The 44370-nt window shown below is 65.2% G+C and carries 44 protein-coding genes (1 of these 44 running past the window's edge); 27 read left to right on the top strand and 17 right to left on the bottom strand.

Annotated features, from left to right (window positions below; genetic code table 11):
- From J8I82_RS05185 to J8I82_RS05170, 4 genes are all read left to right on the top strand, one after another.
- Complete coding sequence (locus J8I82_RS05185) at nt 1-1467, top strand: efflux transporter outer membrane subunit (protein ID WP_209754986.1); 1467 nt, start codon at nt 1-3, stop codon at nt 1465-1467.
- A gap of 209 nt (nt 1468-1676) precedes the next feature.
- Nucleotides 1677-2234 (top strand): RrF2 family transcriptional regulator, encoded by a 558-nt coding sequence (locus J8I82_RS05180; protein ID WP_209754984.1) that lies wholly within the window; start codon nt 1677-1679, stop codon nt 2232-2234.
- Between the two features lie 295 nt (nt 2235-2529).
- Complete coding sequence (locus J8I82_RS05175) at nt 2530-4002, top strand: benzaldehyde dehydrogenase (RefSeq protein ID WP_209754982.1); 1473 nt, start codon at nt 2530-2532, stop codon at nt 4000-4002.
- A 23-nt stretch (nt 4003-4025) separates the two neighbouring features.
- Entirely contained in the window at nt 4026-4247 is a 222-nt protein-coding gene (locus J8I82_RS05170) for a DUF2798 domain-containing protein (RefSeq protein ID WP_209754980.1), read from the top strand.
- 39 nt (nt 4248-4286) lie between these two features.
- On the opposite strand, the gene J8I82_RS05165 is transcribed toward J8I82_RS05170, so the two are convergent.
- Both J8I82_RS05165 and J8I82_RS05160 read right to left on the bottom strand, forming a co-directional pair.
- Nucleotides 4287-4748, bottom strand: a complete 462-nt coding sequence (locus J8I82_RS05165) for a DUF6130 family protein (protein ID WP_209754978.1) — start codon at nt 4746-4748, stop codon at nt 4287-4289.
- A 140-nt stretch (nt 4749-4888) separates the two neighbouring features.
- A complete protein-coding gene (locus J8I82_RS05160) occupies nt 4889-5818 on the bottom strand; it encodes a helix-turn-helix domain-containing protein (protein WP_284182896.1) in 930 nt (309 codons plus the stop codon).
- Between the two features lie 59 nt (nt 5819-5877).
- On the opposite strand from J8I82_RS05160, the gene J8I82_RS05155 reads away from it, so the two are divergent.
- Nucleotides 5878-6240, top strand: a complete 363-nt coding sequence (locus J8I82_RS05155; protein WP_284182895.1) for a carboxymuconolactone decarboxylase family protein — start codon at nt 5878-5880, stop codon at nt 6238-6240.
- A gap of 241 nt (nt 6241-6481) precedes the next feature.
- Entirely contained in the window at nt 6482-6985 is a 504-nt protein-coding gene (locus tag J8I82_RS05150) for a YkgB family protein (protein WP_209754974.1), read from the top strand.
- Nucleotides 6986-7078: 93 nt separating this feature from the next.
- Here the strand turns inward: J8I82_RS05150 and J8I82_RS05145 are convergent, their stop codons facing one another.
- Entirely contained in the window at nt 7079-8011 is a 933-nt protein-coding gene (locus J8I82_RS05145; RefSeq protein ID WP_245179419.1) for a LysR family transcriptional regulator, read from the bottom strand.
- 139 nt (nt 8012-8150) lie between these two features.
- Between J8I82_RS05145 and J8I82_RS05140 the strand changes: the two genes are divergently transcribed.
- From J8I82_RS05140 to J8I82_RS05105, 8 genes are all read left to right on the top strand, one after another.
- Entirely contained in the window at nt 8151-9533 is a 1383-nt protein-coding gene (locus J8I82_RS05140) for an MFS transporter (RefSeq protein WP_209754972.1), read from the top strand.
- Nucleotides 9534-9618: 85 nt separating this feature from the next.
- Nucleotides 9619-10818 (top strand): 3-hydroxybenzoate 6-monooxygenase, encoded by a 1200-nt coding sequence (locus J8I82_RS05135; RefSeq protein ID WP_209754969.1) that lies wholly within the window; start codon nt 9619-9621, stop codon nt 10816-10818.
- Between the two features lie 67 nt (nt 10819-10885).
- Nucleotides 10886-11584, top strand: a complete 699-nt coding sequence (locus J8I82_RS05130; protein WP_209754968.1) for a fumarylacetoacetate hydrolase family protein — start codon at nt 10886-10888, stop codon at nt 11582-11584.
- 13 nt (nt 11585-11597) lie between these two features.
- Nucleotides 11598-12236, top strand: coding sequence for a maleylacetoacetate isomerase (gene maiA, locus J8I82_RS05125; RefSeq protein ID WP_209754966.1), 639 nt, complete (start codon nt 11598-11600; stop codon nt 12234-12236).
- 24 nt (nt 12237-12260) lie between these two features.
- Nucleotides 12261-13307, top strand: coding sequence for a gentisate 1,2-dioxygenase (gene gtdA, locus J8I82_RS05120; RefSeq protein ID WP_209754964.1), 1047 nt, complete (start codon nt 12261-12263; stop codon nt 13305-13307).
- On the top strand, nt 13304-14806 hold the full coding sequence (locus J8I82_RS05115) for a fumarate hydratase (RefSeq protein ID WP_209754962.1): 1503 nt from the start codon (nt 13304-13306) through the stop codon (nt 14804-14806). The genes gtdA and J8I82_RS05115 overlap by 4 nt, the downstream gene beginning before the upstream one ends.
- Nucleotides 14807-15003: 197 nt before the next feature.
- Nucleotides 15004-15423 carry an organic hydroperoxide resistance protein gene (locus J8I82_RS05110; RefSeq protein ID WP_209755047.1) on the top strand — a complete coding sequence of 140 codons (420 nt, stop codon included), beginning with the start codon at nt 15004-15006 and terminating at the stop codon, nt 15421-15423.
- Nucleotides 15424-15801: 378 nt separating this feature from the next.
- Entirely contained in the window at nt 15802-16203 is a 402-nt protein-coding gene (locus tag J8I82_RS05105) for a cupin domain-containing protein (protein WP_209754960.1), read from the top strand.
- 105 nt (nt 16204-16308) lie between these two features.
- Here the strand turns inward: J8I82_RS05105 and J8I82_RS05100 are convergent, their stop codons facing one another.
- Nucleotides 16309-16767, bottom strand: coding sequence for a MarR family winged helix-turn-helix transcriptional regulator (locus J8I82_RS05100; RefSeq protein WP_209754958.1), 459 nt, complete (start codon nt 16765-16767; stop codon nt 16309-16311).
- 68 nt (nt 16768-16835) lie between these two features.
- Here J8I82_RS05100 and J8I82_RS05095 point away from each other — a divergent pair, with 68 nt between their 5' ends.
- A complete protein-coding gene (locus J8I82_RS05095) occupies nt 16836-17312 on the top strand; it encodes a PaaI family thioesterase (protein WP_209754957.1) in 477 nt (158 codons plus the stop codon).
- Nucleotides 17313-17396: 84 nt separating this feature from the next.
- On the opposite strand, the gene J8I82_RS05090 is transcribed toward J8I82_RS05095, so the two are convergent.
- The 3 genes from J8I82_RS05090 to J8I82_RS05080 all read right to left on the bottom strand — a co-directional run bounded on the left by J8I82_RS05090 (nt 17397) and on the right by J8I82_RS05080 (nt 19679).
- Nucleotides 17397-18560 (bottom strand): porin, encoded by a 1164-nt coding sequence (locus J8I82_RS05090; protein ID WP_209754955.1) that lies wholly within the window; start codon nt 18558-18560, stop codon nt 17397-17399.
- A 498-nt stretch (nt 18561-19058) separates the two neighbouring features.
- Nucleotides 19059-19289, bottom strand: a complete 231-nt coding sequence (locus J8I82_RS05085; RefSeq protein ID WP_209754953.1) for a YMGG-like glycine zipper-containing protein — start codon at nt 19287-19289, stop codon at nt 19059-19061.
- 9 nt (nt 19290-19298) lie between these two features.
- Entirely contained in the window at nt 19299-19679 is a 381-nt protein-coding gene (locus J8I82_RS05080; RefSeq protein WP_209754950.1) for a hypothetical protein, read from the bottom strand.
- A gap of 574 nt (nt 19680-20253) precedes the next feature.
- On the opposite strand from J8I82_RS05080, the gene J8I82_RS05075 reads away from it, so the two are divergent.
- On the top strand, nt 20254-21633 hold the full coding sequence (locus J8I82_RS05075) for a patatin-like phospholipase family protein (RefSeq protein ID WP_245179417.1): 1380 nt from the start codon (nt 20254-20256) through the stop codon (nt 21631-21633).
- Nucleotides 21634-21853: 220 nt separating this feature from the next.
- Here J8I82_RS05075 and J8I82_RS05065 read toward each other — a convergent pair whose 3' ends face one another.
- Nucleotides 21854-22867: a 1-aminocyclopropane-1-carboxylate deaminase gene (locus tag J8I82_RS05065; protein ID WP_209754949.1), complete on the bottom strand. Its 1014-nt coding sequence runs from the start codon at nt 22865-22867 to the stop codon at nt 21854-21856.
- Between the two features lie 708 nt (nt 22868-23575).
- Nucleotides 23576-24487 (bottom strand): LysR substrate-binding domain-containing protein, encoded by a 912-nt coding sequence (locus J8I82_RS05060; RefSeq protein WP_209754947.1) that lies wholly within the window; start codon nt 24485-24487, stop codon nt 23576-23578.
- A 269-nt stretch (nt 24488-24756) separates the two neighbouring features.
- Here J8I82_RS05060 and J8I82_RS05055 point away from each other — a divergent pair, with 269 nt between their 5' ends.
- Complete coding sequence (locus J8I82_RS05055) at nt 24757-25707, top strand: ring-cleaving dioxygenase (protein ID WP_209754945.1); 951 nt, start codon at nt 24757-24759, stop codon at nt 25705-25707.
- Between the two features lie 17 nt (nt 25708-25724).
- On the top strand, nt 25725-26351 hold the full coding sequence (wrbA, locus tag J8I82_RS05050) for an NAD(P)H:quinone oxidoreductase (protein ID WP_209754944.1): 627 nt from the start codon (nt 25725-25727) through the stop codon (nt 26349-26351).
- Between the two features lie 92 nt (nt 26352-26443).
- Here the strand turns inward: wrbA and J8I82_RS05045 are convergent, their stop codons facing one another.
- Genes J8I82_RS05045 through J8I82_RS05030 form a run of 4 tightly spaced genes read right to left on the bottom strand, consistent with a single transcriptional unit; the run spans nt 26444 to nt 30982 of the window.
- Nucleotides 26444-27490, bottom strand: a complete 1047-nt coding sequence (locus J8I82_RS05045; RefSeq protein ID WP_209754942.1) for a glutathione S-transferase family protein — start codon at nt 27488-27490, stop codon at nt 26444-26446.
- A 28-nt stretch (nt 27491-27518) separates the two neighbouring features.
- Nucleotides 27519-28436, bottom strand: coding sequence for a tryptophan 2,3-dioxygenase (locus J8I82_RS05040; RefSeq protein WP_209754940.1), 918 nt, complete (start codon nt 28434-28436; stop codon nt 27519-27521).
- A gap of 33 nt (nt 28437-28469) precedes the next feature.
- Nucleotides 28470-29870: an amidase gene (locus J8I82_RS05035; RefSeq protein ID WP_209754938.1), complete on the bottom strand. Its 1401-nt coding sequence runs from the start codon at nt 29868-29870 to the stop codon at nt 28470-28472.
- Nucleotides 29864-30982, bottom strand: a complete 1119-nt coding sequence (locus J8I82_RS05030) for an iron-containing alcohol dehydrogenase (protein WP_209754937.1) — start codon at nt 30980-30982, stop codon at nt 29864-29866. The genes J8I82_RS05035 and J8I82_RS05030 overlap by 7 nt, the downstream gene beginning before the upstream one ends.
- Nucleotides 30983-31241: 259 nt before the next feature.
- Between J8I82_RS05030 and J8I82_RS05025 the strand changes: the two genes are divergently transcribed.
- Complete coding sequence (locus J8I82_RS05025; RefSeq protein ID WP_209755043.1) at nt 31242-31925, top strand: nitroreductase; 684 nt, start codon at nt 31242-31244, stop codon at nt 31923-31925.
- Between the two features lie 103 nt (nt 31926-32028).
- On the opposite strand, the gene J8I82_RS05020 is transcribed toward J8I82_RS05025, so the two are convergent.
- Nucleotides 32029-32550: a hypothetical protein gene (locus J8I82_RS05020; RefSeq protein WP_209754935.1), complete on the bottom strand. Its 522-nt coding sequence runs from the start codon at nt 32548-32550 to the stop codon at nt 32029-32031.
- A 542-nt stretch (nt 32551-33092) separates the two neighbouring features.
- Here J8I82_RS05020 and J8I82_RS05015 point away from each other — a divergent pair.
- The 6 genes from J8I82_RS05015 (at nt 33093) to J8I82_RS04990 (ending at nt 39612) form a co-directional block, all read left to right on the top strand.
- Nucleotides 33093-33680 carry a hypothetical protein gene (locus J8I82_RS05015; RefSeq protein WP_209754934.1) on the top strand — a complete coding sequence of 196 codons (588 nt, stop codon included), beginning with the start codon at nt 33093-33095 and terminating at the stop codon, nt 33678-33680.
- Nucleotides 33681-33845: 165 nt separating this feature from the next.
- A complete protein-coding gene (locus J8I82_RS05010; RefSeq protein ID WP_209754933.1) occupies nt 33846-36167 on the top strand; it encodes a DUF3141 domain-containing protein in 2322 nt (773 codons plus the stop codon).
- A gap of 66 nt (nt 36168-36233) precedes the next feature.
- Entirely contained in the window at nt 36234-37172 is a 939-nt protein-coding gene (locus tag J8I82_RS05005) for a phosphate acetyltransferase (RefSeq protein ID WP_209754932.1), read from the top strand.
- 4 nt (nt 37173-37176) lie between these two features.
- Nucleotides 37177-38367, top strand: coding sequence for an acetate/propionate family kinase (locus J8I82_RS05000; protein WP_209754931.1), 1191 nt, complete (start codon nt 37177-37179; stop codon nt 38365-38367).
- 260 nt (nt 38368-38627) lie between these two features.
- The gene (locus J8I82_RS04995) at nt 38628-38861 is read left to right on the top strand and encodes a hypothetical protein (RefSeq protein ID WP_336620889.1); all 234 of its coding nucleotides are present in this window, start codon (nt 38628-38630) and stop codon (nt 38859-38861) included.
- A gap of 202 nt (nt 38862-39063) precedes the next feature.
- The gene (locus J8I82_RS04990) at nt 39064-39612 is read left to right on the top strand and encodes a GNAT family N-acetyltransferase (RefSeq protein WP_209754929.1); all 549 of its coding nucleotides are present in this window, start codon (nt 39064-39066) and stop codon (nt 39610-39612) included.
- Between the two features lie 67 nt (nt 39613-39679).
- Here the strand turns inward: J8I82_RS04990 and J8I82_RS04985 are convergent, their stop codons facing one another.
- Together J8I82_RS04985 and J8I82_RS04980 are read right to left on the bottom strand one after the other, a co-directional pair.
- Entirely contained in the window at nt 39680-40333 is a 654-nt protein-coding gene (locus tag J8I82_RS04985; RefSeq protein WP_245179413.1) for a hypothetical protein, read from the bottom strand.
- A gap of 17 nt (nt 40334-40350) precedes the next feature.
- Entirely contained in the window at nt 40351-41028 is a 678-nt protein-coding gene (locus J8I82_RS04980; protein ID WP_209754928.1) for a hypothetical protein, read from the bottom strand.
- Between the two features lie 487 nt (nt 41029-41515).
- On the opposite strand from J8I82_RS04980, the gene J8I82_RS04975 reads away from it, so the two are divergent.
- A complete protein-coding gene (locus J8I82_RS04975) occupies nt 41516-42544 on the top strand; it encodes a YeiH family protein (RefSeq protein ID WP_245179410.1) in 1029 nt (342 codons plus the stop codon).
- Between the two features lie 60 nt (nt 42545-42604).
- On the opposite strand, the gene J8I82_RS04970 is transcribed toward J8I82_RS04975, so the two are convergent.
- The gene (locus J8I82_RS04970; protein WP_209754925.1) at nt 42605-43522 is read right to left on the bottom strand and encodes a sterol desaturase family protein; all 918 of its coding nucleotides are present in this window, start codon (nt 43520-43522) and stop codon (nt 42605-42607) included.
- A 353-nt stretch (nt 43523-43875) separates the two neighbouring features.
- On the opposite strand from J8I82_RS04970, the gene J8I82_RS04965 reads away from it, so the two are divergent.
- Nucleotides 43876-44370 carry the 5' portion of a DUF4410 domain-containing protein gene (locus J8I82_RS04965; protein WP_209754923.1) on the top strand. The gene runs 270 nt beyond the window's last position, so the window shows 495 of its 765 coding nt (coding positions 1-495); its start codon is at nt 43876-43878; the stop codon falls past the right edge of the window.

Below are 44370 nucleotides of genomic sequence, written 5' to 3'. Positions count from 1 at the left end.
ATTGCCCACATCACAAGGCAGTTGCCCCGAATCGCCACGCTGGCCGCCGCGCTGATCCTGGCCGGCTGCTCGCTGGCACCGACCTACAAGGTGCCGGAGACCGCCACGGTGGCGGCGTACAAGGAAGCCGAGGCCGCGCAGGCGGAGGGCGCGCAATGGAAGACCGCCACGCCGGCCGAAGGCCAGCAGCGCGGCGAGTGGTGGAAGCTGTTTGGCGATGCCGATCTGGACCGGCTGATCGACGCGGCCAACACGCACAACCAGGAGCTGGCCGCCGCGGCGGCGCGCCTGAAGCAGGCGCGTGCGTTCACCGGCGCCACCGAGGCGGACCGGTACCCGCAACTGAACGTGGGCCTGGATCCGACGCGCTCGCAGCCGTCGGCCGCCTCGCAGGGGCTGCCCGACGGCGCGCGGATATCACCGCAGACCGTGCTCAAGGCCCGCGCGTTCGCCAGCTACGAGCTCGACCTGTTTGGCCGCGTGGCCAGCAGTGTGAACGCCGCGCGCGCCGAAGAGCGGGGTGCCGAGGACCTGTACCGGTCCGTGCAGCTGGCGCTGCAGGCCGACGTGGCGCAGGCCTACTTCGCGCTGCGCACGCTGGACAGTGAACGCGAGCTGCTCGACGCAACGATCAGGCTGCGTGAGGATGCGCTGTCGCTGCTGCGCAAGCGGTACGAAGCAGGGGAGACCACCGACCTCGATCCGGCCCGTGCCGAAAGCGAACTGGGCACCGCGCGCTCCGACCTCGCCGGCATCGAACGCCGCCGTGCCAGCCAGGAACACGCGCTGGCCGTGCTGACCGGCGTGGCGCCAGCGCAGTTCGGACTTGCCGCCCGGCCGTTCGATACCGCTCCGGTGGCCGTGCCGGCGGGGCTGCCGTCGGAGCTGCTCGAGCGCCGGCCCGATATCGCGGCGGCGGAGCGCCAGATGGCGGCGGCCAATGCGCGCATCGGCATCGCCCGCGCGGCGTTCTTCCCGCGCATCTCGCTCACGGCGCTGTTCGGCTTCGAATCGTCGGACCTGTCAAACCTGTTCAAGTGGTCGTCGCGCACATGGATGCTGGGTCCGCTGGTCGGTTCGACGGTGGCGCAGACGGTATTCGACGGTGGCCGCAACAGCGCAAACCTGGCTGGCGCCCGCGCCGCGCACGAGGAGAGTGTGGCCCGCTACCGGCAGACCGTGCTGTCGGCGTTCCGTGAGGTAGAGGACAGCCTGGCCGATGTGCGCTGGCTCAGCCAGCAGGCCACGGCGCTCGACAGTGCCCTGTCCGGTGCCAAACGGGCCCAGCGCATCTCGCGCAGCCGCTACGATGCCGGTGCCGTCGACTACCTGGCCGTGATCGACGCCGATCGCACCGTGCTGCAGTCTCAGCGCGATGCCAATGCGGTGGCAGGCTTGCGCGCCGCGGCGACCGTTTCGCTGGTGCGCAGCCTCGGGGGTGGATGGAGTGAGCGGCAACAATCCTGACAGTGTGCCTGCTGCTCCGTGGGCTGGGCTGCGTATCAGGTGGCCTGGGGCTCACAGCAGGCAGGCACCCCGGCGCCGGGCGACCGTAAGCCGGTTACCGGCCCCGGTTGGCGTGACCGCCCGTCAGCACAAGCGGTGTGTCCTTGTCTTGCGATTCCAGCGGAAGTTGTATAGCATTTCAACTACGATATATCAAGTCCTAGTATGCCATGGCCCAAATCAGTACCGGCGTTGAATACAGCCTCCACTGCCTGCTGTACCTGACACATTCGCAGGCGGCCGTGGAAGAAGCGAGTGTCCGTGATCTGGCCGAGCTTCAGGGCGTGCCACACGACTTCCTGGCCAAGCTGTTCACCAAGCTGGCCAAGGCCAAGCTGGTGGTCGCCACGGAAGGCATCAAGGGCGGATTCCGGCTCGCGCGGCCCGCCAGCCAGATTTCCGTTCACGATGTCGTGGTCGCAATCGATGGCGAGAAGCCGCTCTTCGACTGCCTCGAGATCCGCGGGCGCTGTGCCGTCTTCAATGACGACGCGCCGGGCTGGGCGACGCGTGGCGTTTGCTCGGTTCACGCTGTCATGCAGGCCGCGGAGAAGGCCATGCGAGCGGAACTCAAACGGCATACCCTGGCCGACCTCTCTCAGCGCGTCAATGACAAGACGCCGGCCAGCTACGGTGTGCAGGTCGTCAGTTGGCTGTCGGATCGTGCGGCCAATCGCCGGGGCGACAGACCTGCGCCCAAGCGCCCTGGTTCACGCAAGAGCGCCTGAGGTCCGCGCGCTCGATTCTCCCGCGCACATTTCATGGAGTTCGAAAGGTAGGGGCGATCTTCTGGATCGCCGGCTTCCGTGCGCACTGGTGGTGCCGGCATTGCTCGCGGCCTTTCGCGCGACGCTCGACGCTCGACGCAGGCGATGGCCTCAGCATTGCGTTGCATCCGCACAGTTTTGTCCTGGTGCTGCGGGCGTTTTGCCTGCTAACGATGTGTGACTATAACAGGGACTGTATTAGTCGTAGTTTACGTCTATACTGGCACACCGCACCACCAGACAAACTGGAGCCTTCATGAACCTCACGCATTCCCCCGGCTTGCTCGACAAGAACATCTGGACTGACCAACTCTTCACCGGGCGCTGGCGGGCCGGCAGCGTCGCGGCCGGCGTGATTGAGCCCGCTACCGGCCGGGAGCTGGGGCGTATCGGCATGGCCGATGTCTCGATGATTGCCAGTTCGGCCGAGGCCGCGGCGAAGACACAGTCAGCCTGGGTCAGCCTGCACTATGAAGAACGCGCAAGTGTGCTGCGCAGGGCTGTGCGACTTGCCGAGACGCATTTCGACGAAATTGTCGGCTGGATTGTGCGCGAAGGCGGCTCCACGCGAGCGAAGGCCGCGTTCGAGACCACGATCACCATCAAGGTTCTGCAGGAAGCCGCCGGGCTGCCATCGCGCTCCGCCGGGGAGCTATTGCCTTCCGTGCCCGGGCGGCTGTCGCTGGCACGCCGACGGCCGCTTGGCGTAGTCGGCGTGATCTCGCCGTTCAATTTCCCGCTCTACCTGGCGATGCGGGCCGTTGCGCCGGCGCTGGCGCTGGGCAACGCGGTGGTGCTCAAGCCCGATCCCCGCACGGCGGTATGCGGTGGCTTCGTGGTCGCGCGGCTGTTTGAACTCGCTGGCCTGCCGGCTGGCGCGCTGCACGTGCTGCCGGGAGACGGTGCCGCCGGCGCGGCGCTGACGGCCGATCCCAATGTGGCGATGATCCAGTTCACTGGCTCCACGGCCGCGGGCCGCAAGGTCGGGGAGGCCGCGGGCCGGCACCTCAAGAAAGTTTCGCTGGAACTGGGAGGCAAGAATTCGCTGATCATCCTCGATGATGCCGATCTCGATCTCGCGGTTGCAAACACCGCATGGGGCACCTTCCTGCACCAGGGCCAGGTCTGCATGGCCACCGGCCGCGTGCTGGTACAGCGTGGCATCCACGACCGGTTCGTCGAGAAGCTGGCCGCCAAGGCCGCGAGCCTGACGGTGGGGGATCCCGCTGAGGGTGACGTGGCGCTAGGGCCGTTGATCAATGAAGGCCAGCGCGATCATGTCGCCCGGATCGTCAGCGAAGCGCAGCGTCGTGGTGCCCGCATCGCAACGGGCGGCGGGTATCGCGACCTGTTCTTCGAGCCGACGGTGCTCAGCGGCGTCACGCCGGATAGTCCTGCCTTCAGCGAAGAGATATTCGGGCCGGTGGCCGTGGTGGTGCCGTTCGATACGGATGAAGAAGCGATTGCACTGGCCAACCGTACCGAGTACGGGCTGTCGATGGGCATCGTCACCGGCAATGTCGGTCGGGCACTGCGTATCGGGGAGCGCCTGCGCACCGGCATGCTGCATATCAACGACCAGACAGTCAACGACGAGGTCATCAATCCGGTCGGCGGCGTCGGCGCCTCTGGCAATGGCACCAGCATCGGCGGTGCGGCTAACTGGGAAGAATTTACCCAGTGGCAATGGATGACCGTCCAGGGCGAAGCGCCACCGTACCCGATTTAACGCGATCCCCGAAAGATGTGGCCATGAATTTGCATCTGAAGCGGAAAGTCGCCTTCGCCCTCTTGATGACCATGGTCACCACCGGGACCAGTTCCTTTTTCTTCCTTGCTCTCAATCTCGGGTTCAACGAAGAATTTATCGTCCTGTGGCTGCGTTCCGGGTGCGTCGGGCTCGTGGTGATTAGTCCCGTCATGCTTCTGGTCGGCCCCCCGCTGCAGGAACGGATCGACCGGCTTATCCACTGAACCGGCGGACTGCAGCGCAGGCTGCCGGAACGCAGGAGATCAATGCTTGTGCGCCGCCGGCGCCTTGGAATCCGGCAAGGTGAAAGCGAGGGTCTCGGTGGCCAGGATCTTGTGGCTGGGATCGGCCAGTTCGAGCCGAAGCTTGTGTGCGCCGGGAGGAAGCCCCACGACGATGATGGGATCCTCGCTGGTGTGGGCCCAGGTAATGTGCGAGTCGTCGACCGTCACATGTAGATGCCCGATGCGCGGTGATACCTGGACGGCGGTCTTGCCGAATACGGGCATGACGCGGAAGTGTTCGGTCCGGAACTGCACGATGACGACACCGCGGGCCAGCGGTTCGGGCAGCGGCGGATACGGGACCAGCTTTGGTGCCTGCTCCGATTCGAGTGGAAGGATTGCCGGGGGGCGGATGGGATTCGGCGCGCCTTGTGCAAAGGCCGTCACGCAGAGTGCCAGGGCGGCCGCGGCGACTGACGCATGTCTCAGCGGGGAACACATGATTTTGTCCTTCTTCTCGGAGGAGGGGATCGTCGGCGCACGAGGCAGTATCGGTCCGTGCGTAAGTACAGAGTAGTCGCTGGCACAGCCGGCGACAGTACTTGCCCGGCACGCCGCGACCATTGAGTTCCGCAATCGAATCAGTTGCTACCCACACGCCGACGGGACGCGGTTCGCTGCCGGAATCCGCTTGGGTCCACCCCATGCTGCTTGTGGAACGCCTGCGAGAAATTGCTGCGACTGGAGAAACCAACGGCGTGTGCCACCTGGGAAATTTGCAGCGTTGTCGTCGCCAGCAACTCCGCGGCCCGGTGCAGCCGAACCGCTCGCAACATGGCCATCGGCGTCTGGCCGAAGGCGCGCTCGAAGTGCGAAGCGAACGCTGAACGGCTCATTCCAGCCAGATCGGCCAGTCGCTGCACCGTCAGTGGCGCTTCGGGATGTTCAAAGAGCTTCTCCAGCGCGACAAGCAGGCGGGGATCGGCAACTGCCGCCGTCCATGACAGCTCCGCGTCGTCGCTCTCCATCTGGCGCCGCAGCAGCATGACCAGGCATTGCTTGAGCAAAGCCTCGATCAGCACCCTCGATCCCAGTCCGGGCTGCGCGGATTCCGCCAACAGCATGACGAACTGGTCTCTCAGCCCGGCTGGCCCGTCGAACCGCGTCACGATCGGATGCCGCAGCATCCGGAAGGGATCGGCGGTACTCGTCGCAAAGCGCAACTCCCCGCACGCCATCTCAACCCCCATTGCCGCCTCGCCCACCTTCACCGTCGGCGCCGTTTCGAGCGCGGACCATGAACCCAGCCTTGCCCGATCCACCGATACGGTCGGCGACTCGAATGCGCATTCCAGCCGGTAGGAAACGCCCGGCGGCATCAGCACGAAACTGTGCGGCTGCAACGCGATGCGGTGGCCATTGCCTGCGTCGAGCGTCCCGCGGCCGTCCAGGCAGTAGTGGACGCTGGCGGTCTCGCAGGCGTCGAAACGCACGCTCCACCCATCGCGGATGTCGCACCGTGTGATGTGCGTGACACCAATGTCGAGCGTGGCAAGGAAATGTTCGAGCACACGATGTGCGGTAGCGGAGGAAGCCATCATTGGACGAATTGGAACCAAACTAAGACCAAGTGGAACCTTGCCATTCCTATCATACCTACTCCAATCCCAACCTTATGGAGGTTTCCATGTTCGATATGAAGGATCTTGCCCGTTTGAAAAAGCTGGACGAAAACGCTCCCGAAGCGATGAAGAGCTTCCGTGCCTTTGACCACGCAGCTTTTGCCGACGGCGCGCTTTCGGTCCAGCAGAAACAGATCATTGCGGTGGCCGTGGCGCTGACGACGCAGTGCCCGTATTGCATCGCCCTGCATACCAAGGCCGCCCACGATGCAGGCGCCACCAATGCGCAACTTGCGGAAGCCGCACTGGTGGCCGCGGCCATCCGGGCGGGTGGTGCGGTCACGCATGCCACGCACCTGTTCCGCGACTGAACGCCATCCAACGCACCTTGCCGAGCGACAGTAGTCCCGAAGTCCGTGGGGCGACTTCCCGTCGGTATGGACACGCCTGATACGTCTCTGGAACGAAAGATTTTCGAATTGCCGGTTCTGGCAGCGCTGGAACCGGCGGCGCGGGAATGCACGCATGCGCGTCGTTGCAGTGACAGGAAAGGAGGTCTGCGCCACCGTGGCGTGCTCCTCCGCCACACCACATATCCGTTGAGGAGTAAATATGCAACCCATCACACAACCCATCACATCCGTCGCCACAAAGCGGACCAACGAAGCCATCATCAGCCACGAGGCGTTGCTGCGCTGGTCCCTGGTTGTCGTCTTTCTCTGGTTCGGCGGGATGAAATTCACCGGCTACGAAGCGCAGGGCATTGCGCCGTTCATTGAAAACAGCCCCTTCATGGCCTGGCTTATCGACGCATTCGGAGTCCGTGGCGCCAGCGCTGTCATTGGCGTGATGGAACTATCCACCGCGGTGACACTGACCGTCGGCGCATTCCATCATCGGGTTGCACTACTTGGTGCAGCCATGTCATGCGCGACATACGCCATCACGCTGACGTTCTTTGTCACCACCCCCGGCGTTGCAGAGCCGACTGCTGGTGGATTCCCGGCGATCTCCGCGCCGATCGGCCAGTTCCTGCTGAAGGACCTCGTGCTGCTGGCAGCGTCCGCTTCCCTGCTGCGCACGGCGCTGGCACGTTACCAGGCGGAGCGTTCCTGAGTTCACGGGAGCACTGTCCTTCGATCGGCATTTCGCGGCAAAGGCTCGTCGGGATTTACCGCCGAGACTGCCGGGGAATTGCCGGTCGCGCCGCTATGCGCCTGCAGATTCGCCAGGGGATTCGCCGAACAGTTCCTGGGTAACCGAGCGCAGCCAGCGATTGGCCGGATCGTCATGCTGACAGCGGTGCCAATGCTGCCTGAGGTCAAAGGCAGGAATCGGAAACGGTGGCTCCAGCACCTGTACGTCCGCGATGCGCGCGAACAACTCTCCCACCGGCAACGGCACGGTGACGACCAGATCGGTCGATGCAATCACCAGCGGAATGCTGAGGAAATGCGGGGAACGCAGCATCTCGCGCCGCGCGATGCCGTGCTGGCGCAGATACGCTTCGACGAGTTCCTGGCTGCGGCTTTCGCTCTGGATCACCGCATGAGGCAGGGCCCGGAACTGTTCCGCCGTCATGCGCCCGCGCGCGACCGGGTGATGCTTGCGCGCCAGGCACACGAACCCGTGCCGGAACAGGCGCTGCTGGAAAACATCCGAACCGCCCAGATCCGGATAGTAGCCAATGGCCAGATCGATCCTGCCGCGCTCGAGCTGGTCCATGATGTCCGTGTGCCGTGCCGACACCGTACGCACGTCCACATGCGGCGCCTCCTTCATGAGCCGGGCCAGCAGGCGCGGCAAGAATGCCGCTTCGCCGACGTCGGACAGGGCCAGCGTAAAGGTCCTGCGGGCCTGCGCGGGATCGAAGCGCGGCGCCGTCAACAACTGCTCCCGCACCTGCGATAACACCCCCTGCACAACAGGCGCCAGCACTACGGCGCGCGGCGACGGCTGCATGCCGGTGCGGACCTTCAGGAACAGTGGATCCCCAAGCTGATCGCGCATCCGCTGCAATGCGTGCGACATGGCTGGCTGGCTCACGCCGATCTCCTCGGCCGCGCGGCCCAGGTGACCATGCCGCCACAGCGCATCGAACACGCGCAGCAGGTTCATATCGAAATTATCCATTTCATTCATGACCGTCATTCCGTTCATTTGATTGCCGAATGATAGGCGAGGAACGAGACTTCCGTCATCCGGTTGGCTCGCAGCGCGGCGCAACGGCCGACCGGACCAGGCTCAGCCCTCACAACAGACCGCGCAACCAAGGAGACCCATGTACACGCCCCCAGTCAGCATTGCGTCGGTCATCGACGCTCGGCCTCTAGGTGCCTATCGGCTTCGCATCTTCATCGTCTGCTTCCTCATCGTGCTGATGGATGGCTTCGACACTCAGGCGATCGGCTTTGCGGCCAAGGCCATGTCTTCCTCGCTCGGCATTGCCATCGCCCTATTCGGGCAGGTCTTCTCCGCGGGACTGCTGGGCGCCATGCTTGGCGCCTTCCTGCTCGGCCCGCTGGCCGATCGCTTTGGCCGCCGCTGGCTGCTGGCGGCGGCAATCGTGGTCTTCTCGGTGTTCTCGCTGCTGACGCCGCATGCGTCCACGCTGCCGGAACTGCTGCTGGTGCGCTTCCTCGCCGGCCTCGGCCTTGGCGGCGCGATTCCGAACCTGCTGGCGCTGTCTGCCGAATACACGCCGCGGCCCATGCGCGGCATGATGACCGGCGTGCTCTATGCCGGCTTTCCGCTGGGTGGTGCCGTGGGCGCGTTCGCCAGTTCGTACATCGTGCCGCACTACGGCTGGCCGGCGCTGTTCTATCTCGGTGGCGTGCTGCCGTTGGGGCTGGCGCTGCTGGTCATCGCGGGCCTGCCGGAATCGCTGCCGTTCCTGCTCCGGCGCAAGGACGGCCAGGATGCGGTTCGTGCCATCGTCGCGCGCATCGCCGCCCGGCCGTCCCCGTCCGATCGCCAGGTCACCTATGTCGATGCCGAAGAACGCGTGCGTGGCCTGCCATTCCGGGAGCTGCTTTCTGGCGGGCGGCTCGTTGCCACGCTGCTGCTCTGGGCCGGCTTCTTCATGTGCTTTGTGCTGCTGATCGTGCTGGTGCTGTGGACACCCGCGCTGCTGCGCGGCGAGGGCGTCGGTGAGCACGATGCCGCCCTCGTGGTCGCCCTGATCAATCTCGGCAGCGTGGCGGGTACCGCCGCGGGCGGCCGCCTGGTGGACCGCTTCGGTCCTTACCTGACGCTGCCGCCGTTGTTCCTGCTCGGTGCGCTCAGCGTGTCCGTGCTCGGTTACGCCACCGGATCGCTGCCTGCGCTGGCGATCGCGGCCACCCTGTCCGGCCTGTTCCTGGGCGCCGGCAGTTCAGGGCTGCTGGGCCTGGCCGTGCTGAGCTACCCGAGCGGGATGCGCGCCACCGGCGTGGGCTGGGCCATGGCGCTGGGCCGCATGGGGCAGGTCAGCGGGCCGCTCATCGTCGGTGCCTTGCTCGCGAGCGGCTTCGGCATCAAGACCATCTTCCTGTGCAGCGCCGTTCCCGCCGCCATTGCCGCTGCCGCGATCCTGGTGCTGCGGGTGGTGCGTGCCGCGCCGACCGCACACGGCGACGCGCCGGCGCAGAGCGCCACGCTGCCTGCCGCGCTGGACGGCCACTAGCCACTTGTTTCATTCATAGCCGTTGCATGCGGCACCGGACGCGGATCGTCGAGGCCGGATGTCGCCCGCGGAAATAAGGAGTGTCATGCGTATTACTACTCAGTCATCCCCCGTGCTCGTCGTCGGAGGCGGCATCGGAGGGCTTGCGACGGCGCTCGCGCTGGCGCGCGAGGGCTGTCATGTCAAGGTGCTGGAGCAGGCCAGCGTCATCGGCGAAATCGGCGCGGGCGTGCAGTTCGGCCCCAATGCCTTCGCTGCCTTCGACGCGCTTGGCGTGGGCGAGCGCACGCGCAGCCATGCTGTCTACACCGATCACATGATGATGATCGATGCGATCGACGGGAAAACCGTTGCCGACATCCCGGTCGGCGAGGCCTTTCGCAAGCGCTTTGGCAATCCGTATGCGGTCACGCACCGTGCCGACGTCCACAACTCGCTGCTCGAGGGTGTGCGCGAGACCGACCGGATCGAGTTTGTCACCGCAACGCGCATCGTCGAGGTCCGGCAGTCGGGGGACGGCGTTACCGCGTTTGACGAACAGGGCAACAGCTATCACGGTTGTGCCCTGGTTGGCGCCGACGGCGTGAAGTCCGCCATCCGCCAGCAACTGGTCGGCGATCCGCCGCGCGTGTCGGGGCACGTGGTGTACCGCGCGGTGATCGATGCCGAGCATTTTCCGCGCGACATGCAATGGAACGCGCCGGTGCTCTGGGTCGGGCCGAACTGCCACGTCGTGCATTACCCGGTCCGTGCCGGCGAGCAGTACAACCTCGTGGTGACGTTCCACAGCCGCCAGCAGGAAACCTGGGGCGTCAGCGATGGCAGCCAGGAGGAGGTGCTTTCGTACTTCCAGGGCATCGATGCCCGACCGCTCAGCCTGCTTTCCCTCCCGCCGACCTGGCGGCGCTGGGCCACCGCGGACCGCGAGCCTATCGGGCAATGGACGCACGGCCGCATCACGCTGCTCGGCGACGCCGCGCATCCGCTGCTGCAATACCTGGCTCAGGGCGCATGCATGGCGGTCGAGGACGCCGTCACCCTCGGGGCCGCGGTACGCGCGTGCGACGGCGACCTGCCGCGCGCCTTCTCGCTGTACCAGGACGCACGCATCACCCGCACCGCGCGCGTCGTCCTGTCCACGCGCGAGTTCGGCCGGCTGTGCCATGCATCCGGCGTGGAGCGCCTGGTGCGCAATTCCCTGTGGAAAGGCCGCTCGCCGGAGCGCTTCTACGATGCGCTGGAGTGGCTCTACGGCTGGAAGGCCGAGACCTGCCTGTCCGCATGACGGCCACTTCCCCATCCCCTGATCGACCCGGGCTCTGCCCTTGCAGATCCCAGACCTGGAGTTCCACATGACCTTTGTCGTTCCGCCCATTCCCGCCGTCACGATTCCCGTGTCCGGTGGCGACGGACAGTTTCCCGTGCGCCGCATCTACTGTGTCGGCCGCAACTACGCCGCGCACGTACGCGAGATGGGCATGGACCCGAGCAGGGAGGCGCCGTTCTTCTTCTGCAAGCCTGCCGATGCGATCGTGGTCGCTCCGGCGGGCGCCGGCGCGCAGATCGACTATCCGCCGGCGACCGGGCAGTTCCACTTCGAGATCGAGCTCGTGGTGGCGATCGGCCGCGCGGGACGCAACATAGCGGTCGAGCAGGCCAATGCGCACATCTGGGGCTACGGCGTCGGCATCGACATGACGCGGCGCGACCTGCAGATCGCGGCGCGCGACCGGGGCCGCCCCTGGGAGCTCGGCAAGAGCTTCGATCAGTCCGCGCCGGTTTCACTGCTGCATCCCGCCAGCGAAGTCGGCCATCCGGCCGCCGGAGACATCTGGCTGCAGGTCGATGGACAGGACCGCCAGCGCAGCGACCTGGACAAGCTGATCTGGTCGGTGCCCGAGATCGTCGCAAACCTGTCGACGTTCTTTGCACTGCAGCCCGGCGACCTCATCTTCACCGGCACGCCGGAAGGCGTCGGGCCGGTGCGCAGCGGCGAGGTCATGCGTGGCGGCATCGCCGGGCTCACCGATGTCGAAGTGCGCGTGGCGTGAAGGCGGCACGGCCATGGATCTATACAACTTCTTCAACAGTTCGGCGGCGTACCGGGTGCGCATCGCCATGGCACTGAAGGGCCTGCCCTGGGACCATGTCGGCGTGAACCTGCGTGCCGGCGAGCAGAACCGGCCTGAGTACCAGGCGCTCAATCCGAACCGGCTGGTGCCGACGATCCAGGATGGCGAGCAGACCATCACGCAATCCCTGGCGATCATCGATTATCTCGATCGCAAGTGTCCCGTGCCGCTGCTGATTCCCGCCGACGGCCACGCCCGCACACGCGTGCTGGAGCTGGCGCTGACCATTGCCTGTGACCTGCACCCGCTGAACAACATGCGTGTGCAGAAGTACCTCGGCGCCCGCCTTGGCATCGCCAATGCTGACAAAGCGGAATGGGTCGCCCACTGGCTCACGGCCGGCTTCAGCGCATTGGAACCGTGGCTGCCCGCGGACGGCGGCTGGTGCGTCGGCGACGCCCCGACCCTGGCCGACTGCTGCCTGGTGCCGCAGGTTGCCAATGCGCTGCGTGCGGGGTTCAGCCTCGATCCATTCCCGCGCGTGCGCCGTGCCTACGAGCACTGCATGCGTCACGAGGCGTTCCGCGTGGCGGCGCCGGGTGCCCAGCCCGATTACGTAGCCGCCCACTGATACCGATGCAGGAGGCATCCGCTCATGACAACCCATCCCACGCCTGACCTGTTGACCCGGCGCGACGCGTTCTACCGCGAGCTGGAACCCCATGCGATGGCCGCCCTCTGGACGCGGCTGCGCAAGCTGATTCCTTCGGAACCTACGCCCGCGGGCATAGCGCACCGCTGGTCCTACGCCACGGCGCGCCCGTACCTGATGGAATCTGCGAGCCTGATCTCGGCCGAGGAAGCCGAACGGCGCGTGCTCCTGATGGAAAATCCGGGCCTGCCAGGCACCTCGTGCATCACCAGCACGATGTACGCCGGCCTTCAGCTCATCCTGCCCGGCGAAGTCGCCCCTGCGCACCGCCATACCCAATCGGCGTTGCGCTTCATTGTCGAAGGGTCGGGCGCCTACACCGCCGTGGACGGCGAGAAGACCTACATGGAAGCCGGCGATTTCGTCATCACGCCGGCGTGGACATGGCACCATCATGGCCACGAGGGTAACGCGCCGATGGTCTGGCTGGACGGCCTCGATATTCCCGTCGTGTCGTTCTTCAACGGTGGCTTCCGCGAGGAGTTCGAATCGGGCGAAGCGCCGGTCACGCGCCCGGCAGGCGATGCGCTCGCGCGCTATGGCACGGGGCTGATGCCGGTGGACTACCAGGCGTCCACGATGAACTCCCCGGTCTTCAACTATCCCTACGCGCGTACGCGCGAGGCGTTGCTCGCGTTGCCACACGCCGGCGCCCCCGATCCGCACACGGGCTACCTGATGCGCTACACCAATCCGGTGGACGGCGGCTGGGCCATGCCGACCATTGCCACCATGATCCGGTTGCTGCCGTCCGGCTTCGCGACATTGCCATACCGCTCGACCGACAGCACCGTCTTTGTCTGCGTGGAAGGCAGTGGCCATGTCACGGCCGGCGATCAGCAGTTCGAGCTGGCGCCGCACGACATCGTGGTGGTGCCGGGCTGGAGCCGCTACACGCTGCATGCCAGCCGGGACCTGGTGCTGTTCTCGTATTCGGACCGCGTCGCACAGGAAAAGCTCGGATTGTTCCGCGAGCAGCGTTCATCATGAACGCCGTCGTTTCGTATGGGGACTTCGTCGACAGCATCGCCGCGGCCCTGCAGTTCATCAGTCACCATCATCCTCCCGACTATATCCGGCACCTCGCCGCCGCCTATGAACGCGAGGCCAGCGAGCCGGCGAAACAGGCGATTGCCCAGATCCTGATCAACTCGCGGATGTGCGCGGAAGGCAGGCGTCCGATCTGCCAGGATACGGGCATCGTCAATATCTTCATACGCGTCGGCATGGACGTCCGGTTCGCCGGATTTCCCTCGGATATCGTCGATGCGGCCAATGCCGGCGTGCGTCGCGCTTACCTCGATCCCGACAATGCGCTGCGCGCCAGCATCGTCGAAGACCCGCTGTTCGCGCGGCGCAATACCGGCGACAACACGCCGGCGGTCGTCCATGTCGACCTCGTGCCGGGCAATACCGTTGCCGTCGACGTGATGGCAAAGGGCGGCGGCAGCGAGAACAAGAGCAAGTTCGCGGTGCTGATGCCCAGCGATTCGGTCGCGGACTGGATCGTCGGCATGGTGCCGTCGATGGGCGCCGGCTGGTGTCCTCCCGGCATGCTGGGCATCGGCGTCGGCGGCACGGCCGAGAAAGCCATGCTGCTGGCCAAGCAGAGCCTGACGGCGCCGCTCGACATGCTCGATCTCAAGGTCCGGGGTCCGCGCAACGCGCTGGAAGCGCTGCGCATCGACATCCATGACCGCATCAATGCGCTCGGCATCGGGGCGCAGGGCCTCGGCGGGTTGACCACCGTGCTCGATGTCAAGATTGCCGCCTACCCCACGCATGCGGCAAGCATGCCCGTCGCCATCGTGCCGAACTGCGCGGCAACGCGGCATGCGCGCTTCGAGCTCGATGGCAGCGGCCCCGTCATGCTGACGCCGCCGTCGCCTGACCTCTGGCCGGATCTGCCTTTGCCCGACGGCATGGCGAGCCGCCGGGTCGATCTGAACACATTGAGCCGAGAAGAAACCCGCACCTGGCTCGCCGGCGAAACGCTGCTGCTGTCGGGGCGCATGCTGACCGGACGCGATGCCGCGCACAAGCGGATCGACGACATGCTCGCGCGCGGCGAGCCCTTGCCGGTGGATTTCGGCAATCGCATGATCTACTACGTCGGGCCCGTCGATCCAGTGCGCGACGAGGTGGTAGGCCCTTGCGGCCCGACCACGTCAACACGGATGGACAAGTTTGCCGGGCGCATGCTGGCTTCGACCGGCTTGCTCGGCATGATCGGCAAGGCCGAGCGCGGGCCGGATGCGATCAACGCGATCGTGAAGAACGGCTGCGTCTATCTGGCGGCAACCGGAGGCGCCGCCTATCTGATCTCCAGGGCGGTCCGGTCCTCCCGTGTCGTTGCGTTTGGCGATCTCGGCATGGAAGCCATCTACGAGTTCGATGTGGAGAACCTGCCCGTTGTCGTCGCCGTGGATGCGAGCGGCAACAGTGTTCACGAAAGCGGACCGCGCACCTGGCGCATTGCGGCGGCTTGATGCTGACGCTGGCGCGACTGGGGCACGACCCGCGCACCTGCAGGCCCTGCAGCAAACCGTGGATGCGATCCGCGCCGGCAATTTGCGAGCCGGCCCGGGGATCCAGTTTCTCTGATACGCGTCGCCGGCAGGCGCCACCCCGGACGACGTTCAACACCGCGTGGCGAATCAACCTCCCTAACCTGAATTACCCGAAGATGATCAACCAATTCGATAAAGTCATTTACACCGGCAAGACTCATACCATCGGCGGCCGCAACGGTAGCTCCCGCAGTGCCGATGGCCGCCTGGCCGTGGACCTCTCAGGCCCCGGCAGCAACGGCGGCGGTACCAATCCGGAGCAGCTCCTGGGCGCCGGATGGTCGGCTTGCTTCCTTGGCGCCATCGCCAGGGCGGCACAGATGGCGAAGGTCGCGCTTCCGGCCGACGCGGCCGTTGATGCTGAAGTGGATCTCGGCCAGGCCGGAGATGGCTACTTCCTGGCGGCACGGCTCAATGTCAGCTTGCCCGGGCTTGACCGCGAGCTCGCGCAGTCCCTCGCCACGGCCGCACACCAGCTTTGCCCGTACTCCAAGGCGACGCGCGGCAATATCGATGTCGAGATCAATATCGTCTGAGGACCACAGAGTCCCCCACGACACATAGGGGACTGATCTCCTGCTTCGCACGCATTGGCATTCGCCGATGCGTGCCGCCGGGTCCGACACGATGTGAATGGGTCACGCCGCCGGGTGCGCGCCATGGATTTTCGTGTGCGAAGGTATCGCCCCGAGCTCTGAATACATATAGATACGTTGGCAGCCGCTCGCAGACATAGACCAGATACATCGCCGTCTTCCAATGCTCCATGTGCACGGGATTCGTGTCGGTTTGCATGGTGGACGTCGTACCACAGCGCTTATTTCTCTGACCGCACGTCGCCTGCACGCCGCCCATACCCCGGTGCGGAAGGCAATCCGATCGTTAATAGTCAATCAGGACAGAGGAGTCAGCAAATGAAATCGACCCGAATGATGGCTGCGGCCATGCTCTTCGTTGGCAGCGGCTTGTTGCTGCAGACGGCCCAGGCTCAAATGGCAGGCGTCCATCGCACCGATCTCGTTCAGCACGATCTCAGCGTGCCGGGTCGCGAGGGCGTCCAGGTCCGGGTTGACCTCGATCCCGGCGCGTTCGCGCCGATGCATTCCCATCCGGGCGAGGAGATTGCGTACGTCCTGCAGGGGACGCTGGAGTACCAGCTCGGCAACAACCCGCCCGTCACGCTCAAGGCCGGGGAATCGCTGTTTATCCCCGCCGGCACGCCCCACTCGGCGAGGAATGTCGGCAGCGGCACGGCATCGGAACTGGCAACCTACATCGTGAAGAAGGGCGCGCCGCTGGTGGTACCGGCCAAGTAGGCGGCAGCAGGTCGCGGTACGCTTCGACGATCAGGGAAAACAAGGCTCGCGACGCCCCCGAACAGCCCGTCGAGGCCCGCAGGCTTCGACAAGCCCTCGCTGACGCTACTCCGCCAGCTTCGCCGCGACCTCGCCCACGATGTTGTGCGCTTCCAAGCCTAGCTTTCGAAGCAACGCGCGGTGCGCTGGCTGCCACAGCGCGAGGGCCTGCTGCAAACTCAAGGCGCCCGTCTCTGTCAGCCAGACCGCGCGGCGGCGGCGATCGGCTTCTGTCATCACGACTTCCACCATCCCTGTGCCGACAAGTTGATCCACGTTCCTTGACATTGTCGATTGATTGAGCCCGGCCCGTTGCGCCAATGCGCCAAGCGTGTCGTCGGTTGCCGACGCAATCAGGCACATCAGTCCAAATTGAGTACTGGTCAGGCCCGATGGTGCCAGCGCCTCATCCAACGCTGCGGTGACCCTGCGCGCCAGCAGGCGCGACCACCAGCCGAGATCGACATCGAGAGCCGCATCGGCGTCTGCGCGCAGGGTCCGGGCGCCTTGTTTTCCCATCTTCATGGCTATAGTATATGCAGATGCATTGTATGTACCTGCATATTTTAACAACAACCAGGAGATCTGACGAGATGGACTATCGATATGGGCTGGCCTCGCCCGCCGACGTCGCAAACATGAACGGAAGGGAAGTCCTTCAGGCAATCGTGGACGGACATCTTCCACAGCCGCCCATCTCGCAGGTCCTCGACTTCTGGCTGGTCGAGGTTGACGACGGATTCGCCGCGTTCGAAGGCGAGCCGTCGTCCCGGCTGCTCAATCCCATGGGCTCGGTGCACGGGGGATGGCCGCTGACGCTCATAGACAGCGCAGCCGCCTGCGCAGCCAACTCACTGCTTCCGGCTGGTGTCGGCTACACCACTGTCGAAACAAAGGGAAATTTCTCCCGACCGATCAAGCCTGACACAGGCAGGGTCCGCGTCGAAGGCCGCGTTGTGAACCAAGGCCGGCAAATAATTACTGCGGAGGCTCGCGTGCTTGCGATGGACGGGCGCGTTCTGGCACATGGCACGTCCACGCTGCTCGTGCTGTCGCCTGTGCGGCAATAAGATGTGCGACAAGGATCATTGCCCTGTAAGAGGTTGTGGACGTTCCCTCGTGGGAAGGCAGCCTCAGGCTGCCGACGCAGGCACTTAAAACCTGTGCCGGACGCCTAAGGCGACACCAAACATGTTGCTCTGCCCGTTGCCCAGGACATAGCTGTTACCTAGAGCCAGGCTGTTGGCGTAAAAGGTCGCCAGCGACTCGAGCATCAACCCGGCGTTCCTGGCATAGGCCGTGGTCACGTAGAGATCCGTGCGTTTGGACAGCGAGTAGTCGGCCACGAAGGAAATCTGCCACGGGTTGGCGACGCTTGTGTTGCCGTAAAGGTTCTTGACGTCGTCGTAGTTGTACTCGAGCGTGAGCGCGAGCGCCGGTGTGACCTGGTAGTTGGCCCCGATCCAGTAGAAGTCATCGCGCTGGATCAGGACATCGGCCGCGTTCCTGTTCTGGCCCCAGCGGTAGCCTCCCATGATCTTGGCGGGGCCGAGCGCATAGCTGGCGCCAACCACGGCCTTCTTGATGGTGCCTGTGCCGGTGCCGATGGTGGGATTCCACTGGTCATAGCCGGCGGTCGCGGCAAACGGGCCGAACGTGTAAGCCAGTGCCCCGCCGTAAGCGGTGTCGCGTCGGAACTGCCCGGGGACTTCGCCATTGCCGCCGATCGGGATCGGGAACCCTACCGAGGGGGGCAGGGTCACCCCGGCGCCGAAGGACCAGTGCGCGAGGGCAGTCAGTCCGCCGAACTTTCCGGTGTACTTGATGGTGTTGTCCTCCCGGTAGTTAGGGCCGGACTGCAAGACGACCGGCTCATACTGCGTGGCATAGGCGGTTGGGGAGAAGTTAGCCAGGGCCTCGAACATCGAGGTGTACTGCCGGCCCAGGCTGACCTGGCCGAAGCGGTTGCTCTGGAGGCCCACGAACGCCTGGCGGCCGAACAGGCGGCCGCTTTGCTGCGACTGGCCGGTATCGAGGCCGAATCCGCTTTCCAGCACGAAGATGGCCTTGATGCCGCCCCCCAGGTCCTCGTTGCCGCGCAGGCCCCAGCGCGACCCGGAAAGTCCGCCGGAAGTCAGCCGGTAGACATCGTTGCCCGGTCCAGGGTTGAACCCGTTGGCGGACGTCGGCACGGCGCCCGCATGGTTGACGAATTCCAGGTTGGCGTCGATCACGCCGTACAGCGTTACGCTTGACTGCGCAAGGGCCGCCAGCGGCCATCCCAGCAGAGACGCCAGGGCCGTCCTTTTCAGTGACATGCTGTTCTCCTCTCTTCTCTTTTTTCCTTGGGCGCCAGCCACACTTCATTCCTTGCGTGCTTGCCCTTGCAGCATGCTGCCGGGCAGCCTGTTCGAGCTTAGGAGCGCAGCCCGATTCCCGCCAGCAACCGATGACCGGAAACCGCCGAAGACACACAGTAGTGTCGGCGAATTACGACAGTTGCCGGTCAAGCGCCATACAGAGCCGGCTGCGGGAGAACCGAATCCCGGACAACGGGCTGGTCACGTGCCTGGCTTTGGAAACGGAGGACGGCCGATGCGTGGCGGCCGGGAAGGGCATGCCTCTGTCCGGTAGCCGCTCTCAGGGGCTCGAGGCAAAGCCGGGAACTGGGCAACAGGCACGATACAGTTGGCTTGTCTGTGAGGTTCCGCACAGATCGAAGCGCAACATCGCTACAGATTGGGCGCCGGCGGGAAGCTGGCTAGCTTCGCCAACTCATGGGGATCGGGCTCGTACGCGACGGGCCTCAGGGCGACCTACCACTGCTGCTGCTTGCTGCCCTTGATGTTGCCCGCTACGCCGCCAGCCACGGCACCGATCGCCGCGCCAGTCCAGCCGCTACCTCCCGCAATGGCCGCGATGCCGGCACCCGCCGCCGCGCCGATGCCGGCTCCGGTCACGGTGCCTTGCTGCTGCGGTGTCATATTCGTGCACGCGGCAGCGCTGGCGATGGCCAGCGCTGCACCAATCAGTTGGCGTCGTTTCATGGCATCCCCCTACTTCCTGGTCTGCAGACCGGGAACAACCATTTCGAACCAGATCGTTTCAATGACCGGCCGCTGCAACTGGTCAGGATGTGTTGCGTACCAGCGATCCACGCCCTGGCGCACGGAGTCGAGCGAATGGCCCCTGAGCCCTCTCGCAAAGCGCGGAACGATGCTTTGCGAGTCAGGTGGCGGCTTGCCTTCGTGAAAGGCAATATCAACCTGGACCAGGTTGGCAATGCCTACCAGATAGGCCTTTTTTGTCTGTTCAGAGGAATCCGTCCATTGCTTGCCGGTGATCAGCGGGACTTCATCGGCGCGGGAGCCAGTCGCCACCGTCAATGCCATGAGTGCCGCAGTCGTTACTGCGAGCCGGCTCAGTTTTCTCGCCATTGCGGTCTCCCTCAGTGGTTACCGTTACCCCCGGGGCGGGTGCGTTGCTTCATAGTAGTCTCTATCCGGTGCCTGCAGGAGCGCTCCAGCGAACCGTCGTCCTATGCGATCACGGGCATTCTAGGCGCTCGGCGCTGAGATCGCGCACCGATTTGAGCAACGTGACAATGCGCGCCGTGGAACATGCGAGCCGGGAGGCACATTCAATTCGAATCACCTGTCCCTCCTGTGACGGCTCCAAATCAGTCAAGGTCGGTCAAGCTGGCGTTCAGTACTGAATGACCTTCGTCCGCCCTCCAGCTTTCTCCGCAGCTACCGACCCCCATCTGCGGGTCCTGCGGCCCCCATGGAGATGCCGTAATATCTCGAAGGGCGCGGACACCCCGGACCCTCGCGGCAGCGAAGCTCGACCCTCCTTTCGCGCGGGCCGCCACCACGCCGAACACGTTCCTGACCTCGTCCAATGTGGAAGCTTCGACATGACCACGCGCTTCGACGCAAGAGCAGCCTGCCTTGGCAAATGGAGGGGCCGGGGAGAGCGCGACTCGCCTGCGGCAGGGCCTGCCGCACCCTGATGCCGCTTCTGCTCGCGGGACTCGGTGCCTGCGGGTCGCTTCCTCACAATGCTCCGCGCAATCTGCCTCAGGCCGCGGCTGGCAGCGTATCCGCGGCCATGCGCGAGCCCATCGATGTCGTCGGCCAGACAACCGTCGCCATGTCGTTCTCCGGCGGTGGCACGCGCGCCGCAGCCTTCGCCTTCGGCGCCCTGCAGGGACTCGACGCCATGAAAGGCCCTGGGAGCGCGTCCCTGCTGGACAACGTCGCATTCATCAGCAGCGTGTCCGGAGGCTCCATCACCGCCGCGTACTTCGGTCTGCACGGCAAGGCCAGCCTGGCGAACTTGCGATCCGTGCTGTTGAAGGACGGAGAGGCGGGACTTCGCTTCAGTCTCCTGAATCCGGTCAACCTTGCGCGCCTGTTCGCGGGAGGGCTCAACGACCGGGAAGACCTCCAGGCATGGCTCGACGAAGACGTCTTCAAGGGCGCGACGTACGCCGACATGTTCCGCCGCGGCAAGCCGATCGTCTGGATCAACGCCACCAACGTCTACTACCGAGTCGCGTTCCCGTTCAGCCAGCATGCATTCGATGCGCTATGCAGCGATCTCGCGAGCTTTCCGGTTTCCGAGGCCGTCGCCGCATCCATGGCGGTCCCGGTCTTCTTCGCACCGATCGTCGTTCAAAAGCATCCCGAGGCTTGCAGTGCACCGCTGCCGAACCTTGACCGTGCCCAGGCGCCCGGGCAATCGCTGCTGTTCGGTGCGTTGGCAAACGCCGTTCGCGATCTCCGGGACACTTCGAAGGGAAAGTACATCAAGCTGGTCGACGGCGGGGTGACCGACAACTACGGCCTGGCCACGATCTTGCAATCGCGCATGCTGCTGGGCACGCCTTACGGTCCGATGAGCGAGAATGACGCGATCAATGTGCGGCGGCTGCTTTTCATCGTTGTAGACGCAGGCCAGGGCCCGCGCGGCGATTGGAACCAAAGCCAGGATGGACCCTCCGGCATCGAAGTCGCAAACGCGGCCATTGACGCGGCAATGGCAACCAACGTTCGAATGACCTATGACGCCTTCGTCCCCATGATGCAGCAGTGGCGAAACGACCTCGTGGCGTATCGGTGCCGGCTGCCGCTTGACCGGCAGCGGGAAATCGCTGCACGCCTCCCGCGCTGGCGGTGCGACGAAGTCGAATTCTTCGTCACGCGGATCTCGTTCGATGCCCTAGGCAAGGAGCGTGCTGCAAGCCTGAACGATCTGCCGACCAGGCTGCGCCTGCCCGAGCAGGACGTCGATCGCCTGATCGAAGCGGGACGGGATGCCATCCTTGGCAACCCGGTGATCCGCGAATTCGAGCGCGCATCGACCGCGGCGCGATACGGCGTTGAATAGTCAGAACCTGGCCTCAGCGAGCCACGGCCAGCCGGCGCTGGCGCTCGTGGCCGGATACGTATTTGTCATGGCGATGCTGAGCTGCACCGGGATCGCACGGCTGTTTCCCGGCATCGGCTTGAACTGCAGGGATCAGCTGCTTGACCTGGCGGCCTGCATGGCTGAGCGGCTGGCATAGTCGTGAGCGCCTGTCGGCTTGCCATACGGTGTCGCAAGCCGATCATGCGAACGCCTTGTGATACGCATTCAGCGCGGGCGCGCCACCCAGATGCACGTACAGCACGTTCGCTTCCTTCGGAATCTCACCCGCCTTCGCCATGGCGATCAGGCCTGCCATCGATTTGCCCTCGTACACCGGATCGGTGAGCATCGCCTCAAGCCGCGCTGCCGTGCGGATCGCATCGATCGTCCGATCGTCAGGGATGCCATAGTCCGGACCCGAGAAACGGGGATCGATGACCACGTCGGCGTCGTCGATCGGCTTCCGGATGCCGATCAGTTCCGCAGTCTGCCGCGCGCTCTTCGTCACGGCACGCCGGGTCATCGCCTCGTTGCAGGCGGTATCGATGCCAATCAGGCGGCGCGGCCGGTCCTGGGCCTTGAAGCCCGCGACCATGCCGCCCTGTGTCGAACCGGTGCAGGTCGCGGTAATCACGGTGTCGAAGAACACGCCCATTTGCGCTTCCTGGCGCGCGAGCTCATCGGTGAAGTTCGCATAGCCGAGACCACCAAGGGGATGATCGGATGCACCCGCTGGAATCGCGTAAGGCTTGCCGCCTTCCCGGCGCACCTGCTCCAGGGCGCGCGACCACGTCTCCTTCACCTCGGTCGAGTAGCCCTCGCCCTCGAGCAGCGTCTCGGCGCCCATCAGCCGTGACAGCAGGATATTGCCGACCTTGTCATAGACCGGATCGTCCCAGTGTGTCCACGCCTCCTGCACCAGCCGGCAGCGCATGCCGAGCACCGCCGCGACAGCCGCAACCTGACGCGTGTGGTTCGACTGAATGTTGCCGATGGAAACGAGCGTGTCGGCGCCTTGTCGCACCGCGTCGGCGGCGAGCCACTCAAGCTTGCGAATCTTGTTGCCGCCAAACGCGAGTCCGGACGAGACATCGTCGCGCTTTGCCCACACCGAGACGCCGAGCGCTTCGGACAGGCGGTCGAGCCGATGAATCGGCGATGGAAAGAATCCAAGCGAGATGCGGCCGAAGCGATTGTCGAGATCAAGTGCCATGGCGAACTCCCTGCCGCGGATCCGGGGGGAAAAACTGAATCTAGATTAGGTCCAAAAAAGCGAGACGGAAGCGTGGCGCGCATTTTCCCGAGGTGCCTCGACCAGGGGCAGGGTGAAGATCAAATGGGATATGGTGCCGCATACCGGCTCGCGGCTGTGCGGAATGATTGGCGTAAATGGCACATTTCATTGAGGTGCCCGGGGTGCCACACGTCACGGTCCTTGCTGTAGTGCAGGCTGCGTACGTTCATTGACGCCTTGCTAGCTGCTTCGGCCGCAACCGTAGCGAGCGGAAAAGAAGCCTCCCGGTACCGGGGGATCCCGGGAGGCTATAAAAGCGAGGCAAAAAAGCAGCCCCGCGTCTTCCATGCTGGATGATGCTCCATTGACTTAGCATCCGCTTTAGTGCTTAAACCTGGCTCTATAAAGTGTGTTTCAACTGCGAATAGCGGAATTGATCCAGCTTTATTTCAGCGTTAATCGCGTTGCCAACGCAAGGTGCATCCGACATGTTCGCCACCCTGTCGGTGCGGTTCTACGCATACGCCGCTGAACCGCGCAAGAAAAGACACCTGTCGCGAAGCAAGCACTCCACCACGCGAGCGCCGATCCCGCTGGACGGCGCTATCTTCCTTTTCCGTCAGCAAAGCGGCAGGCCAGTCCGGTCGCGCATGGCGCGGTCCCGACGGCCCGGCGTTTTCGGCAGGCTCAGTGCCGGTCGAACGCCGTCACCTCGGGCAGCACCACGGCGAGATAGTCCACCAGTGTGCGGACCGCCGGCAGCAGGCCCGTGCGATAGGGAATGAGTGCGGTGATACGGGCGTCCGCGGCAATCCATTCCGGCAATATCTGCCGCAGCCCGCCAGCCTTGAGCTCGGCCTGGCAGGCGTATACCGGCAGCGCGGCAACGCCGACGTTCGCGCACGCCGCCTCTTTCAGCGAAATCAGGCTGTTGCTCAGGAATCTCGGTTCAAACGGCACGGTGACCACGCGCTTGTCCGGGCCCTGCAATTGCCATTGGGACGCACTCTTGCCCGCCATGGCGATGATGGTGTGAGACGCAAGATCCTCGGGTTGTGTCGGCACTGACGTCCGTTCGAGATAGTCGGGCCCCGCGAAGAGATACCACGGTGTCCTGGCCAGCGGATGCTGGACCAGGTTGGAGTCCTGCAGCTGGCCGACATGACCCCGGATCGCCAGGTCGAACCCCTCGCCGACAATGTCCACGATCCTGTCCGTGGCGGTTTCGTCGATTCTCACCTTGGGGTGGTCGGATAGGAAGGTCGGCAGGACGTGGCGCAGCGCGAACTGGGCAATGTCCACAGCCACCGTCACGCGGATCACGCCGCTCGGCTCCGCCAGCCGCTGGCGCATGGCTTCTTCGGCAAGCTCGGCACTGCGCATCAGCGCCAAGGCGTACTGGTAGAACTCCTGACCCACCTCCGTCATCGCGAACTGGCGCGAGGTCCGGTTGATGAGCCGCACGCCCAGCGAGGCTTCCAGCTCCTTCACGCGGTGACTGAGCGTTGACTTCGGAAGCCGGAGCGCCTCGCCAGCGGCGGTGAATCCGCCGCGGTCGACCACCTGCACGAAGTAATAGACGTCCTTCAGATCGAGCATGGCATGGGGACTCGCCGGGCATTCCAATGCCGGCGGCGTTTGTTGAGGGGGGCGGGTGGGTGACGCCCCGATCATACTCCAGCGCCGGCGCCCGCTGCCATCCGGGCAAGCCTTGGGCGCACCGCGCCTCGCAGGGCGCCATTGTCCAAGTTTGCCGAACCCTGCGTGCAACCCGGGACGGCTGCCCAAGCGGAATCTGCCGTCATAAGCTGTTGCGCAGGAGCGGCTCTGCGCTGTTTCTACATGCCTATTTCAAAATGGAGAGGACAATGTCAATGCTCAAGGGATTTCATCACCTGACCGCCGGCGTGCGGCACGCGCAGGAGGACGTGGATTTCTACGTCAGGCTGCTCGGCCAGAGCCTCGTGAAGAAGACCGTGCTTCTCGACGGCGAGGATCCCATCTACCACCTTTACTACGGCAACGCGAATGGCGATCCGGGAACCCTGGTGACGTCGTTCCCGTTCCGCCAGCGGGGCGTCATGGCGCGTCAGGGTTCGGGCCAGGTGCGGGTCATCAACTACTCGGTGCCCACGGGCTCGCTCGAATTCTGGCGCAGCCGCTTCGATGCCATGAATGTGCCGTATGACAGCGAGATCGTCGAGCGCTTCGGTGAGCGCCGCCAGCGGTTCCAGCATCCGTGCGGCATCGAGTTCGATCTTGTCGAAACGGACCTCGACCCGCGTCCGGCTTGCGTGGCCAGCGATATCCCCGAAGTCCACGCCATCCGTGGCGTGCACAGTATTACGCTTTCGCTGCGCGATGTCGCCGAATCGATTCGCTTCATGAGCGAAGCGATCGGTTTCCGCAACGTTGGCCAGGCGGGACCTTATTATCGCTTCGAGACGTACACCGGCGGTCCGGGTACGGTCGTAGAGTTCCTGCATGAGCCGGACCGGCACCAGGGCTCGTCGATCTACGGCGAAGGCACGATCCACCATGTGGCCTTCGCGGTGGACAACGTCGAACAGCAGGCGGTCCTGAAGGAGAAACTGTTTGCCATGGGCTACATCGATACGTCGGAATCGGTGCACCGCAACTACTTCCGCTCGATGTACTTCAAGATGCCCGGCGGCGTGATGTTCGAGGCGACGACCACCGACATCGGCTTCTCGATCGATGAAGCGCCCGGCCATTTTGGCGAGGAGTTCCAGTTGCCGCCCTGGCTGGCGGATCGCAAGGAAGAACTGCTGGGCCGGCTCGAGCCCATCTCTGCCTGACGTTGCCGGGGATCGATATGCGGAAACCGAAAGTACTGATCGTTTTCTATTCACGGAACAGCTCCACCGAGATGCTGGCCAAGGCTGTCGCCGAGGGCGCCCTCGAGGCAGGCGCCGAACTGCGCGTTCGGCGTGTGCGGGAGTTCGTTGGCCCTGACGTCATGCGGCAGGCGCCGGGCTGGCTCGAGAACGCCACGGAGATGAACGCGAAATACGAGGCGCCGACGGAAGCCGATGCCGAGTGGGCTGATGCCATCGTGTTCGGCACGCCGACGCGCTTCGGGACGATCTCGGCCGAACTCAAGTCCTATATCGACGGGCTCGGCGGCCTCTGGTTCGCCGGCAAGTTGAACGGCAAGGTGGGCTCTGTGTTCGGCACGACGTCCTCGCGCCACGGCGGCAATGAAGCCACGCTGCTGGCGGCCTACACGCCCATGGCGCACCTGGGCCTGATCATCGTGCCGCTGGGCTATGCCGACGCGGCGATGTTCAAGGCCGGCACCCCGTACGGCGCGACTCACGTCTCGCAGCGTGACACCGTGAAGCCCGACGACGATCACCTGGAGGTTGCACGGTTCCAGGGGCGCAGGGTGACGACTGTCGCGCGTGCCTTGCACGTCCAGCCGGAGCCTGTGGCAGCCTGAAAGTAGAAGCCTGACGGCAAAAAAAGGGCGGAGACTCGCAGTCTCCGCTCGATTCGCGCACCGGCACAGGCCGATGGCGCGATGGCAACAGCTCAGGCCGTCGCCGTTTCCATGCAGCTTGCCAAGGCATCCATCCGGGGCGATGGCGGCAGCGAGTCGATCGTGGCGCGGACCGCCTCCTTGCAGAGCGAAGGCCGCCTGACCAGTGCGTCGACATAGCGGGCAACGTTGGGCAGCTCGTCCCACATCGGCGCAAGCCCCAGGTACGCCAGCCGCACCAGGTTGACACCCCACAGCACATCGCCAAGGGAGAACGCGTCTCCCGCGAGATACGGAGCCGGTGCGGATTCCAGCGTGCGGTCCAGCTCCTTCAGCGCGACATCGACGTGATCCCGGGCCGCGCGCTGGAATGGGGCATCGCGGCGCAGCGCCCGGCCGCCGCGTTCCTTCACGATCTTCGCGCGATAGGCGGCAACGAGTCCGGCGTCCCCGGCATTGTCGGCGAGCATGGCCTCGAGCGCTGCGATCTTGTGGTCGTAGATGGTTTCCATGACCGTCCTGAGCGCCTCGGGCCGCCGGTCGGCGTCGGGATGAGAGCCGTACAGCAGGGCGCCGTTCGGCATCTGGTCGATGATGCGCACCTGGCGCATCACCTCCGTACGCGCCAGGGAATCGTCCGGCAAGAGCTGGACTGGCGTGCGCGATACCGCGTCGAGATAGCAGCAGATGCGCCGGGAATCTGCAATCACGCGGGAGGCTTCGTAGTCAATCAGCAACGGCACCGCACACGGATCGAAGCCGTCGGTCTCCACGGAAGGGCGCCCGCTATATCCGCTGACGAACTCCCGCCCGATCTCCAGTCCGGCCTTCAGTCGCAGGCGCACATATGGCGGGTGATAGTGCTCGGCGGGAATGACCCCGTCCGGGCCCATCGAACTCAGGATCAGCATATCGTTCGATCGGTACGGCAACTGCTTCTCGAACAGCACCGTGCGGACCTTCTGCGAGCACAGCGAACTCGCGGCGTGGAACAGCTCGAAGCGCGGGTTGGCATCGGTTCCCACCGTGGTGATCCGCGCAGGATCGGCGATGGCAGCGCGGGCGCCGGCTGCCAGGTTTCTCAGCAAGTCATTGGGCATGGGTTCTTCCGGCTCATGGTTGATCACGTCACTCCGCTGCCCGGGCGCTTCCCTGTCCGCGGGCGTGGGGACACACCGCGGGCGCATCGCCGATGAAGCCGCGCGCAGACCAGAGTTCCGGGAACGGGATCTCGTTCATGGTCGGCAGCAGCCAGGCAATGCCCTCGGTGCCGAAGTAGGCCGGCCTGGCGCCGAAGGTCCGGCGCGTCGCCATCAGGTGCAGGTGCTTCCACGCGGCGAATCCTTCCGCGATATCGGCCAGCGTCTCGCCGAGCTGCTGCAGTTCGCGGTGCTGGTCGGGATCGGCGTAGACGTCGCGCCAGACGTTCTCGACGGCCTTGTCCGGCGTGTAGGGCACGCTGAAATCGCGGTCGAGCGCCACTGCCGGCACGGCGAAGCCCTTGCGGCTCAGGTGGGCAAGCACGTCGTCATACAGGCTCGGCTCCGCCAGCGCCTTGCTGAGCTGTTCCCAGCGCTGCGGCTGCGGCAGGAAGTGCTGCAGGTGCTCCTCCTGCTTGATGCCGAGCAGGTAGACCATCTGCCGGTAGGTCCAGCCCTGGAGGGCGGTGTCCTTGCCGAATTTCGGGCCAACGCAGGAAAGGATCGCCAGCAGGTCGACCGGCGTCATCCATGCGATCGAGCGCCATGTGGCATTGAGCGGCTCGTGGTGGGCGACGACGCGCCGCAGCGTCCGGCAGGCACCGGTCAGGTCATCGGCACGCAATTGCGCCTGCGCGGCCTGCATCTCCTTGATGATCAGCATCCAGTAGAGCTCGGACACCTGCGCCGACACGATCCAGGCATGCTCGCCGGGATGATCGCTGACGGGGCGCTGCAGCGAGTGGAGCACGTCTGTCTGCAACCAGTCACTGTATGGCGTATGCCCGGCCGGCGTTCCGGCCGGCGCCGGGGAGGCGGGTTTGACGGGCTTGACGATATCGTTCATTTTGGTCTCCTCGTGGTGGTGTGGTCAGGCAAGTCATGTGCGATGGAAACGGTCGGAGACGGTCCCCAGCAACGACTCCATCTGCTGCGCGACCCGCAGCAGCGCGCCGTCGCCGCCGGGCCTGGCGACGATCTGCAATGACGCCGGCAGGCCGCCGTTGCGGGACGGCAGCGGAATCGAGATGGCGGGATAGCCCGCGACGTTGAACGGCGCGGTATAGGTCATCAGGGCTTCGCGGACGGTGCCGGCCCAGTTTCCGATGTCGACAGTGGCGGCATCGCGGGGCGGGGCGGTGCAGGGGCAGGTCGGCAGCACGAGGTAGTCGAGTGTCGACATCACTTCATGCAGGCGGGCCGTGAAATGCCGCCTGGCCTGCTGGGCGGCCGCATAGGCGCGCAGGTCCATGGTTTGCGCGCGTCTGAGCCTGTCGACCGTTTCGGGGTTGTAATGCGTGGCGATGCGATCCCAGTCGTGGCGGCGGAAATGCTCGATTCCGCCCTCGATGAGGACGATGGCCGCGAAGGTATCGAAGACGGCATCGAACATGGGATCGAAGTGGCCGGTCCCGCCGAGGTCTACGCAGGCGAAGCGCTGTGCCAGTCGCTCCACGGCGTCATCGAATGCGCGGGCGATCTCCGGACTCAGCGGAACCGGCGCGATGTGCCGGACGATGCCGAGTCGGGCGGAAGGTCTTGCATCGCTGCAGGGGATTTCGATGCCAACGGCAGCGGCGAGCACCAGCACGTCATCGACCTGTCGGCCAAGCAGGCCAACGTGGTCGCACGTGGGGGCCAGCGGAAACACGCCGCGCGTGGAGAGCGTGCCCAGCGTCGGCTTGAAGCCGACGACACCGCAGAGCGCGGCCGGGATCCGGACCGAGCCGCCTGTATCGGTGCCCACGCCCGCCATCACCGCGCCATCCGCGATCGCCGCCGCGGCGCCGCCGCTCGAGCCGCCGGGAATGCGGGAACGGTCGAGGGGATTGAGGGTGTCGCCGAAGTTCGGGCTGGCGGTCGTCACGCCCCACGCAAACTCGTGGGTGGTGGTCTTGCCGATGACGATGGCGCCGGATTCCGTCAATGTCTTCACGATGTCGGCATCGGCAGCGGGAACATTGCCGCGACTGGCGGCAGATCCATACAGTGTTTCGATGCCCTTCGTGTCGATCAGGTCCTTGATGGCGATGGGCAGCCCTTCCAGCGGACGCTGGCTGCCTGCGCCGTAGCGGCGGTCGCTTTCAGCGGCGGCTTGCAGCGCGCGGTCCCGGTCGATGGCGGCGAACGCGTTGAGCGATTGCTTGCTGGCTTGCGCGCGGCGCAGCGCCTCCTCGACCAGGCCTGTCGCGGTGACCTGCCGTCTGGCAAGGGCCTCGAGCGCGTGGCGCAGGCTTGCGGGATGCGGGATGCAGTCGGAGGGCGGGGCGTTCGTTACCACAGGCTCTCCAGCAGCGCATCCAGCTTCATGCCGGCATCTTCGCCAAGGTCGCCGACCTCGGACGGATAGTTCTGCTTGAGCAAGGCCGCCATCTCGGGAAGCCTTGCCCGATCGAAATCGAGGTCGCCGAGCCGGCTTGGCAATTGCAGCGCATCCACGGCTGACTCGATGCGGTCAGCGAGGAACGCGGCGGGCGTGCGGCTGCCACGGTCCATGGAGAAGATCTCGAGCTTGCGGCCATAGGCGCCGGCGCAGGCGCGGATGACTGGCGCCAGCGCAATGCACGATGTCACGCTGTGCGGCACCCCGAAGGTCCCGCCGAGGATGTGCCCGATGCGATGGCTCAGGCCGTAGATGACCGAAGCGGGATAGAAGTAGCACTGCCACGCGGCGAGCTGAAGCTGCAGCAGGTCGTCGGCCGACACGAGGCCGCCCGCGATGGCCTCGCGCGTCTCGAGCTTGCGCGGCCACTTCTCCAGCACGGCAAGGAAGCGTTCCACGCCCCTGGCGGCAAGGATGGCATGAGGGTGATCCACGTCGACCCGGCGCATGCCTTCCACCGCGTGGTCGATCCCCTTGATGGCGGAGCTCAGCAGCAGCATGCGTGGCGTGTCGACGATCATCCGGGGATCGAGCACCACCAGCCTGGGTGTCGTTTCGCGTACGGCATAACTGCGCTTGAACTTCTGCGGGCCGTCCGTTTCCGTCACCCCGAAGTAGTGGGAGAACTCCGATCCGGACAGTGTCGTCGGAATCGCCGCAATCGGCAGGTAGCTGCCGGTCTGCTGGAAATGCTGGTACGAGACTGCCTTTGCGGCGTCGAGCACGGAGCCGCCGCCGAGCGCGATGATCGACCCCGCATCGGCCTCGATGCAGGCACGCAGCCCGTCGCGAACGGCGAAATCGGGCACATGCGGCGGCAGGCCGGTGAAGGTGCCCACGCCGTCGCCAATGGCCGGCTGCAGGTGATCGCGGTTCAATGCCTCAAGGAATTCGACGGTGAACGTGATCGGACGGCGGATGCCGTAGTTCCCCATGGAGGCAGCGACGGTTTTCAGCACGTCATGTCCCCAGACAATTTCTTCCTGCGGCAGGCATTTCAACTGGTTCATTCCATGTCTCCCCATGTTTTCGTATGCGATCGGGTCTCCGATCCCGAGTAGGACGATAGGCGAATCGCGTCAGCGCGTGCACGCGGGATTTGCGAACGAAGCGTCCAGGAATCTGGACGCCGGGGCCTGTAGGGGGTGCCGGTCGTTCGCCGCTTCCGAACGAAGCTTTCAAGCATTGCCATCTTCACAAGGCAGGGGGCGTGTCTATGATCTTTTCCACCGTAGCGACCCCCACCACTACTAGAACGGAGACATGAAGATGGAGGCAATCCAGATGACAGAAGCGCTGATCCGCGGACGCCACAGCAAGCGCGGCTTCCTTGACCGGCCGGTGCCGATCGAGACTGTCAGGGACATCCTGTCGGTCGCGAAATACGCGCCGAGTTCGAGCAACACGCAGCCATGGCGCTGCTATGTGCTGACCGGAAAGGCGCGCGAGAAGATCGCGGGGGCCGCGGTCGAGGCGTATCGTGCCGACCCCCAGGGACTGGTGCCCGATTACCCGTTCTTTCCAGCGGAATTGCCGGCGCCATTCTCGTCGCGCTTCAACACGTTTCGCGGAATGCTGGGCGATGCGCAGGGCGTGCACAGGAGCGATATCGCCGGGCGGCGGCGCGACGTCGAACGGCAGTTCCGGTTCTTCGATGCGCCAGTGGGACTGATCTTCACCATGGACCGGCGCCTGGAATGGGCCAGCTTCATCTGCTACGGCTGCTTTCTGCAGAACCTCATGCTGGCCGCGCGCGCGCGGGAGCTCGACACGTGTCCGCAGCAGATCTGGTCGCTGCAGTCCGCGGTGCTTCGTGAAGGACTCGCCATTCCCGACGGGGAGATGATCGTGGCCGGAATGTCGCTTGGCTATGCGGACAACAGCATTCCGGAAAACAACATGGAGCTTTGCAAGCTGGAGCTGGACGAGTTCGTTTCGTTCGTCGATGGCTGACACGCGCAACCGGACAGGCCGTCCTTGACCTGTCCGGCGCCATTGTCATTGGCGCATGTGGGGCGACGCCATCAGCCTGCGGGAGGCGGCCGCAGGGGCCGGCCTACTTGCTGCTGTCGCGCGCGTCGCCGCCGATCGCGTCGAGGATGATCATGGTCCGGTCGAGAACGCCGCGTTCGTCGAAGTAGGCGCTGAAATGTGCCGGCATGTAGGCACCTGCGTAAAGCCGGTAGGACCAGGCTTCCCGCTTCATCAGCGGGTAGAACTGGATGGGCTCGCGCGGACGGCCGAAGCGCTCGGCGACGTCCTGCTTGGTCCACACGCCCGGGCGCGCCTCGTAGATTTCCTTCTCGGTGAGCATCTGCCTGAACCTTGTCAGCTTGCCGTTCGCGTCGAAGTCTGCCGCATAGACCTCGAAGCCGAGCGGCTGCTTCGAATAGATCCACCGGGTGGTGCCGTCGGCGAGCTGGTAGGTCTCAGTGGGAGTGCCGAACGTATCGCGCACGGCATTCTGCGGAGCGCCTAGCATGCCCTCCGCGGTCTGGAGGGGCCGAAGGGCGGCGCAGGCGCCCAGCACTAGGGTCGCCACCGCGGCGGCCACGCAGGTGTGGAGGCGATAACGCATGATCGTTCTCCTGGGAGGCGGCGGGGCATGCGCCGCGCCAGTTCAGCATAGCGCACGCAGCGAAGGAGTGGTCATTCCTCCCACCGTCCGGGAAAGAAATTTTTCTCATGTCGTCTTCCGAAAAGATTCAGTTCTGTTGCGACCATGACTGACGCTAGAGTTCGGAGCGACACGCATACGCGGGGCTGAACGCGAGGCTGTGGTCGCATGCATCGTGACCGGCGGCAAGTATGACAATGTCGTGAACGGAAAGCGCTTCGGCTGCCTTGCCGTGATCGCTGCGCCGCTCCGTTCCGCGGATATCTGCATCAATGGTCTTTTCATGGCTAGGCCATGACGGGCACGCCTTCGAGCGCGGTTCCGGTCCGGGAAGGTGACGCCATGTCACGCAACCAGTGCAAGGTGCGGGGCGTATCCACGGCATGTTCTGGAAAAGTCACAGGATCCCCGCCCTGGTATTGAGGGAACGCTTCAACTGGAGCGAAGGGCGGCACAGGAAGCCCGAATGGGTGAAAGGCAAGTCTGATCAGAGGGGATAGAGAATGAAACGGACGACACTACTGGCTGCGGCGGTGATGGTCGCGGCTACCGCTTCTGTGTGGGCGCAACCCGAAACCCGCGTGGATGTCACGCAGTCGCAAGGACAGGCGACCGCGACCGGCACGGCGAAGCTCACCGCCAAGATCGTCAAGATCGATGCGCCGACGCGAACGGTCTCGCTGCAATCCGCCGACGGCAAGACCAAGGACCTCGTGGTGGGGCCGGAGGCGAGGAACTTCGAACAGCTCAGGGTCGGCGATACCGTCACGATCGAGTACAAGGAAGCCCTGACCGTGAGCCTCAAGAAAGGCAAGGGGCCGCTTGCCATGAACGAGCGCGAGATTGCGGACCGTGCGGCGCCCGGAGCAAAGCCAGGCGGCACGGTGGGGCGCGAAGTGACCGTCACGGCCGATGTTGTCGCGGTCAACACCAGCGCCAAGACCGTCACCCTGAAGGGGCCGAAGGGACGCACCGTGGATCTCATGGTCGAGGATCCGGAACGTCTCAAGGAGATCAAGAAGGGCGACCGGGTTGAAGCGGTTTATACCGAGGCCATTGCTGTGTCCGTGCAGCCGGCCGCCGGCAAGTAGCAGTCCGGAAAGCAGCCCGGAATCATTCCAGGACATGCGAGGCCCGCCACCCAGGCGGGCTTCTTTCCTGGCTTGCGTGGCCGGGGCGTGGTCAATATGGTATTGCCGTGATGAACCGACCCGCTTCCTGGCCTCCCTCTGACAGAATTTTCAGCGGAGAACGGCATGGATGCAGCAAAGCAACTGGTTCACGCGCGTGAAGTTGGCCTCAAGACCGGCATGGTGCTGCAAAAGCGCCTGAAGAATGCGCAGGAGGCCTATGGCGGCCGCGTGCAGCAAGCCGTTGGCGCGCCGGGGACCGGTCCGTCCACGCCGATGGCCGGCATGGATCCGATGAGCGGCTATGCCTATGCCATCGACAGCATGCAGCGCGCCATCCTGTTCTGGGACACGCTCAGGCAGCGGGGCAACAACTTTGTCGAAAATACCATGCAGGGGCTCAAGCCGGTCCTGCATTTCGGCTACGAGACGGTCATGGACGGGCGCCACTTCGAGCGGCCGGTCAACTATGCGCTGCTGAAGATCACGGCGCCTGAGGGCGTGACGATCGATGACAGCCGCCGGCCCTACGTCATCATTGATCCGCGCGCGGGCCATGGGCCGGGCATCGGCGGCTTCAAGGACGACTCGCAGGTCGGCGTGGCAATGCGTGCCGGCCATCCCGTGTATTTCGTCATCTTCTTCCGCGATCCCGAGCCGGGGCAGACCCTGCTGGACGTGTGCGAGGCCGAGCAGCAGTTCGTCAAGAAGGTGCGTGCGCTGCATCCGCGCAGCCCCAAGCCTGCCATCATCGGCAATTGCCAGGGAGGTTGGGCCGCGATGATGCTGGGCGCCTCGGATCCCGACGACACCGGCCCGATCGTGATCAACGGCGCGCCGATGTCGTACTGGAGCGGTGCCTGGAGCGAAAGCGAAGGCGACAACCCGATGCGCTATTCCGGCGGGCTCCTTGGCGGCACCTGGCTGGCCTCGTTCACGGCGGACCTCGGCAACGGCAAGTTCGATGGCGCCTGGCTGGTCCAGAATTTCGAGAACCTGAATCCTGCCAACAGTCTCTGGGACAAGTACTACAACCTGTACCGGAAGGCCGATACCGAGCCGCCGCGCTTTCTGGAGTTCGAACGCTGGTGGGGCGGCTACTACCTGATGAACCGCGAGGAGATCGAATGGATCACGCGCAATCTGTTCGTCGGCAACAAGCTCTGGGGCGGTGACGTCAGGAACGCCGGCGGCAAGGCGTTCGACCTGCGCGAGATCCGCTCGCCCATCGTGCTGTTTGCCTCGATGGGCGACAACATCACGCCGCCGCAGCAGGCATTCAACTGGGTGGTGGACATCTACGGCAGTACCGAGGAGATCAAGACTCGCGGCCAGGTGATCGTCGGCATGATGCATCGCAGTGTCGGCCATCTCGGCATCTTCGTCTCCGGCAAGGTCGCGCAGAAGGAGCACGCCCAGATCGTCTCGGTGCTCAAGAGCATCGAGCTGCTGCCGCCGGGGCTCTACGGCATGGTCATCCATGAGCGCAAGGGCAGCGATGGCGTGGAGTACGAGGTCGAGTTCGAGGAGCATTCGCTCGAGGAGATCGCCAGCAGGCTTAACCGCTTTGGGCGCGTCGACGAGCGGCCCTTCGAGACCGTCGCGAACCTGTCGGACTTTACGCAGCGCGCCTACGAGCTGTTTGCGCAGCCTTACGTCCAGGCGATGTCCAACGAGATGACAGCGCGGATGCTGCGCGAATTCCATCCGCTCCGCATGCAGAACTGGCTGTTCTCGGACCTGAATCCGTGGATGGCATGGCTGAAGCCTGCCGCCGACGCGATCAAGGCCAACCGGCAAGCGCTGGAACCGGATCATCCGCTGCGGCAGCAGGAACAGGCGGGCGCGGAAATGCTCAGCGCCGGACTGGACGCATACCGGGCCGTGCGCGATGCGATGACCGAGTACACCTTCTTCAACGTGTACGCCAACCTGTTCCCGTTCCAGCCAAAGAGCGAGCCTGCCGCGCATGCGGGCACACCGGCGGCGACCGACCCGCGCGACCTGCCGGAAGTCAAGGCGGCGCTGGCCGCGGCCGGACAAGGCGGGTACGCCGAAGCCATCGCCCGGCTGGCCTGCCTGCTGAGCCGCAAGGGCGAGCCGCTGCCGCTGTCCAGGCTGGAGCTGCGCAAGGAGCTGGTCACGGACTATGCGGATCTGTTGCCGGAACTGGAGCCGGACGCCTGGCGCAGGGTCCGCGGCCGGCAGGAGCTGATCGCGCGCTACGCGCCCGAGGAGGCGCTCGCGACGCTGCCGGCCTTGCTCAGGCACCAGGCCGACCGCCAGCGGCTGCAGGCGCTGGCGGAGAAGCTGCGTACCGATGATCGCGTGCTCGGCGCCACGCCCACCGTAGAGCAGGCGGCAATGCTCGAGCGGATCCGCACCGTGCTCGGCGCCAGGCCGGAGCGCGTGCGCGGCGCGGCCGTGCCGCTCACCCGCGCATCGTAGCGGGTCGTCGGCGGGCGCAGCCGTTGCTGCCGGCCGACACCGATGAACCTGACGCAGGAGCAAACCGTGAACGCCAAGCATGAGAAGTACCAGCGTTTGATTGACTACTGCAAGACCATGCCGCCCACGCCGACCGCAGTCGCGCATCCATGCGACCGCTCTTCACTGGAAGGCGCCGTGGAGGCCGCCCGGCTGGGCCTGATCGCGCCGATCCTGGTCGGGCCGCGTTCGCGCATCGAGGATGCCGCCCGTGAAGCCGGCATCGACATTCGCGAATATCCGATCGTCGATGCCGCGCACAGCCATGCGGCGGCGGCCGCCGCCGTGCAGCTGGTGCGCGAGAGCAAGGCCGAGGCCCTGATGAAGGGCAGCTTGCATACCGACGAGCTGATGGGCGCCGTGGTCAAGGGGGACAGCGGCCTGCGCACCGCCCGGCGCATCAGCCACTGCTTTGTGATGGACGTGCCCGGGCACGACGACGCCCTGATCGTCACCGACGCTGCCGTCAACATCGCCCCGACCCTGACCGAAAAGGCCGACATCCTGCAGAACGCGATCGACCTGGCCCATGCCTTGCGGGTCGAGGAGGTGCGCGTGGCGATCCTTTCGGCGATGGAGACGGTCAACCCCAAGGTGCCATCCACGCTGGATGCCGCTGCGTTGTGCAAGATGGTCGACCGCCACCAGATCACCGGCGCCATCGTCGACGGGCCGCTTGCCCTGGACAACGCCATCAACCTGGATGCCGCGCGGATCAAGAAGATCGATTCACCGGTGGCGGGCCGCGCCAATGTCTTGCTGGTGCCGGACCTGGACGCCGGCAACATGCTTGCCAAGAGCCTGACCTTCCTGGCTGGCGCCGACGCCGCGGGCATCGTGCTGGGCGCGCGGGTGCCTGTCATCCTGACCAGCCGGGCCGACTCCGTCACGACCCGGCTGGCGTCGTGCGCGGTGGCCGCGCTGGTGGCCAGGGCACGCCGCGAGTCCGGCCAGGTGGCGGGGTGATGCCATGGCCGAAGTGATCCTGGTCCTGAATGCGGGTTCGTCGAGCATCAAGTACTGTGCCTACCAGACCCATGACGATGCGCTGAGACTTGTCCTGCGCGGCAGCCTCGAGGGCCTCTATACGGCGCCGGCGTTCCGCGCCACCGACGCGGCAGGAGCCGAGATCGAGTCCCGGCGATGGGACGCGGGCACCGAGCTCGGGCACGAGGGTGCCATCGCGTTCCTGGCGGACTTTCTGCGCGGCCACGGCGAGGGGCATACGCTGGGCGCGGTGGGGCACCGGGTGGTGCATGGCGGGGTACGCTTCACCCAGCCGGCAAGGGTGACCGAGGCGCTGCTGGCCGAGCTGGACACGCTTTGCCCGCTCGCCCCCTTGCACCAGCCCCACAACCTCAAGCCGATCCGCATCCTCGCCGAGCGGCGTCCGGAGCTGCCGCAGGTCGCCTGTTTCGATACCGCCTTCCACCGGGCGCAGCCGGAAGTGGCGCAGGCCTTCGCGTTGCCAGTGGAAATCACCGGGCGAGGCGTCAGGCGCTACGGCTTTCACGGACTGTCCTACGAGTACATCGCGAGCGTCCTCCCGAGCGTCGATGCGGGCGCGGCCGCGGGCCGCACGGTGGTGGCACACCTCGGCAACGGCAGCAGCATGTGCGCGCTGGTCGCGGGGCGCAGCGTGGCCAGTACCATGGGCTTTACCGCGGTGGACGGCCTGCCGATGGGAACCCGCTGCGGCAGCCTCGACCCGGGCGTGATCCTGTACCTGATCAGCGAACTCGGCATGGACGCCCACGCCATCGAGGACCTGATCTACCGCAAGTCCGGCCTGCTTGGCGTCTCGGGCCTGTCGAGCGATATGCGCGCGCTGCTCGGCAGCGACGATGTGCAGGCCCGCTTTGCCGTCGAGTTGTACACGTACCGCATCGCCCGGGAACTTGGCTCGCTGGCCGCCGCAGCGCAGGGGCTGGACGCGCTGGTCTTCACCGCGGGCATTGGCGAGCATGCCGCGCCGATCCGCGAGCGCGTATGCCAGCTTGCTGCATGGCTCGGCGTGAGCGTCGATGCTGCGGCGAACGCGAGCGACGGGCCGCGCATCAGCCTGGCTTCGGGCCGTGTTCCGGTCTGGGTCATCCCGACCAACGAGGAACTGATGATTGCCCGGCATACCAGGGAGGCCCTCGCAGCGTCCACACAATAACCACTGTCATCGCCAATCAAGGCACGGCATGTTCATGCACGGCGCACTGGCAATGACCGGGAATCGAGCAAGGAGGTGCCGCTCGCAGCACTGGCCGCTTTCTGCCGTTGGCATGGCCGGCGCGCCGGATCAGGCCGGGGTCATGCGCGAAGGTACCAGCTAGCCAAGCTTTCGCGCGGAAGCTAAAGTGGATTGACGGCACAAGGCCGATCCATCAGGGAGGCGACATGTTCCATTCCTATCCTCCGCGGCTGGTTTCCATGGTGGCATCGTTGGTCCTTGCCAATGTCGCGTTTGTCAGCGTCGCATGGGCGACGGAGCAGGCACAGCAGCGCCGTGCCGGCCGTGACGTCCGCCAGGAAACACGTCAGGACGCCAGGCAGACGAAGCAAGACTGTCGTGCGGCGGACCAGCAAAGCAATCCCAATTGCCGGCAAGACAAACGGCAGGCAAAGCAGCAAGGCCGCGAGACAGCAAGAGACATCAAGTACTAGCGCGGCGATGGCATGGGCTGCGTGCGGGTGGTTCCATGCCTGGCAAGGCAGCTTGCCATTCGGGTTCTCGAAGTCGCGACAGTTCGTGGCGCGAGCGGCTTGTCGAGCGGTGACGCCGGGACCGCGCGCCGGATTGCCAGGTTTCCAATGCGGCGCGGATCGATTCAACGAACCGGCTTTCTTTCCAGATAACAACGTTGCCATGCAAGAGAAGTCTGAAGCGACAAGCTTCTTGCCGCTCAACGTGCCCCTGCGAGACGGCCGGCACGTACTGGTGCGGGAGATCACCGAAGACGACAAGGCCGGACTGTTGGCGGCATTCGACAGGCTGTCGGCCGATGCGCGCTATGCCAGATTCATGGCTGCCATGCAGCAGCTGCCGGAAGCAATGCTCGAACAAGCAACGCATCCCTCGGCCGAGCGCGAGTTTGCGCTGGTGGCGCTTGCCGCGGAAGGCAAGGCTTCGGCCATTGTGGGTGGCGCGCGCTACGCTGCGGCGCCGGGCAGCGATACCTGCGAGTTTGCGGTAACGGTCGCCGATGACTGGCACAGGCTTGGGCTGGCCAGCCGGCTGCTCGGCACGCTGATCGACATCGCCCGCAGCCGCGGCTATCAATGCATGGAAGGCTATGTCTTGTCGTCGAATACCGGCATGCGGCGACTGGCCAGACATTTTGGATTTGCCGACGTCGCATGTCCGGACGATGCCACGCTGCGCGTGGTGACCCTGGCGCTGCAGGCGTGCGGGTAGCGGCCGATGCAAACCGCACGCGTCTGGATCCAACCGTACTGAAGCGTACGTGGAGCGCCCGGACGGCTCAGAAGCTCAGCCCGATGGAGACCACGGCGATCTGGTCGTGCGCGGCGGGGTTGAACCAGTAGACCGCACCGGAGATGTGCTTGCCCTTCACTTGCGCAAACACGCCCCGCTGCAAATTGCGGCCATTGTCAGGCACACGCGTGCGCTGTGCCGCCAGGCCCAGCCGCAGCCAGTCACGGGGACGCCAGGCCAGTTCGCTCCACGCATAGGCATACCCGGACGGCTCGGCGTCCGGCACATACTCGAACTCGACATAGGCATCGGCATAGCGGCCGGTCAGCGTGGCCTCGAACCCGCCCACGACGCTGTGCGTGCTGCCGGTGACCACGCCCAGGATCGGCGTGAAATCCAGCCGCAGGGCCTCTCCCCAGCCCAGGTTGTAGCCGACGAAGAACGAGTACGCATCCATGCCTTCGTAGTTGCTGCGCGCCTCCAGGTGCAAGGCGCCGCGCTTGGCGATGGCGATGCCCGTGACGTAGGCTTCGCTGCCGCGCGGCAGATTGAGGTAAGCCGAGACCCCGCCGCTCCACGCCGGCGCCTCCGCCGCCGCGGGCGCGACGGCGTCTTCGGCGGCATGCAACGGTAGCGGCGCGGTTGCCGTGGCCAGCACCAGCCAGCGCAGGGCCAGTCGTGCAGCCGGTCGTGCAGCCATTCCCCCTGCCTGCATGGTCAGCCTCCGAGCGCGATGATGGCCATGGTCAGTGCGATGCCGACCAGCGTCATCGCCGCCCCCGCTATCCATCCGCCGAAGCCCGCATGGCGCCCAAGTGCGATGCCGGCCCCGAACAGCATCAGGATGGTCAGCACTCGCGATACCAGCAGCGCGGTAGAGACTTCCGCAATCACTATGAAGGGCAAGGCCACCGGGAACGTGGCAAGCACTACCAGCAGGAAGATCCCGGCGGCTGCCAGGAGATCTTGTGTGCCCAGCGCCGGGCGCGCGGGTGGATTGGCATGGCGGGCGATGCGTCCTCGCATCGCTTCCAGTTCGGCATCGTCGACCAGCGTGCGCAAGGCCGGCGAAAGCGCATCACGCAAGCGCGCAATGGCGTCGGCGGGGTCGCCGGCATTGCGAACCGCGTTGACCAGGGACAGCCTGCGCCCGCGCTCGGTCAGCGTGCGCACCAGGTACATCACGGCGTCGGCCAGCCCCCAGGCCAGGTTGCAGCCGAGCGCCGTGTAGAACATCGTGCGTGGGGCATCTGCCGGGGCGCCAACGGCCGACACCGCGCCTACGAAGGTCAGGGCCATGAACAGGCCGAAGCACATCTCGCATACGCGGTCGACGGTATCGAGCAGGCGCGGCCGCACTTCGGCGGCGTGGGGGTCGAGGGAAGTAGTCAACACTGGCTTGCACCCGGCGGCAACTGCCCACGGCGAAGGTCTGCGACGAAGCCCCGCCCCCATGCCGGGTGCGACAGCATCGAACCTGCGGAGCCCGGGCGGGCAGGCATCCCGGACGCGACCAGACGGCGAAGGCGGCGCCGCCGGCACTGGCCAACTGCCGCCGCCTTTACTGTAGGCAAAGATCCACATCGCTGGTAGCGGTGTATCGTGCAGGCGTTGCTTCCGGACGCGATGCGCCAACCTGGGGCGCATTCCGCAACCGCAGCGCGAGGATGGTGATCTCCGGCCTTCGACCGCGCCATCACTGCCGAAGCAAGGTGCTTCGGGGGACGCTCATTGGCGACGCTGGCATCAAATGCAAAGCCGATGGCATCCTTTGCATGGCGGAAACCGGATCGCTGCAGCATGCTTGCAGGATGGGAAATCGCAGAGTGTGTCCGCCGGCGTTTTCCGGTTCGCGAAGATGGCGGGCATTGGAGAGACATTGATGTCCGAAAGATTTCTGAATCCGAGCTTGATAAGCGCCGTCCGGGGCTATCTGCCTGGCATGGTCATCAGCGCGGTGGTAACCGTGGCGGCCATGTCGCTCGCCGCGCATTACCAGGCGCCGGTGATGCTGTTCGCCTTGCTACTGGGCATGGCGCTGAACTTCCTGTCGCGGGAATCCTCCAGTGCTTCGGGCATCGACTTCAGTGCCAAGCAGGTGCTTCGGCTGGGTGTGGCCCTGCTGGGATTGCGCATTACGGCCTCGCAGGTGGCGGCGCTGGGTTGGCAGTCGGTTGCCATGGTGATATTGGCGGTGGCGCTCACCATCCTGTGCGGCATCGTGCTGGCCCGGCTGATGGGATTCCAGACGTTCTTCGGCTTGCTCACCGGCGGCGCTGTGGCAATCTGCGGGGCTTCCGCGGCACTGGCCCTGTCGGCTGCCATGCCCCAGCATCCGCTGAAGGAGCGCGCGACGCTGTTCACGGTGATCTCCGTCAGCGCGCTGTCGACGATGGCGATGGTGGTGTACCCGATGATCGCGCAACTGCTGGACCTGCCAGCCTTGCAGGCCGGAGCCTTTATTGGCGGGACCATCCATGACGTGGCCCAGGTGGTGGGAGCCGGCTACAGCATCTCGCACGAAGCTGGCGATGCGGCCACGCTGGTCAAGCTGATGCGTGTCGCCATGCTGCTGCCGGTGATCGCGCTGGCCGCGTGGTTGTCGCAGCGGCATCAGCGGGCGCAGGGAGAAGCCGGAAAGGGTCCGCGCCCGCCGCTGCTGCCGTGGTTTGCCGTGGCGTTTGCGGTGCTGGTAGCGATCAACAGCACAGGCTGGTTGCCTGCCGGATTGGTCAAGGCGGGGCAGTTCGCTTCGCAGTGGTGCCTGGTCATGGCCATGGTGGCAATCGGCATGAAGACTCACCTCAAGGATATCCTGTCCGTAGGCTGGAAGCCGGTGGCGCTGATGGTACTGGAGACGCTGTTCCTGGCCTTGCTGTTCTACGGCATGCTGGTACTGGTGCGATCCTAGTTTGTCTGGCAAGAGGGCCGCGTGATGCGCTCACGCGGCCCCTTTTTGCGAATCCGCACTTCATTCCGCACTCGCCACCGTGACCGCACGCTGCAGCGCTGCCTGGCGGCGCAGGCTTTCGGTGGTTTCACCCTTGCCGTCCGGCGCCCAGCCCGGGGGCATCAACAGGTAGCCGATCGCGTTGAGCAGGCTGCCAGCGTTGATCATGTCCTTGCCCAGGCCGACCCAGTGCTCGAACTGGTTGACGATCGGGTTGTGCGTGGTGGTCGGGTGGACCAGGCCGTAGCGGCACGGTTCGTCTTCACGCTCTTCCACATAGGTGCCGAACAGGCGGTCGAAGATGATCAGCACGCCGCCATAGTTGGCATCCAGGTAATCGAGGTTTGAGGCATGGTGCACGCGGTGCGCCGACGGGGTGTTGAACACGTATTCGAGCCAGCCCAGCTTGGGGATCCACGTGGTGTGCAGCCAGAACTGGTACAGCAGGTTCAGGCTCAGCACAGCCAGCACCACTTCCGGACGAACGCCGAGCCAGACCAGCGGCGCGAAGAAGATGGCGGTGCCGGTGATCTTGCCGGTCCAGCCCAGGCGATAGGCGGTGCCCAGCGTCAGTTCGTTCGGCGAGTGGTGCACGGCATGCGTGGCCCAGAAGAAGCGGATGCGGTGCGAGGCGCGGTGGTACCAGTAGTAGCAGAACTCCTGGCCGAGGAAGAGCATCAGCACGGCCAGGGCGCTGTTGATCTCGACCGTGAAGATGCGGTGTTGCCAGGCAAACGCGAACACCGGCGTGGCCAGCGACAGCGGCAGCAGCGCCAGCAGCTTGCGCCCGGCCATGTCCGCCAGCGACAGCCCCATCTCATGCCAGGGGTAAGCCTGGCCTTGCTTGCGCGCCTTGCGGGCCAGGAAAAAGGCCTCGACCAGCGAGGCTGCCACGACCAGGAGCGTGGCATAGAGGGCGATCTTTCCGAGGTGTTGCATGATCATTCCAGGGCGTTGGGTGGGACGCGTTGCCTGCCGGTGGAGTCCGTCGCTGCGTCGGTGAGGCCAATGTAGTGGGCGGACGCCGCCGGCGCCATGCGAGAAAAATGTCGCCGCATGTCATGGCCCGCCGCCGCCATCGAGCGGTGACATCGGACGAAATAATTGCTGCCTGGCATACGGTGTTGGCGTTTCCGATACTTTGGTCACCGCGGCGCGACGCACAGCGACACCAGCAGCCCGACGCGATGACATGCTCCCCGATGGTTTGGACTCCCGACCCGGATCCAACGATTGTCGGTGACACCTTGACAGACCACCGACGGCACCTGCGTGCCAATGAAGGACCCGACATGCGCACCACTCTCCAGACCCTTGCCACCAGGACCCGGCGCCTGACCGTTGCCGCCCTGGCCTCCGGCGCGATGCTGGCCACGGGCTGCGCCAGCGCCGGCGTCACCGGCATCAACCAGGTGGGCCTGCTGCAGCCGGTGCAGGCCGACGTCATCTACGTGCATGCCTTCAATGCCGATGCCGGCCAGGTCCAGCTTGACGGTGGCCTGATGCAGAAGGTCAAGATGATGGCCACGGGAGGTTCGGCCGCCACCGCGCAGTCGCAAGCCGCGGCCGAGGCACGCGAACAGGTTGCCAACGAGATCGTGCGCGAGCTGCGCGCGCAGGGCCTCAATGCGGTGCGCTCCGATGCACCGGCGCCGGCCAACGCCAATGCGCTGATCGTCGAGGGCGACTTCCGCAAGATCGACGAAGGCACCAGCCGCCGCCGCCTGCTGGTCGGCCTGGGTGCCGGCAAGAGTGAGGTCGGTGCCAGCATCCGGATCTCGTACCAG

Source organism: Cupriavidus consociatus, from assembly GCF_017814975.1.
Lineage (GTDB): Bacteria > Pseudomonadota > Gammaproteobacteria > Burkholderiales > Burkholderiaceae > Cupriavidus > Cupriavidus consociatus.
Note: the sequence above shows the minus strand (reverse complement) of the source record. Positions and strands in the feature narration are given on the sequence as shown.

Excerpts from the sequence above, each read along its gene's own strand:
- J8I82_RS05040 (WP_209754940.1), bottom strand. The coding sequence starts at position 28,436 with ATGAACGATATCGTCAAGCCCGTCAAACCCGCCTCCCCGGCGCCGGCC.
- J8I82_RS05060 (WP_209754947.1), bottom strand. The coding sequence starts at position 24,487 with ATGCTCGATCTGAAGGACGTCTATTACTTCGTGCAGGTGGTCGACCGC.
- J8I82_RS05025 (WP_209755043.1), top strand. The coding sequence starts at position 31,242 with ATGGAGGCAATCCAGATGACAGAAGCGCTGATCCGCGGACGCCACAGC.
- J8I82_RS05130 (WP_209754968.1), top strand. The coding sequence starts at position 10,886 with ATGACCTTTGTCGTTCCGCCCATTCCCGCCGTCACGATTCCCGTGTCC.
- J8I82_RS05090 (WP_209754955.1), bottom strand. The coding sequence starts at position 18,560 with ATGTCACTGAAAAGGACGGCCCTGGCGTCTCTGCTGGGATGGCCGCTG.
- J8I82_RS05150 (WP_209754974.1), top strand. The coding sequence starts at position 6,482 with ATGCAACCCATCACACAACCCATCACATCCGTCGCCACAAAGCGGACC.
- J8I82_RS05145 (WP_245179419.1), bottom strand. The coding sequence starts at position 8,011 with ATGAATGAAATGGATAATTTCGATATGAACCTGCTGCGCGTGTTCGAT.
- J8I82_RS05110 (WP_209755047.1), top strand. The coding sequence starts at position 15,004 with ATGATCAACCAATTCGATAAAGTCATTTACACCGGCAAGACTCATACC.
- J8I82_RS05075 (WP_245179417.1), top strand. The coding sequence starts at position 20,254 with ATGCCGCTTCTGCTCGCGGGACTCGGTGCCTGCGGGTCGCTTCCTCAC.
- J8I82_RS05170 (WP_209754980.1), top strand. The coding sequence starts at position 4,026 with ATGAATTTGCATCTGAAGCGGAAAGTCGCCTTCGCCCTCTTGATGACC.
- J8I82_RS05135 (WP_209754969.1), top strand. The coding sequence starts at position 9,619 with ATGCGTATTACTACTCAGTCATCCCCCGTGCTCGTCGTCGGAGGCGGC.
- J8I82_RS05030 (WP_209754937.1), bottom strand. The coding sequence starts at position 30,982 with ATGAACCAGTTGAAATGCCTGCCGCAGGAAGAAATTGTCTGGGGACAT.
- maiA (WP_209754966.1), top strand. The coding sequence starts at position 11,598 with ATGGATCTATACAACTTCTTCAACAGTTCGGCGGCGTACCGGGTGCGC.
- J8I82_RS05115 (WP_209754962.1), top strand. The coding sequence starts at position 13,304 with ATGAACGCCGTCGTTTCGTATGGGGACTTCGTCGACAGCATCGCCGCG.
- J8I82_RS05165 (WP_209754978.1), bottom strand. The coding sequence starts at position 4,748 with ATGTGTTCCCCGCTGAGACATGCGTCAGTCGCCGCGGCCGCCCTGGCA.
- J8I82_RS05015 (WP_209754934.1), top strand. The coding sequence starts at position 33,093 with ATGAAACGGACGACACTACTGGCTGCGGCGGTGATGGTCGCGGCTACC.
- J8I82_RS04975 (WP_245179410.1), top strand. The coding sequence starts at position 41,516 with ATGTCCGAAAGATTTCTGAATCCGAGCTTGATAAGCGCCGTCCGGGGC.
- J8I82_RS05055 (WP_209754945.1), top strand. The coding sequence starts at position 24,757 with ATGTCAATGCTCAAGGGATTTCATCACCTGACCGCCGGCGTGCGGCAC.
- J8I82_RS05085 (WP_209754953.1), bottom strand. The coding sequence starts at position 19,289 with ATGAAACGACGCCAACTGATTGGTGCAGCGCTGGCCATCGCCAGCGCT.
- J8I82_RS05010 (WP_209754933.1), top strand. The coding sequence starts at position 33,846 with ATGGATGCAGCAAAGCAACTGGTTCACGCGCGTGAAGTTGGCCTCAAG.
- J8I82_RS05080 (WP_209754950.1), bottom strand. The coding sequence starts at position 19,679 with ATGGCGAGAAAACTGAGCCGGCTCGCAGTAACGACTGCGGCACTCATG.
- gtdA (WP_209754964.1), top strand. The coding sequence starts at position 12,261 with ATGACAACCCATCCCACGCCTGACCTGTTGACCCGGCGCGACGCGTTC.
- J8I82_RS04990 (WP_209754929.1), top strand. The coding sequence starts at position 39,064 with ATGCAAGAGAAGTCTGAAGCGACAAGCTTCTTGCCGCTCAACGTGCCC.
- J8I82_RS04995 (WP_336620889.1), top strand. The coding sequence starts at position 38,628 with ATGGTGGCATCGTTGGTCCTTGCCAATGTCGCGTTTGTCAGCGTCGCA.
- J8I82_RS05045 (WP_209754942.1), bottom strand. The coding sequence starts at position 27,490 with ATGCCCAATGACTTGCTGAGAAACCTGGCAGCCGGCGCCCGCGCTGCC.
- J8I82_RS05000 (WP_209754931.1), top strand. The coding sequence starts at position 37,177 with ATGGCCGAAGTGATCCTGGTCCTGAATGCGGGTTCGTCGAGCATCAAG.
- J8I82_RS05175 (WP_209754982.1), top strand. The coding sequence starts at position 2,530 with ATGAACCTCACGCATTCCCCCGGCTTGCTCGACAAGAACATCTGGACT.
- J8I82_RS04970 (WP_209754925.1), bottom strand. The coding sequence starts at position 43,522 with ATGCAACACCTCGGAAAGATCGCCCTCTATGCCACGCTCCTGGTCGTG.
- wrbA (WP_209754944.1), top strand. The coding sequence starts at position 25,725 with ATGCGGAAACCGAAAGTACTGATCGTTTTCTATTCACGGAACAGCTCC.
- J8I82_RS05180 (WP_209754984.1), top strand. The coding sequence starts at position 1,677 with ATGGCCCAAATCAGTACCGGCGTTGAATACAGCCTCCACTGCCTGCTG.
- J8I82_RS05065 (WP_209754949.1), bottom strand. The coding sequence starts at position 22,867 with ATGGCACTTGATCTCGACAATCGCTTCGGCCGCATCTCGCTTGGATTC.
- J8I82_RS04985 (WP_245179413.1), bottom strand. The coding sequence starts at position 40,333 with ATGGCTGCACGACCGGCTGCACGACTGGCCCTGCGCTGGCTGGTGCTG.
- J8I82_RS05095 (WP_209754957.1), top strand. The coding sequence starts at position 16,836 with ATGGACTATCGATATGGGCTGGCCTCGCCCGCCGACGTCGCAAACATG.
- J8I82_RS05140 (WP_209754972.1), top strand. The coding sequence starts at position 8,151 with ATGTACACGCCCCCAGTCAGCATTGCGTCGGTCATCGACGCTCGGCCT.
- J8I82_RS05105 (WP_209754960.1), top strand. The coding sequence starts at position 15,802 with ATGAAATCGACCCGAATGATGGCTGCGGCCATGCTCTTCGTTGGCAGC.
- J8I82_RS05100 (WP_209754958.1), bottom strand. The coding sequence starts at position 16,767 with ATGAAGATGGGAAAACAAGGCGCCCGGACCCTGCGCGCAGACGCCGAT.
- J8I82_RS05020 (WP_209754935.1), bottom strand. The coding sequence starts at position 32,550 with ATGCGTTATCGCCTCCACACCTGCGTGGCCGCCGCGGTGGCGACCCTA.